This window comes from Dyadobacter sp. CY347, from assembly GCF_021502655.1.
Lineage (GTDB): Bacteria > Bacteroidota > Bacteroidia > Cytophagales > Spirosomataceae > Dyadobacter.
The window spans coordinates 519,045-576,715 of sequence record NZ_JAKFFT010000007.1 but is presented as its reverse complement, the minus strand read 5'-3'; the positions used below and the strand labels follow the sequence as shown (position 1 = coordinate 576,715).

The window sequence follows — 57,671 nt, the reverse complement described above, 5'->3', positions numbered from 1 at the left end:
CAGTAAGTTGTATTGCCAAGTGGTATAGTTTGCAAAAATCGTAGCAACATTACTGGCGAAATCACTCTTCTCTGCAAAATAAGACGCACCTAATGATGGTATAAACATTAAAGCCTGAGCGAAAATGATAGGCATTACACCAGCCGCATTCAGTTTTAAGGGCAAATATTGACGTTGTCCACCCATAACGCGACTTCCAACAACCTGCTTTGCATATTGAATTGGAATCCGACGTACAGCCTGGGTCAACATAACCGCACCCATTATCACAAAATACAGCGCTACAATCTCAAGTACCGTTAACAAAATTTGACCACTACCACGTGACACAAATTCCTTGTAAATCGCTCCCGGGAATCTTGAAACAATACCGATCATGATCAACATCGAAATTCCGTTACCTATACCCTTATCTGTAATTCTCTCTCCCAACCACATGCAGAACATAGTTCCAGCAGTCAAAACGAAGACAGACGATATGGAAAACAGACTTCTTGACACTAACAAAGCCTCATCAGGAACAGTCGTATTAAGATATGCGGTGCCCTGAACTAACGTGACCACTATTGTCAACACCCGGGTTATCTGGTTCAACTTCTTGCGACCAGATTCTCCTTCTTTCTGCATCTTCTGAAAATACGGCAAAGCCATCGTCAGAAGCTGTATGGCAATAGAAGCCGAGATATAGGGCATGATACCCAACGCAAAAATCGAAGCCTTACTGAATGCCCCTCCTAAAAAGGTATCCAGAAGGCCTAACAGTCCCTGAGTGGAAACATTCATTTGATCCGGTTCAACGCCGGGCAAAGCCACGTAAGACCCCAAACGGAAAATCGTTATAAACAAAAGAGTGTTGAGAATTCGCGTTCTCAACTCTTCAATTGCAAATATGTGTTTTATAGTCTCTAAAAATCGTTTCATGTCGTGGGCTTACATTAGCTATTTGTTATAAACAACTTGTGCTTAACGCAAACAGCAAAATTATAGTTTAACCGCTTTGCCGCCTGCCTTCTCAATTGCTTCGATAGCTGATGCAGAGAATGCGTTTGCCTGAACCTCAATTGCGATTGACACTTGACCCCTATTAAGGATTTTAACAAGATCTTTCTTCGCAGATAAACCATTTTCGCGAATCAGATCTAATGTGATAACCGAGGCACTGGTCTTCTCCGCCAAAGCTTGGATTGCATCCAAATTCAGCGCTTTGTATTCTACTCGGTTGATATTGTTAAAACCAAATTTAGGTAAACGTCTTTGAAGCGGCATTTGACCACCCTCAAAACCCACCTTCCGGCTATAACCCGAACGAGATTGAGCTCCTTTATGTCCACGTGCAGCTGTTCCCCCTTTTCCAGAGCCCTGACCACGTCCAACTCTTTTTCCTGTCTTAACAGAGCCAACAGCCGGTTTTAATGAACTAAGATTCATACTATAATATTTTTTAAATTTCTTCTACTTTAACCAGGTGGCTTACCTTGCGGATCATACCAGCAATGGCTTCGCTATTTTCCTTCTCAACCGTCCTATTCAACTTACCTAGGCCTAACGCCTTAATAGTAAGCTTTTGTCTTTCAGGACGATCGATTGTGCTTTTAACTTGTGTAATACGTACTTTTGACATGATCACTCAGAGATAAAGGAATAGTTCAAGAACTACCCGTTGAATACTTTGTCCAATTTAACACCGCGCTGAAAAGCAACCTGATGGGGAGCTCTCATCTTCAATAAAGCATCAATAGTCGCTTTAATTACGTTGTGAGGATTTGAAGATCCTTTAGACTTTGCAAGTACATCTTTAATCCCAGCACTCTCAAGTACTGCACGCATTGGTCCACCAGCAAGTACTCCGGTTCCAGGTGCTGCAGGTTTGATCAATACAAAACCTCCGCTGAACTTACCTTCCATCTGATGTGGAACAGTGTGCTTAAGCATTGGAACTTGAATTAAATTCTTTTTCGCATCATCAATACCCTTTGCAATGGCATCAGTAACTTCGTTTGCCTTGCCAAGCCCGTATCCAACAACACCATTTCCATCTCCCACCACAACGATAGCCGAAAAGCTAAAACGACGACCACCCTTTACTACTTTTGCTACCCGATTGATCGCAACTACGCGTTCTTTCAAGTCCGATTCGTTAACCTTTGAAGGTTTTGTATTTGTAGACATAGTCTTTGTTATACTTAGAATTTCAGGCCACCCTCACGAGCTCCTTCGGCCAATGCTTTTACTTTACCATGATACAAATATCCATTTCTGTCAAAAACTACAGTTTGAATACCTGCTTCTTGTGCCTTTTCAGCAATCTTTTTACCAACCTGGAGAGCAGTATCAACGTTAGAGTTTTCCTTCCTTCCACCAAGGTCTACTGATGATGCGCTCGCAAGCGTAACACCATTTATGTCATCTATTATCTGCGCATAAATGCTGGTGTTAGAGCGGAAAACCGATAATCTGGGACGCTCTGAACTACCTTTCACTTTCTTGCGAATGTGATATTTAAGGCGTTGTCTTCTATCTGCTTTTGCGGTAGCCATTTTCAAACTTGTCTTACTTGTTATAAACTAATTCCGTGACTTACTACTTTTTAGAAGCAGACTTGCCAGCCTTACGACGAACAACCTCACCAACAAAACGAATCCCTTTTCCTTTGTAAGGTTCAACCTTACGCAATGATTTGATTTTCGCAGCAACTGATCCAATCAGTTCCTTGTCAATACCTTCTAAAATAACCTTAGGGTTTTGTCCCTTTTCGGAAGTCGTTGTAAGCTTAATCTCTTCCGGAATAGCCATAAAAATATTGTGAGAATAACCTAATTGCAATTCCAGCACATTGTTTGCTGCACTTGCCTTGTAACCCACACCAATAATCTCTAACTCTTTCTTGTATCCGGCATCCACTCCGATCACCATGTTGTTGATCAGAGATCTATACAAACCGTGAAGTGCTTTGTGGCGCTTCTGTTCAGTTGGACGACTTACCTTAAGTTCACTACCTTCAATTTCAACGCTGATATCGCTATCAACTGTTTGATATAGTGTTCCTTTCGGTCCTTTTACTGACACTACATTACCTTCTGCAACTGATACAGAAACTCCTGCAGGCAAAACGATAATTTTATTTCCTATACGTGACATTTCCTGAATAACTTTTAAATATTAATACACGAAACATAACACTTCCCCGCCAACATTAAGCGTTTTAGCTTCCTTGTCAGTCATAACACCCTTAGAGGTTGAAATGATAACAGTTCCTAAACCACCCAATACGCGTGGTAATGTTGATGAACCTGAATATTTACGAAGTCCAGGCTTACTAACCCTCTCCAATTTCACAATTGCAGATTGCTTTGTCACAGGATTGTATTTCAAAGCTATTTTGATTACACCCTGAGGACCTACTTCGTCAAATTTATAACTCTGAATATACCCTTTATCAAAAAGTACTTTAGTTATTTCTTTTTTTATGTTGGATGCAGGTATCTCAACAACCCTGTGCTTCGCTTTGATAGCGTTTCTGAGTCTCGTCAGATAATCTGCTATGGGATCCGTTAACATTTTTATGCCTAGTTTAAACACCCCTTTGAAACGGGAGTGCAAAGTTAAGTAATTGAAATCAGAATTGAAAGTATTCTTACCAACTTGATTTTGTAACACCCGGAATCTTGCCGTCAGACGCCATATCCCGGAACATAACTCTGGAAATTCCGAATTTCCGCATATAACCCCGAGGCCTTCCCGTGATTTTGCACCTGTTATGCAAACGAACAGGAGAAGAGTTACGTGGTAATTTATCCAAACCAACCCAATCACCCGCAGCTTTCAACTTTGTACGCTTTTCAGCAAACTTAGCTACTAAGGCTTCTCTTTTTCTCTCCCGTGCTTTAACTGATTCTTTTGCCATTGTCGGTAAATATCTTATATTAAGAATTATCCTTGTTTGTTCGCATTTGTAAATGGCATACCCAGTGCCTTCAACAGCTCATAACTTTCTTCGTCAGAATTAGTTGAAGTGACAAATGTGATATCCATACCAGTGATTTTATTCACCTTTTCTATACTAATCTCAGGAAAAATGATTTGCTCTTTAACACCAAACGTATAGTTTCCGCGTCCGTCAAATCCTTTATCACTGATACCTTTGAAGTCTCTTACACGGGGCATTGCAATCGCAGTCAAACGATCAAGGAACTCATACATGCGATCACCACGAAGTGTAACCTTTGCTCCAATCGGCATGTTTTCACGCAACTTGAAGTTCGACACCGCTTTCTTAGAAATTGTAGCAATTGCTTTTTGACCAGTAATCTGGCTCAATTCCTCAACACCAGTATCAACCAGTTTCTTATCTGCTACTGCTGCTCCAATTCCTTTGTTGATGACAATCTTGGTCAAACGAGGAACTTGCATCACTGACTTGTACTGAAATTTATCTTTCAGCTGCGAAACAACTTCGCTTACATACTTTTCTTTTAATCTCGGCTGTGCCATCTTTTTGAAGATATTATTGTGGATTACCGACCCACCGTTTATATTCTATTCCAGGTTCTAAATGAACAGGGAATTACAAAATATTTCCTGTCTTTTTCGAAAAACGCTGCAGCTTTCCTTTATCATCTGCCTTGCGCCCAGTTCTGGTTGCTTCGCCGGTTTTAGGATCAACTACCATTAGGTTACTAATGTGAATTGCACCTTCACGCTTTTCAATGCTTCCTTGTGGAGTTTGTGCATTTGGCTTAACATGTTTTGTGATCATGTTTACACCTTCAACAACAGCTCTAAGCTTTTCAATATCCACTTTCTTGATAACACCAGTCTCACCTTTTGCATTGCCTGAGATTACCTTAACGGTATCCCCGGTGCGAATGTGCAACTTAGCTGGTGCCTTTTTATTTTTGCTTTCCATTTTAGATATTCTCTTATCAGTTCAAAGAAATACTAGAGTTTCGATTTCTTACAACACCTCAGGTGCCAATGAAACGATCTTCATGAATTGCTTTTCGCGCAATTCCCTTGCAACCGGTCCAAAGATACGAGTACCACGTGGCTCGTCGTTGTTGTTTAACAAAACAGCTGCGTTATCTTCAAATCTGATGTAGGTTCCATCCTTACGGCGTACTTCTTTTTTTGTACGAACCACAACGGCTTTTGAAACCGTTCCTTTTTTCATATTGCTCGAAGAAAGAGCTGATTTTACTGTTACGACGATTTTATCGCCTACTGAGGCATAGCGTTTGCCAGTTCCGCCAAGTACACGAATTACGAGTACTTCCTTCGCTCCACTGTTGTCTGCTACCGACAGTCTTGATTCTTGCTGTACCATTGTTACTTAGCTCTTTCAAGGATTTCTACTAATCTCCAACGCTTATTCTTACTAAGCGGACGTGTTTCCATCACGCGGATCGTATCACCGATTCCAACCTGATTGGTTTCGTCATGCACCATAAGCTTGGTAGTTTTAGTCATAAACTTACCATACTTGGCATGCTTCACTTTACGCTCCACAGTGATCACGCAGGATTTCTCCATTTTGTTGCTCACTACTTTGCCAACTCTTTCTTTACGTAAATTTCTTTCTGTTGCCTCCATAATTTCTAAACTGATTTACTGTTGGTTACTTTTAGCCGACAGCTCGGTTAAGAGTTTTGCAATTTCCTTACGCGAGGTACGAATACGCAAAGGGTTCTCAATAGGTGAAATCGCGTGAGCGAATTTCAATCGCAATAAGCGCTCCCGCTCCTGAGCAATCTGCTCTTTAAGCTGATCTTGCGACAGATCTTTTATTTCTTTACTAGTCATTGCTTTAAATAATTAGCGTTCTAAATAACATTCGGGTTAGTTCGCTTCCTGATAATCCCGACGTACAACGAACTTGGTTTTAATTGGCAACTTCTGTGCAGCCAAACGCAATGCTTCGTTAGCGGTATCTAATGTAACACCAGTTGCTTCGAAGATGATTGTTCCTGGCTTAACCGGTGCAACCCAATATTCAGGAGCTCCTTTACCTTTACCCATACGAACTTCCGCGGGCTTTTTGGTAATTGGCTTGTCAGGGAAAACACGGATCCATACTTGACCTTCGCGTTTCATTGCACGAGTTACTGAAATACGTGCAGCTTCAATTTGACGTGCAGTCAACCAACCTGGTTCAAGCGCCTTAATAGCAAAAGAACCAAATGCGATTTCATGTCCGCGAGTAGCCAAACCATTGTATGAGCCCTTGCCTTTTTGTTGCTTGCGAAATTTTGTCCTTTTCGGCTGTAACATGATCTTAATCTATTTGAACCGGTGCATTACCGGAAAATGTCGGATTACTTCTTCTTATTCCTATTGTTGTTGTTGCCACCGCCGCTGTTATTGCGTTTACGACGATCTGCTTCGCTTCCGCCACCACCGCCTTCTCCACGAGGTGCTCCACCATCACGGCCACCGCCTCTGCGATCTCTGCCACCACGGTCATTGCCGCCACGATCATTTCCGCCTGATGCGCTTCTTTCTGCTCTATCAGATGCAGCTGTTGCAGCACTAGGTGTCAAATCTCTCTTACCGTAAAGCTCTCCTTTGAAGATCCAAACTTTAATACCGATTTTACCGTAGATTGTTTGTGCTTCTGAGATTGCGTAATCAATATCAGCTCTCAAAGTGTGAAGAGGAATTCTTCCTTCTTTGTACTCCTCAGTACGCGCCATTTCAGCTCCACCAAGACGTCCAGCAAGACGAATTTTGATTCCTTGTGTTCCAACGCGCATTGCAGAAGCGATTGATTGCTTCATTGCTCTACGATATGAAATACGAGCTTGAAGTTGTTGAGCGATTGCCTCGCCTACCAATTTCGCATCGATCTCAGGACGTTTGATCTCGTAAATGTTGATCTGAACGTCTTTACCGGTGATCTTTTTAAGCTCTTCTTTGATTTTATCAACCTCGCTACCACCTTTACCAATTACAATACCCGGACGAGCAGTGTGGATTGTCAATGTGATACGTTTTAATGTTCTTTCGATAACTACTTTTGAGATCGATCCTTTTGGGATACGTGCTTTGATGTAGTTACGGATTTTTTCGTCTTCAACTAATTTATCAGAGAAGTCTTTTCCTCCATACCAACTTGACTCCCATCCTCTAACAATTCCTAGTCTCAGACCTATAGGATTAACCTTTTGTCCCATTCGATATAGATCGTTTTACTTATGATTCGGTGATTACTGATTCTTTGTCTGCGCTTTCGATAGAAGCAGAAGCATCGTCAATCACGATTGTGATGTGGTTCGAACGCTTACGGATTCTATGTGCTCTTCCTTGCGGTGCAGGGCGCAAACGCTTTAACATACGTCCACCGTCAATAAATACGGTTTTGACAATAAGATCAGCGTCCTCCAGCTTCGCATCTTCATTCAGTTGTTGCCAGTTAGCAACTGCAGAAAGTAAAACTTTATGCAAAACCGGTGAAGAAGCTCTCGGTTGAAACTTTAATAGTGCCAACGCCTTGCTGACCTTTTGTCCGCGAATCATGTCGGCTACTAACCTCATTTTGCGAGGAGAAGTAGGCACATCTTTTAATATAGCTCTTGCTTCCATGTTCTTTCAGATATAGGCTCGTTCCTGTGACAGAACCAGCTATCGTCGACTAATTATTTTCTACCTTTATCTTTTTTTGCTGTGTGGCCACGGAAGTTACGTGTAGGAGAAAATTCTCCCAGTTTGTGACCAACCATATTTTCAGTTACATAAACCGGAATAAACTTGTTTCCGTTATGCACTGCGAATGTATGCCCGATAAAATCCGGCGATATCATTGAGCGTCGTGACCAGGTTTTGATTACTGATTTCCGAGAGGCGCTGTTCATCACAGTCACTTTATTCTCAAGACGAAAATCGATATATGGTCCTTTTTTTAATGAGCGTGCCATGTTATACTATTATTTTTTACGACGGCTGATAATCAATTTCTCAGAATGCTTGTTGCGATCACGAGTTTTAAGTCCTTTAGAGAACTGTCCGTTTCTAGATCTAGGCTGGCCCCCTGATGAGCGACCTTCACCACCACCCATTGGGTGATCGACTGGGTTCATCGCAACACCACGAACGCGTGGACGACGACCTAACCAACGACGACGACCTGCTTTTCCTAATGCCACATTCATATGACTTGCATTAGAAACTGTTCCAACTGTTGCGATACAAGTAGAAAGTATCATACGCATTTCGCCAGAAGGCATTTTTAATACTGCGTATTTTCCTTCTCTCGCTACAAGCTGAGCATAAGCGCCTGCGCTACGTGCAAACTGACCACCTTTACCAGGAGTCAATTCGATATTGTGAACAATTGTACCAATTGGCATAGAACCTAATGGAAGCGCATTACCAACTTCCGGTGCTACTGAACTGCCTGAAACAATTACTTGTCCCACTTTCAGTCCGTTTGGTGCAATTACATATCTCTTTTCTTCATCTTCAAACTGCACCAACGCAATACGCGCTGAACGGTTTGGATCGTATTCAATTGAAATTACTGTGGCTGGCGCATCGAAACGATTTCTCTTGAAATCAATAACACGATACTTTCTTTTATGCCCGCCACCTATATGGCGCATGGTTCTGTGTCCCTGGCTATTACGACCACCTGTTCTTTTGATGGTTTCCAGAAGACTCTTTTCAGGTTTCGCCGTTGTGATCTCCTCGAATGTAGGAGCGGAGCGGAAACGCTGACCAGCACTTGTCGGTTTTAATTTTTTAACTGCCATTTGCTATTAACTCGTCAAAGATTTGAATCGCTCAACTATTCTTATGCTTCACCGTAGATATCGATGATTTCACCTTCAGCCACTGTTACAATAGCCTTTTTGATAGTTGAAGTTTTTCCACTTACAAACTTACCACCCGATGTACGGGATTTGCTTTTTCCAATGCTGCGCATTGTATGAACGCTTTCTACGGTAACCCCGAACAGTTTCTCAATAGCCTTTTTGATCTCTACTTTATTAGAAGTTAGGGACACTTCGAAGGCATATTTTCCTTGACCACCCTGAGCCGTTACCTTTTCGGTTATAATCGGACGTTTCAGTACACTCATGATTATTTGTTCAATTGGGTTTCCAAAATAGACAGAGCAGATTCACTTATCAAAAGACGGTCTGCATACATCAGGTCATACGTGTTGACCGCGTCCACTGTCGTAACTTTTGCTTTTGGAATGTTACGGCTTGACAGATAGACATTGCTGTCAACAGATGGAAGAATTAGTAACGTTTTTGTATTCACTAATGCTAGTGAGTTCAAAACATTCAGATAAGATTTAGTTTTTGGCGCATCAAATGTGAATGCTTCCAGAACAGAGATCGAATCAGACTGAGCTTTCACAGAGAAAGCTGACTTACGAGCCAATGACTTAACTTTCTTGTTGATTTTAAAACCGTAATCACGAGGTCTTGGACCGAAAATACGACCACCACCTATGAACACCGGAGATTTAATGCTACCAGCACGAGCTCCGCCTGTTCCTTTTTGACGTTTGATTTTACGAGTAGAGTGATTAATCTCTGCACGTTCTTTTGATTTGTGCGTTCCCTGACGTTGGTTAGCCAAGTACAACTTCACATCGAGATAGATCGCGTGCGTGTTAGGTTCGATGCCAAAAATTTCTTCAGACACACTTACCTTCTTGCCGGTATCTTCTCCTTTTATATTTAATACGGACAGTTCCATCGTGCTACTTCTCAATGATTAGAAATGAATTCTTTGAACCAGGTACTGAGCCACTAACAACCAAAAGGTTTTGCTCAGGGATCACTTTCAGAATACGTAAATTCTGAATTTTTACACGATTGTTACCCATGCGTCCACCCATACGAATGCCTTTAAATACACGTGATGGGAATGAACAAGCACCAATCGAACCTGGGTGACGCGCTCTGTTGTGCTGACCGTGAGTCTGACCACCTACCCCTGCGAAACCATGGCGTTTTACAACACCTTGAAAACCGCGGCCTTTGGCAGAACCAACAACGTCAACAAACTCGCCTTCTTCAAAGATATCCGTTACAGATAATGAAGTTCCAAGTTCATGCTCCACTTCAAATTCCTTAAACTCAACCACTTTTTGTTTGGGAGTTGTGTTGGCTTTCTTGAAGTGGCCAATCATCGGCTGTGAAGAGCTTTTTTCTTTTTTCTCTCCAAAACCTAACTGAATAGCTTTATAGCCATCCTTTTCTTCGGACCTAACTTGTGTAACAACACAAGGACCAGCTTGAATCACAGTACATGCCAGAGCCTGCCCGTCAGCATTGTACAAACTAGTCATTCCGATTTTCTTACCAATTAAACCAGACATGTTTTGAAATTAAAATTAGCAGGTAAAACCCTTATTCTTTAAAACGGACTGCAAAGGTAGCAAATCAAATTCCCTTATCCAACAGTGAAATAATATTTCTCGCTGATAATCAGCAAAAAAGGTCAGATGATTTGAACCATCTGACCTCGAATTCTGATAACCGACGAATTGTGCAAATATGCACCAACATTCAACTGTTTTCTTGAGCTCAGATGTGGTTTCCGAAAACGGACCTTCATCCAATTTATATCTTTGGCTTAACTGAATAAGCCCTTATTTACTAAACTTTGATCTCTACATCAACACCGCTTGGCAATTCAAGCTTCATCAAAGCGTCAACTGTTTTTGCGCTTGTAGAGAAAATGTCTACCAGACGTTTGTAAGTACAAAGTTGGAATTGTTCACGTGATTTCTTGTTAACGTGTGGAGAACGAAGAACCGTGAATTTCTCAGTTTTTGTTGGCAAAGGAATTGGTCCACTAACAATAGCGCCAGTTGCTTTTACAGCCTTTACAATTTTCTCCGCTGATTTGTCAACCAAATTATGGTCAAAAGAGCGAAGTTTGATACGGATTTTTTGATTCATTTTGCTTTATTATTTCCGGTTCTGAGAATATTTGAACGAAACAAGTTTCGACAATCCACCAGCGAAAGAACCATTTACTTCGCAAGCTTCTATATAAAAACGATCCGTTACCTGCTGAACAGTTAGCGGATCATTTCATTTATGCTTTAACTAAACCTTTTGCTTTTTCGATTACCGTTTCTGCAATGTTGTTAGGAACAATCTCGTAATAAGCAAATGTCAAAGAAGCAGTAGCGCGACCAGATGACATTGTACGAAGATCAGTAACATAACCAAACAATTCAGAAAGAGGCACGTCACATTTGATAACCTGAGCACCATTACGGGAATCCATTCCTCTCATTACACCACGACGACGGTTAAGGTCACCGGTGATCGGTCCTGTGTATTCATCTGGCGTAAGCACTTCAACGTGCATAATCGGCTCCATCAATTTTGAACCTGCGTGACGCGCAGCTTCTTTGAAACCAATTTTTGCTGCAAGTTCAAATGATAGCGCATCTGAATCGACATCGTGGAAAGATCCGTGGAAAATACGCACTTTCATCGAATCCAGAGGATATCCTGCAAGTGCACCATTTGACATAGATGCTTCAAAACCTTTCTGGATCGGAGCGATAAATTCACGAGGAATAGTACCACCAACAATTTGATTTACAAACTGCAAACCTGTTTTTGGTTCTTTGCCTTCTTCATTATCATCACGTGGTCCAATTTCGAATACGATATCCGCAAATTTACCACGACCACCCGTTTGTTTCTTGTAAACTTCACGGTGTTCGAAGTTCTTAGTAAGAATCTCTTTATAAGCAACCTGAGGAGCACCTTGATTTACTTCCACTTTGAATTCACGACGCATACGGTCGATGATAATTTCAAGGTGAAGCTCGCCCATTCCTTTAATGATCGTTTGACCAGTTTCTTCGTTACTTTCAACTTGCAACGTAGGATCTTCTTCGATCAATTTGGTGATTGCTTTTGAGAAGTTATCGCTGTCCGCAGCTTTCTTAGGCTCGATAGCATAACCAATTACTGGCTCAGGGAACACCATTGATTCAAGAACGATTGGGTTCTTTTCGTCAGATAATGTATCTCCCGTCTTAATATCCTTGAAACCTACAACCGCACCAATATCACCCGCTTCAAGACGATCAATTTGATTTTGCTTGTTGGCGTGCATTTGGAAGATACGAGAAATACGTTCCTTGTTTCCTGAACGGTTGTTCAAAACGTAAGAACCTGAATCAAGATATCCGGAGTAAGAACGGATAAAGCATAGACGGCCTACATAAGGGTCAGTTGCAATTTTAAATGCTAGTGCACAGAATGGATCTGCATCCGTTGGCTGACGAGAGATTTCGTTTCCAGTGCGAGGATCAGTTCCGATAATGCTTTCGCGATCTTGTGGTGAAGGCAAAATCGCCATCACGTAATCAAGCATCGTTTGAACACCTTTATTTTTGAATGAAGAACCGCAAACCATAGGAACGATTTTCATGCTGATCGTTGCTGCACGCAAAGCTGCAAGAATTTCGTCTTCTGAAATCGACGCTGGATCTTCAAAATATTTTTCCATCAAAGTGTCGTCGAATTCGGCAACAGCTTCAAGCAATTTTTCTCTCCATTCAGTTGCTTCTTCAAGCATATCGTCAGGAATAGGAACTTCTCTAAAAGTCATTCCTTTATCTTCTTCATTCCATTCGATACCACGGAAGTTAACCAAGTCAACAACACCACGGAATGTATCTTCTGCACCGATCGGCAATTGAAGAGGAACAGCGTAGCTTCCAAGCATTTCTTTAACCTGCGTACAAACTTTCAAGAAGTCTGCACCTGAACGGTCCATTTTATTTACAAAACCGATACGGGCTACATTATAATTGTTAGCCAGACGCCAGTTTGTTTCAGATTGTGGTTCAACACCATCAACTGCACTAAAAAGGAATACAAGACCATCCAATACACGAAGCGAACGGTTTACCTCAACTGTAAAGTCAACGTGTCCCGGTGTATCGATAATGTTGATATGATATTTTTCATTACGATAATTCCAATCAACAGTTGTTGCAGCAGATGTAATGGTAATCCCACGCTCTTGCTCCTGCTCCATCCAGTCCATTGTAGCAGCACCATCATGCACTTCTCCAATTTTGTGGCTTACCCCTGCGTAATAAAGGATACGCTCCGTTGTGGTTGTTTTACCCGCATCAATGTGCGCAGCAATACCAATGTTTCTTGTTAATCTTAGATCACGTGCCATGACAGATGGTGATGTGTTATATTATATTCGATGTGCAATTCACTCAGAAGCAATTCGAACTCAAAGAATGTCGTAAAAACGCACTACTTCCAAAAATTCAGAGCGCAAAAGTATCAATTATTGATGATAAAAACAATTGCACTAACATTAAATTTCAGAAAAATCTTAAATAAAAATCGGAAGCCCGGGCAAACCCGAACTTCCGATTAACAAATATGACTTTGATCCTAGAATCTAAAGTGCGAGAACGCTTTGTTGGCATCTGCCATACGGTGCGTATCATCTTTCTTCTTAACAGCAGCTCCTTCACCTTTTGCAGCAGCAATGATCTCACCAGCAAGGCGATCCACCATTGTTTTTTCTCCGCGCTTGCGTGAGTAGTTGATCAACCATTTCATACCAAGAGATTGCTTACGCTCAGGACGAACTTCCGTTGGAACCTGGAATGTAGCACCACCCACACGACGGCTTTTTACTTCCACAGATGGAGTTACATTGTTCAATGCTTTTCTCCAAGTTTCAAGACCGCTTTCGCTGGTTTTTTTCTCAACCAACTCCAACGCGTCGTAGAAGATTGTGAATGCAATACTTTTCTTTCCTTCAAACATTAGGTTGTTAACGAACTTGGTAACCTGAACGTCCCTGAACTTTGGATCAGGAAGGATATATCTTTTCTTTGGTTTCGACTTTCTCATTTTAACTTAAAATTTTACACGAGGTTTCGTTTTGCAACTTATTCACCCAGGCCATGAGCTTGGATTACTTCCCTTTTATCAGATTAATTCCTTAATAAAAGCAGAGAGAGTTACTTTTTATTTCTTTTTACCTTTTGTTGGTGCTGCTGCAACTTGTCCTGGTTTTGGACGCTTAGCACCATATTTCGAACGACGTTGTTTACGTCCGTTCACACCAGCTGTATCCAATGCACCACGAATAATGTGGTAACGCACACCTGGTAAATCTTTCACACGACCACCGCGGATCAAAACGATCGAGTGCTCTTGCAAGTTGTGGCCTTCACCTGGAATGTAGGCATTCACTTCTTTGTTGTTTGAAAGACGAACACGGGCAACTTTACGAAGTGCTGAGTTCGGTTTTTTAGGCGTTGTCGTGTACACCCTGGTGCACACACCCCTACGCTGAGGGCAAGAATCCAAAGCCGGTGACTTTGATTTCCATGTAATGGTCTCTCTACCTTTACGGACTAATTGTGAAATAGTTGGCATTTAACAAATTGATTTTGATCTGGTTAATGCACCAGTCTATTGTTTTGAAAACAGTTTTCCCGAAAAATCGGACTGCAAAAGTAACAGTCTGACATTGATTTACAAAACGTTACTATCTTTTTTTCCAAAATGCATTGGAACAAAAGTGCGATACATATCAGGAAGCAACATTAACATCCTTATATTGCCCTTATATCAACACATTAACTGGCTACATTTCAGCCAGAATGTAATAAATAAAAATCTTGGCCTCTCATATCCAGAATTTTATTTCCAAACGTTGTTTATTAGTATTGTCTTTCAGAAAACCCAACGTGCGCGTCAAATCATTTGATTTTATATTTTACATTATGAAACTTTCCCGGCGTTACTTAACCCTCGTAATCAGTCTCGTTACAATATGTATATATCTATCCGGCTGTAACTCAGCCATGCAGGCTTATAAGGACGGACAAAAGAAGTTTGAGAACGGAGAATATGATCTTGCCATAAAAGCTTTCGAAAAAGCCGCTGCCGAGAACGTTGAGCCGGTTCAAACAAGTTACCTCATTGCTGAGTCCTATCGCCTCTCCAATCGTTTCAAAGAATCAATCCCTTTCTACAAAAAAGCAATTGACGGAGGGATAACCAAGCCTGATGCCAAGTTTCAATATGCCTATGCTTTAAAGACCGCCGGTCAATACGATGAAGCATCCGCTCAGTTTGCCTCATATGCGAAGGACACTGCCGGAGTTCAGGGTTTGCAGGATAGAGCGTTGCGTGAGGTCGAAATCCTCAAAATTGCTGATCGACTGCGTACGACAAAGATGGAGGTGGAAGCCAAGGCAATTCCCCTTAACACCGCCGGCTCTGAATTTTCACCTGCTATACTCGGCAGTGAACTGGTGTTTTCTTCTTCAAAAAAAGACAAGGTTTACAAGAATAATGGCCAGCCAATGTTGGGCTTATATAAGGTAGCGATTTCAGAAGATGCAGGCGCAACCGCAGGAACGCCGGTTTTACTTAGCAATGATATTTTTGAAGCGGAAGCCAATGAAGGCTCGCCCGCATTTTCTCCGGACGGTAAAACATTGGTTTTCGCCCGCGGAAATACGGGAAAGAAAAAGGGCACGGTGGACGTGGATCTTTACCTGAGCCGCAATGTGAATGGGCAGTGGACAACTCCGGCTATTTTACCTATCAATGATTCGCTGTCCTGGGACGGCTCCCCTGCATTTTCGCGTGATGGTAAAACGCTATACTTTGCTTCAAACCGCGCAGGTGGCGCAGGCGGGATTGATCTTTATCGCACCAATATGGATGCGTCAGGCCGGTTTAGCAAACCTGTTAATATGGGAAAGGACATTAATACAGCGGGAGATGAAATGTTTCCCTATGTTGCAGAAGGCGGAAAGCTTTACTTTGCTTCCGATGGGCACCCTGGCCTTGGCAAGCTGGATTTGTTCTCTGCGACGCGCGTTCAAGGTGTTATTTCTATTGAAAATTTAGGTCTGCCTTTTAACAGCCCGCAGGATGATTTCGGGCTTATTTTTTATCAAGATCTGAACAAAGGCTTTTTCTCTTCCAATAGAGAAGGTGGCAAAGGGGACGATGACATTTACTATTTCTCAGGTCCGGAGGAAGAGGATAGCACCAAGATTGCAAAGAACAATGATCCAAACGACCCTTTAAATCCGAATAACCCAAAATACATTAATGGCAAGCCAAAAGTGGTAAGATATTTCCTTGCCGGAAATGTGGTGGCAAACGGAACATCTACGCCGATCGATTCCGCAATCGTTCGCATTCTGCCTGACACTTCGGACACGGAGATCGCCCAATTGCCTTCCAACTCCGAAGGGAAATTTGGAAAACAGCCTGTTGAAGAAGGAAAATCGTATAGTCTGTTGGTTCAGCGGAAAGGATACATTAGCAAACGTGAGCCATTCTCTATGGACGGACGTTCGATCCCTCCGATTTTTCTGACCAAAGAACTTACAGATACAACATTCAATGTGACCATCAAACTGGATAAGCTGGAATTGAACAAGACATTTGTTTTGGAAAACATTTATTACGATTTGAATAAATACAACATTCGTCCCGATGCGGCGATTGAATTGGATAAACTGGTGCAGATCCTGAAAGACAATCCGACGATGAAGATCGAGCTAAGCTCCCATACGGATGCGCGTGCAACGGATGCATATAATATGACGCTGTCCCAAAACAGGGCCGAGTCTGCCGTGACTTACCTCAATACCAAAGGAATTGACGCTGACCGGATGGTGGCCAAAGGTTACGGAGAACGCGAGCTGATCATTCCAAATGCGAAAACGGAAGAGGAACACCAGCGCAACCGGAGAACAGAATTCACGATTTTAAGCTACTAATACCCAAAAAAAATAAGCAGCCCGGTCCTTGCAATGTCTTGGACCGGGCTGCTTTGTTATTCGCCCGGCCCGAATTTTGTATCTTTGCATCTTCAAAATTGAATTACCAGATTTATTTAGTTCGTATTAATGGCTCAGCGCATCATTTATTGGTTTAGAAATGACTTGCGGTTACGGGATAATGAAGCACTTTTTTCTGCCGTTGCATCAGCAAGTGAAGTTATACCCGTTTACGTTTTTGATCCCCGACAATTTGAAAAGACAAAATTAGGCTTCCGTCGCACGGGCGCCATGCGCGGTCAGTTCCTGATCCAGTCGATCGTCGACCTCAGAAACCGGCTGAGGGAAAAAGGCGGTGATCTCTTAATTCGTATTGGCGATCCGGAAAAGATCATTGCACAGCTTGCAGAAGACTTTAATGCCGAATATGTTTATACCAGCAAGGAAATCGCTCCCGAAGAAACGCGCATTGAATCCTCATTGAGCAAAAAGCTAAAAACAGTCAACATTGACATCAAGCTTTTCTGGATGGATACGCTCATGCACGCCACAGCACTGCCTTTTTCTATTGCTAAACTTCCTGCTAACTTCTCAGCCTTTAATGATTCCATAAAAGGCTCTTTTCAAGTGAAAGAACCGTTTGCAGAGCCGGAAAAGATTAAGCTGCCCGATGAATATGAGGCTGGTCCCGTCCCTATTCTGGCACAACTAGGGATTGACCCAAATGAGCTGGATGGCAGGGAAACTCGAAATGTCAGCCTGGGAGGCGAATCGGTTGCACTTAATGTGCTGACAAATTATGTGACGGATTATCTTAAAGCAGGCAAAACCTATGAAACAACAGATCCGCTGACAGACACGCGGCTTTCTGACTGGCTTTCATTGGGATGCATTTCTCCGAGATACATTTATAATGAAGTGACAAAAAGCCATGCGGATGCCTATCAGGACCACGCAATGGTTGCTAACCTCATTTCCCGTGATTATTTCCACTGGACGTTGCTGCGTTATGGCCCGAGACTTTTCAAACCAAGTGGTATCAAGCACAATTTCCTTCAGCGTTGGCAAAATGACAATGCGCTATACGAACAATGGACGAATGGCGAAACAACAGATCCGACTGTAAACCAACTGATGACCCAATTAAAAGCGACAGGCTTCTTAACATCGGCGGAAAGGACAACTTATGCGAATCATTTAGTTAACGACCTGGGAATCAACTGGACTTGGGGCGCCATGTATTTTGAAAGTCATTTAATGGACTACGAAGTATCCGTTAACTGGGGAAGATGGAACAACATTGCGGGTGTCGGAGAGGTTGAATAGCGTTTTTTGTAGTAAAAAACCTATTATCCGGTAATTTCCGTGCATATATGCGCTCCTGGCCGGTCATGTAGTTTTTCATCGAGATTTTGCTAGCTTTGGGCAACTTTGAAACAGATTCATTAACTCTAAACTGAATATAAAATGTCAAAAGGACTAATTGCAGTTATCGTCGTAATTCTTATTCTTGGATTCGTAGGCTGCGGTAAATATAATGGCCTGGTAAGTAAAGACGAGGTCGTAAAAGAATCATGGGCGAAGGTGGAAAGCCAGTATCAGCGTCGCGCTGACCTTATTCCTAATTTGGTAAGCACAGTAAAAGGAGCTGCGGATTTTGAAAAAGGAACATTAACAGCCGTGATCGAGGCGCGTAGCAAAGCAACACAAACTACAATCAACGCCGGCGATCTTACGCCTGAAAACATTGCAAAATTCCAGGGTGCACAAGATCAGTTGAGCGGCGCATTGTCCCGACTACTTGTAACGGTTGAGCAATATCCGCAATTGAAAGCCAATCAAAACTTCCTGGATCTGCAAGCGCAGCTGGAAGGCACTGAAAACCGCATTACGGTTGCCAGAAACGATTTCAATACGGTTGTGAAGGACTACAACCAGGAAGTGCGCACATTCCCGAATAATCTTTTTGCGGGTGTCTTCGGGTTCTCTCAAAAAGGCTATTTCACAGCGGCAGCTGGTTCGGACAAAGCTCCAACCGTGCAATTTTAGAAAAAGCACATTGGTTCTTAAGTACTAAAACCAGATCATCATGGCCACAGATCCACTCTTTTTTTCTGAAAAGGAGCAGCAGCTTATCATTGAAGCAATTCAGCAGGCTGAAAAACAAACTTCCGGAGAAGTAAAGGTGCATATCGAAAAGAAATGCCCGAAACCGGATGTGATGGAACGGGCCAAGGAAGTCTTTCTTTTCCTGAATCTTGATAAAACAGCCGAACAAAACGGGGTGCTTTTTTACCTGGCATATGAAGACCGGAAGTTTGCTGTTTTAGGAGATAAAGGCATTGACGCAAAGGTTACCGCTGATTTTTGGAATAGTACAAAAGATCTTCTCCGGCAATATTTTTCAAACGGGCAGTATTCGGAAGGGCTTGCAAAGGGAATCGCGGAAGCAGGTTTTCAATTGAAAAAGCATTTCCCTTACCAATCTGGCGACATCAACGAACTACCGGACGATATTTCGTTCGGGCACTGATCTATGAAGAAAGCCCTCATTCTCTTTTGCCTGATTTGTTTCACATTCCTGAATGTGACGGCTCAGGATATTCCCAAAAAACCAGATCCTCCTAAGCTGGTCAATGATTTTGCTAATCAATTGAATGCAAGTGAAAAAGCGCAATTGGAACAAAAACTGGTTGCCTATAATGATTCGACTTCTTCACAGATTGTCATCGTCATTGTGCCTACAACAGGTGATTATCCGATAGCCGACTATGCATTAAAAATAGGACGTGAATGGGGTGTAGGACAAAAAGATAAGGATAACGGAATCGTTTTACTTTGGGCGCCGACGGATCGGAAGGTCTATATCAGCACCGGTTACGGGCTGGAAGGAGCCATTCCCGATGCGATTGCCAAAAGGATCATTTCACAAGTAATCACCCCCCAATTCAAAAATGGCCAGTTCTATCAGGGATTGGATCAGGGCGTGGATATGATTTTTAAGTATGCAACCGGCGAATACAAGGCCGATCCCAATGCAAGTAATGAAGATGGGTCTTTTCCGCCGTTGCTGATCTTGGTCATTGTATTTGTTGTTGTCATGATCTTCATGTTCCGGAATCGCAATAATGGTGGCGGCAGAGGCGGATTCGGTGGTTTCGGCGGACCCATTATCTGGCCATATACTACCCATTCCGGGGGAGGAAGCTATTCCGGAAACTGGGGCGGCGGTGGAGGCGGCGGCGGTTTTGGAGGCTTTGGCGGCGGAAGCTTTGGTGGTGGAGGCGCAGGCGGAGACTACTAAGCTATTTTAAATCAAATAGTTACATTACATTCTTTTTATATCGATAAGGCCTTGTGCAAGATTTGCATAAGGCCTTCTTTTTTGGATTTAATGCTAATCAAATAACGTATAGTGTTGGCATAGTTTTTTGATGATGTCCATTAATAATTTTATTTAACCTAAACAAATTTATATGGAAAGGAAGAATAATACCGGTCTATTGGTCGGTTTGATCCTTATGACAATTCTTGCCGCAGTATTTGGTTACCTATACTACAATGAGCGCGCTGTTACGAATAAGCAGGAGACAGATCTGCAAACACGCGTAAATGAGCTCGCAACCGCAGAAATCAAGCTGGACTCTATTTCAAAACAACTCGATGCGCGAATCCAGGAAGTCCAGGGGTTAGGCGGCGACATTGAGGAATTGCAGAAAGTGAAAGCAGCCCTGGAAAATGACCGTATCGCATTGCGGAAAGGCAATGTTACCATGGGTAAAAAAGTGAAAGAGTATGAAGCGTTTCTGAACAAAAAAGATGAAGAAATTGCCCAGCTCAGAGAAGAGAACCAGCAGTTGATCAGCCAGAATGAAACATTGGTTCAGGAAAAGACCACACTGGAAACAACCAAGCAAGCCATCAGTGATTCTTTAACAGGTGTAATTTCGAAAAACACCGAGCTTGAATCCAAGGTTACCATGGCCGCAGCACTGCGCGCCAGGAGCGTGAAGGTTTACGCGGTTTCCTCCAAAGGAAAAGTAAGAGAAGGTGAAAATGTGAAAGCCAAGAGAGTGGACAAGGTTCGGGTTGATTTTATCCTTGAAAAAAATCCTTTGACACTGGCAGATAATAAAACCATTTATCTGCGCATCATCGATCCATCCGGGGCAACGATCTCGGATACAAAAACCGGTTCCGGCGTGTTCGACTATAATGGTCAGGAGCAAGGATTTACGATTAGTAAGGATGTAGCTTACACCAATAATAATCAGGATGTAAGTATTCTTTATGACAAGGACGCCTCATTCGCGTCGGGAAAATATACGATTGAACTTTACTCAGAAGGTTTCTCGATTGGAGAAGGCTCGTTCTCAGTCAAGTAATGATTTAGGAAATCACACCTATTTAAATGCGGTAACTGTCCCATTGTGGCTGGTTACCGCATTTATTTTGTCCGTTTATTTATATTTATCGTTATTTCATATCTTGTGCTATCATTTTTTCAAAAAACAGCCCACTAAACCAAATAAAACACTTCTCTTCTATGTCTGCACAGATATCCCAAAAGCACCCCACAGGCTTATATGTTCTTTTTTTTGCTGAAATGTGGGAGCGGTTCAGCTACTATGGGATGCGTGCAATCCTCTTACTTTTTCTCCTCGACGCTGTACGTGGCGGAATGGGCATGAACGCAGGCGAGGCCGCAGCGATTTACGGGTTATACACGGCATCGGTATACTTGCTAACATTACCAGGCGGCTGGCTTGCAGATAATATTTTAGGTCAGAAAAAAGCCATATGGTATGGTGGGATCGTGATTATGCTAGGCCACATAATCCTGGCAATTCCAGGCGGCAGCATGCTATTCTTTTTAGGGCTCACGACAGTGGCCGTTGGAACAGGATTATTAAAACCAAACATCAGTTCAATCGTTGGTGAACTTTATCCGGAAGGCGGTGCGCGCCGTGATGCGGCATTTTCCATCTTTTATATGGGCATTAACCTTGGCTCTTTTCTTGGAATTGCCATTGTAGGTTATCTTGGCGAGCGGGTGAGCTGGCACATGGGCTTCGGAGCAGCCGCTATCGGAATGCTTCTTGGACTGATCGTTTTTCGATATGGAAGCGCCCGTTATTTACAAGGAATGGGTGACGTTCCTCCGGCCAGAATCGACACGGCTGAATCCAATGCGCAAAAAGGCGCTAATAAAAGGCTTGGTTACCTTTTCATCGGCGCACTGGTTGTGCTGCTGATAGTATTGCAAACTTCCGGCGTGCTGGATATGACCACCGCACAAGGACTGGCAAAAGGCGCCGGTATAATCATTGTCATTATTTCTGCTTCTTACTTTCTGTTTATATTGTTCGCCGGCGGACTTACGCGCGTCGAGCAACATCGCGTTGTCGTGCTAATCATTCTGTTTTTGGCCATTGCGCTGTTTTGGGCAGGTTACGAACAGGCCGGAACATCGCTTCAGATCTTTGCTGAGCGCCATACGCAGCGTGTTATAGGCGGATGGGAAGTGCCATCGAGCTGGTTCCAGAACTTTCAGCCTACTTTCGTGCTTCTTTTTGCCCCAGTTTTGGCTAGCTTATGGATATATCTGTCTTCCAAAAATCTTAATCCATCTATCCCCGTCAAATTTGCAGCAGGGTTGATTTTGTTGGGACTGAGCTTCTTTGTAATGGTAGCCGCTTCCAACATTGCGGTTACTGGCCAGCTGGCCTCGCCTTTGTTCCTGACATTCACCTATTTCCTGCATACTATCGGAGAATTGTGTGTGAGTCCGGTTGGGTTGAGTTCTTATACCAAACTCGCCCCGAAACGCTATGTGAGCCAGTTAATGGGGATCTGGTTCGTTGGCGCATCGCTGGGTAACCTCATTGCAGGGATCTTTGCCGGCGGGTTTGATGAAGAAAACATTATGCAAATGCCGGCTTTATTTAATCAGGTCGCCATTGTCACCACTGTCTTTGGCTTTATCCTGCTCATTTTCTGGAAGCCTATCAAAGGCTGGATGGGTGGAATTTCTTAATCAACAAATTAACATTCAATACATTACAAAATGAAATTAGCCAATTTAGGTTATGCAGCACTGGCATTCTCGCTTGCGATGACGGCCTGTAAAAAAGAAAACGATCAGGAATCCACCCGCGAAAAAGTGGCTGGTTTTGACATTACTTCGCTCGATTCGACTGTCAAGGCATGCGATGATTTTGACACTTATGTTAATGGCGGCTGGAAAAAAGCGAACCCCATTCCCGGAACAGAAAGCCGCTGGGGTGCTTTTAATGTGTTGGACAAAGAAAATAAAGAGGTCAGGCTACGAGGCATTATAGACGAGATCGTCGAACTGGAAGACCGCAAAAAAGGAAGTGAGGAGCAGCAGATTGCGGATTATTACCAATCCTACCTGGATACGGCTACCATTGAGAAACGCGCTATAACACCATTAAAGCCTTATTTGGATAAAATAAATGGAGTTCAATCACTCAAAGACCTGGCTTCGGTTTCGGGGGAATTGCAAAAAGTTGGCGTTTCTTCTGTTGTAGGAATGGGCGTGGATGCGGATTTGAGAAACAGCAAGATCAATGTCCTGTATCAAGGTCAGGACGGGCTGAGCCTGGGCGAAAGAAGTTATTACGAACGGACCGATTCCAGCACAGTAAAAGTGCGCGAAGAATTTGTGAAACATGTTGATAAAATGTTCTCGCTAGCAGCATTTGCTGAACCGAAGCCGGGGCAGACGATCCTGGATTTTGAAACAAAACTCGCGAAGCTGCAATTGACCAATGTTGAACTCCGCGACCCTGTGAAAACATATAATAAGATGTCTTTCAAAGGTTTCCAGGCACTCGTTCCTGATTTCGATGTGGAGACATTTGCAAGCAAACAAGACATTAAAACCGACAGCATCGTTGTTCAGAACAAAGCTTATCTCGAAAACGTAAACAAGCTGCTCAAAGCAACACCACTTGCAACATTGAAGCTTTATACCAAATGGCAATTACTGTCGCGATTCGCGGGATATCTGCCCAAAAGCTTCGATCAGGAAAATTTCCGCTTTTTCAGCACGGTCATGCGCGGCACAAAACAGCAAAAAGCGCGAGTGGAACGCGCGATCCGCTCTACCGACGGTTTGTTAGGAATGCCTTTGGGAAAATTATTCTCTAAAAAATTCTTCCCGGAAGAGGATAAGAAGAAGGTTTCAGAAATGATCGAAAATGTGCGCACGGTTTACGGCGAGCGTATCGACAAACTTACCTGGATGGGCGATTCCACCAAAGCGAAGGCTCACAAAAAGTTGAAAGCATTCACCTACAAAATCGGCTATCCCGACAAATGGAAGGACTATTCATCTATTGATGTGGTAAAAGATAAGTTATTTGAGAATGTTATTGCAGCTTCGCTTTACGCGCATAAGGAGGAGATTGACAAAATTGGAAAGCCAGTGGATAAGGCTGAATGGTTCATGACCCCGCAAACGGTTAATGCTTATTACAACCCGGCGAACAACGAAATCGTGTTCCCTGCCGGGATTTTGCAGCCGCCATTTTACAACCGCGATGCGGATGATGCCATTAACTACGGCGGGATCATTGCCGTTATCGGTCACGAATTCACACATGGCTTCGATGATCAGGGATCACAGTTTGATGATGAAGGAAACCTGAAAAACTGGTGGACACCTTCGGACAGGGCCAATTTTGACAAGCTAACCAAGAAATACATTGACTATTTCAGCGGGATAGAAGCATTGCCTGGCTTCAAAATCAACGGTGCGTTAACCATCGGTGAGAATGTGGCCGACCTTGGTGGACTAACATTGGCCTATTATGCATTGGAAAAATCCCTGAAAGGCAAAGCAGAGCCCGCTCCTATCGATGGTTTCAACTGGAAACAACGTTTCTTTCTGGGCTGGGCGCAGGTTTGGCATATGAACACAACCAACGAAGCATTGAGAAACCAGGTGCAAACGGATCCGCATTCACCCGCAAAAGACCGCATCAATGGTCCTATGCCACATTTAAAAGAGTTTGAAGCGGCGTGGAAATGTACACCGGGAAGCAAAATGATCTTGCCTGATTCAGCCAGGATTGTGATCTGGTAAGTTATTTGCCCGCGACATATCTGTTTCTGTAAACACTTGGACTACAACCCTTAGCCTGCCTGAATTGGCGGGCTATATTTTTGCTGTCTGTAAGCCCCATATCCAGCGCAATTTCAAAAACCGACATGTCCGTATCGAGCAGTTTTTGGGTAAACTTTTCAATGCGGAGGTTAAAAATGTATTTGTAGATCGGGTAACCCGTGATTTCCAAAAAGCGCTTTTCCAATGCACGGCGAGATAACGGAACCTGCTTAACGACCTCATCCACATGCAGGTTTTTATCAATGTTCTGATGAATGTATTTTAATGAAGAAGCGATATGATCATCATTGGTGGCATAAATATCCGTGGAGTGCCGTGTAATGACCTGGACAGGTTTTACAATGATATCATAATAATGTGAAGTGCCGTGCTTGATCATATGATCGAGCAATTTTGCAGCATCGTAACCGCCTTTTTCTGCATCCAAGGCAATGCTGGACAGCGGCGGATCGGACAAATCGCAGATCATTTCGTCATTATCAACACCTAAAACGGCGACTTCCTCAGGAATGCGGATTCCCAGCTGCCGGCAAGCTTCGGTAATGTGCTGCCCCTGATTATCATCGCAAGTCATGAGGCCGATGGGTTTCGGCAGTGATTTCAGCCAGCGGCTCAACGAGCTGGGCTTATAATACCAAAGCTCCGTGGAACGCGCCTTTTTGTGCTCAAAATAGTGAACCTTGTGCCCGCGTTTCTTCAATCTTTCCTCAAATCCTTCGGCCCTTTCCCTGGACCACACAATGTCGTTAAATCCATAGAAAGCGAAATTGGTAAAACCTTTTTTGAGAAAATAATCCGCGCCCAGCTGCCCGGCTTCGTGATAGCCGCCCGTAATGTTGGGAATTTCAGCAAAACGCTCTTTAAAATCCTGCGCGATAACCGGAATCCCCGCCTGGACGATTTTTTCAATGTCCTTATTATAGAGCTGGCCCACAATGCCGTCTGCTTTCCATTCCAGCGCCCATTTCAAAATCCCGTCGATCCCAACCGTTTCCCGGTGAAAAAGCGGCATCCGGCAAAAGATCCAGGGCCCGAATTCCTTCGAATAAGTGTTGATCCCCTTCATCAGGCTCTTGCTGTATTCTTCGGCGAAGTCGAGGAGGAGGATAATTTTATACATCCGGAATGCTCAGAAGATGTCCTTAATGCTCGAAATTGTGTCATTATTGACCAGTGGCCTGGCCCAAATCCCAATGCTGAAAATGTAAGCCAGCGGCACAAAAAGGAATAACATCGCCATTTGTAAACCAAACAACTCCCCCAGCCCGCCTACGATCAACGGCACCACGGCCCCACCCGCAATCCCTGCGCACAAGATGCCCGAGAACGTTCCGTGATGCCTCGGAACAGAATTCAGCGCAAGTGAAAATATCACAGAATACATGACCGAGGCAAAAAAGCCAGTGATCGGAAATGCGTTCATAGCAACTGCTTTTGAACCAAATAATGCAAAAGCTAATGATAAAATCGCCCCGGAAGTGAAGAATACGAGCACTTTCCGGCTGTCAAATATTTTCAGTAAAATCAATCCCAGAAAACACCCGATCGTAAGCAATCCCCAGAAATAGGAAATTACCGTTGCGCCGTTGGTCGCCGGATCCACATTGTGATAGGTTTGTAAAAATTGTGAAATCCAGTTGGCTATGCCCTGCTCTGTTCCTACATATGCAAAAATGCCCAAAAAGAACAGCCAGACCGATTTGTTCGCAACCAGTTCTTTAAATGAATGTCCCACATCCATCCGTTCATCTTCCAGCAAATCCACTTTTGGGAATTTCACCAATGCAATCACAGCCACCATGACCAATGCTATCACAGCAAAAACCCAATACAGGGAAACCCATTTCAGGTTTTCAGGAACGAGTTTATTTAATGTATCAAACAAAAAACCAGATCTGCCTGAATGCACATTGAGCACCAGATAACTGTAAAGCATCGGGCTCAGAAATGACGCCCCGCCGAAGAAAAGCTGCGCTAATACCGAGAAAAAAGCGAATTTCTCCTCGCCGCCCGCAACCCGCAACAATGGGTTAATCACCACTTGCAGCATGGCCATGCCAATCCCGATCAGAAAAAGAGAGCCTAATGCAATCGCAAAGCTTGGAATGATCGCAAAAAGCAATGCGCCCAAAAATGCAAGAAAAAAAGCCAGCAATAACACTGGCTTTTCTCCATATTTCTCAACCATCAGGCCCGCTGGGATCGACATCACCCCATATGCCACAAAAAACGCAAAAGGCAGAAATCCTGCAAGTCCGATGCTCAGGCTGAAACTCTTGACAATATCCGGGATGATTGGTCCCAGGATATTGGTCAAAAACGAAATGACAAAGAATATCAGCAGGATCAGGATAACAATAAAAATATTCCTTTGCATGAGGGTTTGGGCTTACTATCGACTTCTTATGACTTGGTTACTGCGCTGCAACCACGCTCGTGCGGCTCGCTTTCCCAGCCATATCAAAGCTTTTCAGCTTGATCGTTCCGGCAGCTTTTATAGGCGTTTCATACACCGGAGACTTCGCAGTAGGCTCCGAACCGTCGGTTGTGTAGCGTATAGTAAGCCCGGGGAGCTCAACATTGGCTTTCAGCATACCGCCTTCAACCACAGCGCCAGGCATAGGAAGCCTGTAATTATAACCTCCGTTCATAAAGCTCATTCTTGGCATGTGCCGCTGCGCAATGCTGTTGGCGAAAATGTTCCAGCCTTCGTCGATCATCTTATTCCTGGCCGCATCGTCAGCAACATTCTCCCACTTGCGTTCCGCCGCCCAGGCGCTTTCTGCAAAACCCATCAATTTTGGCAAAATAGAATATTCCATCATATCCCGGCCTTTCACGGTTTCACACCAAAGCTGCGCTTCTATCCCGATGACATTCTTGCGCGCTTCCGGCTTCATCAGCTGCTTGCCTTTGAATTCCTCCTTCATAGGCTTGCCCAAAGCCGTTTCCTCCGTTGTGCGGAACATATTGAATGGTGCAAATGCCCAGTTGTCACGCGTATTTACAAATCCTCCCCAATATAAGCCGGGCTCTTTGGGGTCATTGTTATAGGACATATCAAAGTAAAAATTCGTCACATTGCAAAGCACAACCTGATATCCGGCGTTCGCAAGGCGGTTACCCAAATCCACATCATACACATTGTTCCAGACATAGGGAACCACAGGATGACCTACGAACTCGGGGTTAGCATTGTAAATGCCTGCATTGGTTTTGGTCAAAGCAACTTCCTCCCAGCCATGCACTTTGAGATTGCGCTTTTCCAATCTTGGCAGCAACTTTCTGAAAAAGTATGTTTGCAGGTCGCGGAACTCCTTAATTTCCGGATTTTCATTCTTCAATTTAATGGCCATAGGCGACTTCGTCCAGGCGCCTTCGGCAACCTCATCCCCACCCGTATGGAAAGTATCCATCGTCAAACCCGCCTCTTTATACATTTTGGCAAATTCATCCACCACTTTTTCGAAGAAATGATAAGTGGATTCACGCGCAACACTTACGGTGTTGTTCTTATAAGCCTGCGCAGAAAGATATACCGATTTGTCATCCGGATCAATTAGCCGGTATTCATTCGCTTCTTTTTCCTTTCCTTCCTTCATCAAACGGTCATAGCGCGCTTCCATCGACTTGATCGCCGCCAGCGCATGACCCGGGAAATTCACTTCCGGGATCACCTTAATGTGCCTGTCGCTGGCATATTTTAGTATTTCAATAAAATCGGCGCGGGTGTAATAGCCGCTTCCATATTTATCCTTATCATTCGCCAACGGCCCTGATCCGTAACTTGGATGCAAAGCAGAAACGCCGATTCCTGAGGTGTGTGCACGGTGCGCACCTACTTCCGTCAGCTCTGGTAACCCGTCGATTTCAACGCGCCAGCCTTCGTCCTCAGTTGTATAAAACAAAAAGTGATTCACTTTATAAGAAGCAAGCAAATCCAGAACGCGCTTCACCGATTCTTTTGTCTGAAAATTCCTGCCCACGTCCAGATGCATGCTCCTGAAATGAAAACGCGGTGCATCCTCAACCTGCACATGCCCTAACAAGACAGATGCGGCCGGTTTTTGATAAGATTCAGTTGGTACAAGCTGTAAAAGACTTTGGATTCCGTAAAAAACACCCGCCGCGTCGCTGCCCGTAATGTTCACGCCGCTGGCATTAACACCTAGCTTATACGCTTCTTTCGCAATGCCATTTACAGATACAGTTCCTGTGTTCAAAACAATAGACGGAGCCTCAGCTGTGGTCGTAGTAGGCAATCCCTCGCGGATCGGGAAATCTGTTCCGGTTACTGCTTTTAGTTTTTCAATTAAATATTTTGCTTCCTTTTCAAGACCTTTCTGATAAAACACATTGGCTTTGTTATCCAATGTAAATGTCTCATTACCAGCACTCATTTTCACAGGGCTTGGGATTATTTTCAAAAGTTGCTCAGCGCCAAGTTTCGTAAACTTCAAATTGTCCTTAAAACGCTGCTCAGCCGTTGGAAGCGGTACGAGATCGTCCTTTCCTCTCATGATCTGCTCCTTAGCAACAAATGGTTCAAGAGTAAAATCATCAACCTGCACGATCTCCTTCTCTTTGCCTTCTTTGTCATAAAAAACAAAATACAAGCCCATGGGCGCATCCGTTTCTTTAATGACGCCTTCTGTTCCGGTATAATTCACAACAATAGAGTCGCCGGGAGCAAGTTTGAAATCCTTTGCAGGCACCATTTTGTACCAGTCCCCGTTCAAATGCTCAACAATAGCCGGTTGCGGTGTTTTATTACTTTGGATCGGCCGTGGCGACATGTTGAAAAACAATGCCCAGTTGCTGCCGTCTAATGAGAAGTCGCTTCCGTTTCTGAGGGTGAATTTGGCGTCAAAGCTGTGGGCTGGCTCTATAAAATTGGAAATGAGTTTCCAGGAAACACCGATCTTCTGTGCCTGCTCTTTGGTAACATCACCGCTGCGCGAACAGGCGGCCAGAACAAGAAAACAAAGTGCGAAAAGCTGATAAAGGAATATTCTCTTCATTGGGTCAGAAATACAAAGATTTTTTGAGTTTAACGGTGGTTATGCCGGCGGAATGAATTACAGCATTAATATTACTGATAACTTGGGAAAATATACTAGTATTTCTTTCAGCAATTGCCGCAACGATCAAGGCCAGCGAACGGATCTATTTTTTGCCTTCCCACATCATTAATCCTTCGATCAATGCAGTTAGCTGGGGCGTTGGCATACCGGGAGTGAGATAAGCATGTGGGCCCATAGGATCGTCGTGCCAGGTGTTGTTCCCGTCCGTGATAACGATTTTTCCACGTTTTAATCCAAAATAAGGCTGCACGCCGCGTATACCAACGAGCACCGCAGTCTGGTCCCAGCTTTGGCGACCATTGGCATCTTCCTTGCTTTTAGACATGGCCATTTGATAAGCATCCTTAACCGGGCTTTTTAACTTTTCATTGGCAATCACATTTACACCCGTCCGGATCTCCTGCCCGATTTCAAAACCGCTGAAAATGATCTCAGTAGGCCATTCTGTAAAAACCTTTTGAGAAGCCAGCGAGTCTGCATATACATTGTATTCACGTCCCGCCGGGAATTTGCCCGCCATACTGACCAGGCCGCTTACTTTTTTCTTCACCAGGTTCAATCCTGATAATGGAGAATGTTCATCCGCCTGCGAATCAAGTAGATTGGCAAGATTTGTTAAGAAACCAATAGTTACGATTGTGACGCTCTGGTCCGGTTGCTTGGCCAATATTTTGCGGTAAACCGTTACCGCATCTTCTGCGTCTGCTGTGCTTTTTATTTTGTGCGGATATTTCTCAACCAGCATTTCCGGCCACTTTTGAGTAGCGCCAAAGGACGGGGCTCCTGCTCCTTTCGGTGCTCCTGTGGGCAGTTCCGGTCGTCCGAAAAAAGTATTTATAATGTCGATAGTCGGCACCACGTATTCATTTTTATTCGAAGCGATCACAGCCAGAGGCCTTACTTCTCCCTTGTCGGCCAATGCGTGCATAACGGCCATTGCGCCTACATCATCGTAGTCCGGGCCAATGTCTGTATCCAGAATTAATGTTTTAGGGACCCGGCTTCCTGTTTGCGAATACACGTGGGAACAAGTTAAAAGACAAAGTATCAGGACTATTTTATACATGGCAATCATTAAAGAAACACTTTTGGCACTATTGCTGATTCGCTGCATGAGCGTCATACTGCAAATTGCGCAAATTTAACCGCTTTAATGCTTCAAAACATGAAAGACCCGCTTTTCCTTTCCACTCACCACCTCCAATAAATAAGTCCCAGACACATATTCCGCGCCGGTAAGGTCCATTTTATGTTTTTGTACAAAACCTGTCGCAGCCGATTTAGAGCTTTGATACATGCGACCACCGTTGTCATATACATTCACAGTGACTTCCGCCCCCGTATTCGCCTGATAAGTCACATAAAACATGCCCGTTGACGGATTTGGATAAACTTGCCAGGAAGGTTTTTCGTCAAAAAACACAGGCTTAACTGACGAATATTGATAGCTGTTATCGGTGTCAATCATTTTCAACCGGTAGTATAGCACACCAGTCCGGGCCGAACGCTTATCTGTAAATGCATAATCCCGGGTCACATTTAATCCGCCGCAGGACGCTATCTCACCTAATTTCACGAATTGATTTTGTCTGTATGCATCATTCCCTGCTGCAACCTCAATATCGAAACGGTCAAAGTCTTCCTCGGAAGTGGTCTGCCATTCCAGCAAAACGGATTGCCCGCCATCCGCATCTTTCTTCCTGGCCGAAAAGCTGATCAGTGAAACAGGTAATGCCTCACTTGAACCGATAAAGTTTTTGGCCAGCCAGAATTCGGAGAAAGTTTTGACCTTCAACTCTGCATAATAACCTTTGTCATAAGGGATTTTTTTCACACTCGCCGACGGGTAAAAGGACCATCCGTTACCCAAACTGTTATCAATGTTACCATCCTCTTTGGACCGGTCTGCATTTCTATACTTTGAAACACCGAGCTCATAAGCATTAGCAGGCTTGTCACAGGTGTTACAACCATTCGCATTTACCAATGCCAGCGTCTCACTTTCCAGGAAATAAAGCCGCACAACGGCCGAATCAGCCAGATTAGCATTCTGTGGTTTGATTGTAAAATTTTTGTCCAGATAATAATGGCTATTCGCCTCCCTGACACCCGAAGCGTTCACATAAGCCTGCACATCTGTATTCCCCAAATTTTGTCCATTGGCATTGACCGACGCAACCAGCTTGTTGTTTCTCACAAAATGCACCCAATTATCAGACGCGGGAACACTTTGCGTAATGGGTGAACCTGTGCTTAATTCGTCATAAATGCCATTAGCCTGGTCATAAATGTGAATGTCGTCCAAAGCAATTCCTTCGCGGTTATTAAAATTATCAGCACTGAAAACAAAGCGGATTTTCAAATTGGCGAAGCCTGTGGGCAACGGAATGGTAGCCACGTGCCATCTTACAAAATCCTGAATGCTCCAAGATCCTTTGCCTGAATATGTTTTGTTATACCAGTTCGTGCCCTGCCCCTGAGTCCCCAGCCTCGTCCATGCCCCGCCATCACCGGAATATTCCAGGTAAGCAATGTCGCAGGGAACCGGATCGCAAACCTCCATATCGAGCGCGACGCTGAAACTCAGCGTAGGCGCATTCAATCCGGTAACATTAAAACATGGCGACTGCAAGTAGGACTCCTCCCGGTCATTGTTCGTGCCTGCGAGGTTGGTTTTCCAGATATTCTCCCCGCTTGGAGCAGTGTTTATTTGGGTAGAAACCGGCTTTCCGTGCTGCCAGGAGCTGTTTGTTCCTTTGGTATACCAATAGCCATCATTGCTTTCAAAATTTTCGAGATATGGATAAGAAGTGATAACGGGCGCATGATGGATTTTTACCGTCAATGTATCATTTAACCGGTAACTATCAGAGTCCAGACCAGCCCAAACCTTGATGACATGCCAGCCATGAGCCGATAAATCCAATTTATCGTTGAATGTATAGTTAATGGTGGTCCGTTTTGCCAGCGAAGCAATGGTGTCCGTGATAACCGAACCATCATTCAATTGCAGATAAACCGGAATGTTGGTAATGGTCCTTGCCGAGCTGTTGCGAATCTGCGCAATGACCGTTTCAGCATTCCCCAGCCCGCAATTTTCAGCTGTCGGCTGCGTCACGGCCAGTGTTTGAATGTCGTCTGTAACCACATAGAGCATGATGTCGTCAAATGAATAACCCGCTCCCGTCTTGTTATCAGCAGCAATGATCTTGCCCCACTGGCCCCAGCGGACCTGAAAACTGGATGAGAAATTTTTGTTGTTCAGCGCCAGCAGTTTGCTCAGCTCGATACCCTGCGGCATCTTATATCCTTCCTGAGGTATATTTTGATTTGCAAACAGGTCGTAAGCCTCAATCCAGGGATCGCTGTCCTTTCCCCGGATCCAGACGCGGTTGTTCGCATTGGACTTTTGTCCGTGGTTTTTGTATTTAAAATTTAATCTTACATCAACATCTTCTACATCAAAAGCGGAAAGATTGAATGTTCCGTCCAGATAACTAATGTTTCCTGCCGAAAAATAACGGTTCGCATCCAGCGTCAACGCCCTTTGCCCTGAGGCCGCCATGCCGGTGTTCAGAAACGTCCTGAGGCGTCCGGCCGTCGTTGACGAACTGAAATCATATCTTCCATCACCCGTAAGTCCGGTCTGATTTTTCACCCAGGTCTGGACAGGCAGGTTTTCAATGTCATCCAGAAAAGGCAAAGCGATCTGATCATTTGGCAGCTGCCTGAAATCTTTGGTAAGCGTATCATTGGCCGAAACCATATCGGACTCGCTGTGGATAAAAACCTGCAAATTATAATCACGCACCTGGCTCATATCAGCGCCGATGCTGAATGTATGATCATAGGTTTGTCCTTTCTCAATAAAAGGAGAGATCGTTTGCGCCGGAATTGCTTGTCCATCCAGCATGTATCCCACATCCACAGGGCCGTTGAAATCGACATCGTCCAAGTTTTTAATCCTGATTTTTACAAAAATCGCGTTACTCAGCTCCGAAGATGTATTTTTCCTCCCCGAGCCAACCGGCGTCAGGATGGATTCTATTTTCAGATCATGATCGGAAATCGTACCGGAACAAGTCCCGCTGTCGGGCCTTCTCGAAATGGCAAGGCCCCTTCTGCCCGGATGACCGTTGATACGCGCACGGACAGACATGGAATAAGTGGAATCTTTCAACATTCCGCTCAGCACATACTTATTTTGCGTGGTTGTGCCCACAGGCACCATTTCATCTCCTTTCAAAATCATTACTTCATAATCCGTAGCGCCCAGGACCACCGTCCAGTCGAGGGAAATGTAACCCTCACATTGCAGGCTTGACAAAGTCAAAGCCGGGATCCCGACAATGGTAAAAGCTTCGCTGCTGCTCTCGCCGATAATGCTGTTATTCTTTCTGTGAACAATCTTGATTTTGGCCTGGTCCGTCGTTATTCCAGCCGGAATGGTCCAGGTTGTCTGCCGCACGGCAGTAGTCAGGTTTACGGCAATGTTCGCCCATGAACTTCCATTATTCGTCGAATATTGCACGGTATAAGTGCTTTGCGCATCCGCCGGGGCATTCCAGCTGATGATCATGCCGTCCCCGTCTTTCAATCGCTCATTGCCAAGCGGGTAAGTAATGGCAGTGGCAGCAGGCACGAAATCATAAACCACAAAATATTCCTGCGTAGGGTTTTGCGGCACTGCGTAGCCAGTGACCGATATAGTGTAGGTACCCGCAGACGGATTATTGATCGTAACCTGTTCCACATTGTTGACGTGGTCGGCGCCGGTTGCTGCCGTAACATTCACTTTCGAAGGCGTAGGATCGAGCAGCCTGGGGAGCGTTGGATTGTTGGACGGGTTAATTACTTTCAGATCCAGGTCATTGACGAGGTTTTGCGTAGAAAGCACCGCTGCTGCCGGATCATTATAATAAAGCATTACTTTCAGCTGTGCCGTTCCTGCCGGAACCTGAATGTTATGCGTGGAAGTTTGCTCATGCCCGACAGCACCGCTCACATAATTTTTGTCTTCCAGCATTTTCAGCGAACGCGAGAGATCCATCCAGCCGAAGCCATATTTGTAATCGGGGCCTTCATTTCCTTTATCCGTTGCTCCATTGCAGATCAGCGCTTTCATCAATGCATTTTGAGGATTTGCACCGCCGTTCACTTGGCGAAAGCGCTCGTATAGTAATGCCAAACCGCCCGCAACCGCCGGGCTGGACATACTCGTTCCGCTGCCATTGGTATAAAGGTTCGTAGGAATCGTCGACCGCACCGACGAGCCCAATGCCACGATCTCTGGCTTAATACGTCCATCACGCACCGGCCCGACACTGGAATTGCTGGCGACCAGACCCGCATCAGTCGTATTTCCGACGCTGATCACATTTTTGGCAGTCTGATAACCACTGATCACATTGCCGAAACCCGTGGGATAAGGAGAACAAGTGCCTCCACCACTGTTACCGGCCGAAAAAACGTGTTCAAGATTGGGTAATAGGAATGCCTGCTCGTCCAGGATGCGGGAATACAGATCGTAGATGCCGTAAGTGTCGCAATTGTTTATTTCACCACCATAGGAATTATTGGTCACAACCATTCCGAAATCATTCACATACTCGGGTGAATAGACAATAATATTGGAAAAACTTTGCGAAACGACGGTGGCTTTGGGCGCATAACCCGCATAAAGCTCGTTCATAATGCCCGCCCCAGCCAATGTTCCCATGGTATGCATGCCATGCTGCCCGGCTTCAATCGCCGCCCGGTTGATGATGCGATTATTGAAATCAATGTGCAGCAGCGGATTAGCATCATCACCATGACCCACAACAACGCCCTTGCCTGTCAGCTTACGACCATTGGGTAAGGTAGAATGCAGCAGGCCGGCGCGCCCGTTTACAAGGCTCCGGTTATTAAATGCTTTGTCCTCGGAAGGAGCAGCTTGGACATACTGAACAAATGGCTGCCCTGCCAGCTCCTTGATGCGGTTATCCGGAATTCGTAATGCAACAACCTGATAATCTTTATATTGATCCGAAATAATCTCAAAATTCTTCGCCTTCAACTGGCTGCTGATCTCTTTGTAAGTAAAAGACCGGGGAAAATTGATCCAGACATCCACCGTGCCCGGCAATTTCACTGCATGAACCGGAAGCTGCCCTTTGGCAAGTCCCGGCTGCATTTTTTGTTCAGGGGTCAATTCAAAAATGGCCCTTCCGTGTATTCGGGCAAGCGAACTTTTATCCGAATTACCGGCAATGGTTGCCGTATAGGCATTGTTTGGTATATAATCCAGCAACTCAATGCCCTCCTGTTTCAACTGGTTCCGCTCCGCAGCGCTCGGGATCGATGCAAACTGGATCACAACGAAACTCCGTGAGCCTTCGGCCGCAGTTCTGAGATTGGCACCCTGCTTGCTGGCGCTGATATTTTTTTCGGGTGTAAATGACCCGCTTTTTAAAAGGACTTTAAAGTCCTTGCCGTTTTGTGCGGTAACTGAGAGGGAGGTTAGTACTAAAAACGATAGTGTGTGGTAAAGTTTCTTCCATTCCATAACATTTTGATAATAAGTACGACAGGTAATTCTAGTGTAATTTTGTACGATTTACAAATTAATTCTATCAATGTTTAACTAGTTACCAATGACATGAGGCAACTAGTTGATATTTAGTCCCCTAACTCCTTCAAACCAGGGAATTTGAGGGGTTGATTTTGCCTTGACAGTGAGGTCTTGTTTCATCGGTCACATTAATTTTTGTAATTGCCTGCCCACCGGGTTAACTTCGCAGTTTATTTCCCACGTTATTTTTGCGTTGCTACCGACGCGCACAGACAATATGAACCTATACGGCCTCATCGGATTTCCCCTGACACATTCTTTTTCCAAGCGGTATTTCACCGACAAGTTTCTCCGCGAGAAAATCAGGGAAAGCAGCTACGAACTGTTTGAAATGAACTCACTGGAAGGACTGCCGGCATTGTTGAAGAAGAAGACGGATCTGAAAGGTTTGAATGTTACTATTCCTTATAAAACAGAAGTGATCTCGTATCTGGATGATCTGGACGATGCTTCTGCGGAGCGCATTGGGGCGGTCAACACCATTAAAATATATGCTGACGGCAGCACAAAAGGCTTCAATACAGACTATTACGGCTTCCGTCAATCCTTAGAAGAATGGATGGATAAGCGCGGCGAAAAATGCAGCAATTTCAGCGCATTGGTTTTGGGAAATGGCGGCGCGGCGAAAGCTGTTCAGGTTGCTTTGCAGGATATGCATATGGATTACAAGCTGGTTTCGCGCCAAAAAAGCGATGACTCCATAATGTATGAAGAATTGACCGAGGAAGTCATGAATACATTTTTACTTATTATTAATACAACGCCGCTGGGCATGTATCCAAAAATTGAAGAGTGCCCGAACATTCCGTATCAGTTTGTTACCAAAAAGCATTATCTGTACGATCTGGTATATAATCCTGCCGAAACAATGTTCCTGAAAAAAGGCGTTGAAAAGGGAGCAGCTGTCCAGAATGGCTTAAAAATGCTTGAATTACAAGCAGAAAAAGCCTGGGAGATCTGGACGCAGGAAGAGAATTTGTGGAGCGTTTAAACGCGGGAATAGTAAGTCCAGAGATCTTTCCCGACTTTTTCAGAAGACTTCAAAATACCCGTTGCAATGGGCGCTTTTACGCCACTACCAATGACTGCCGGGCCCTGGCAGCGGCGGATTTCGTCCCAAAACCCGGTTTGCAAAAACGCATTGATCACCGCTGCGCCGCCTTCCACAAATACGGACTGGATTTTTCGGGCTAACAGGCTTGTGAGCATTTGCCCGATTTCGTCTGCGCCTGGGTTTACTTTTAAATAACTAACATCCAAACCGGACGAATAACGCTCAGGCGAATCCGGCAAGCTGCTATCCTGCAAATAATTAACAATAATTGTCGGCTGCATTTTGCTGAACACATTCAATGTCTGCGGAAGTTGTAAATGTCTGTCCAGAACTACCCGCACGGGATCGCGGCCTTCCCAGTTTCGGACATTCAGCCTTGGATTATCCATTAATGCAGTTTTATAACCAACCAGAATGGCGTCTTCCTCAGTCCGCCATTGATGCACCCGCATGTTGGAAAGCATTCCACTGATCCGCATGGCGCCACCTGTTTCCGGCCCAAGAAATCCATCCGCTGTTTCGGCCCATTTGAGGATCACATACGGCCTTTTTTGCTCCATAGCAGTAGAAAACCGCTTATTAAGGGCTAAACCTTCCGGAGCAAGCAAGCCGATCTCAACCTCAATCCCGGCGTCCTGCATGCGCGAAATGCCTCTTCCCGACACCAATGGGTTTGGATCATGATTACAAATGATCACTTTTTTAACTTTCTTCCGAATGATCAGATTCGCGCAGGGAGGCGTTTTGCCCGTGTGCGAGCAAGGTTCTAACGTTACATATGCAGTAGATTCGGGAAGCAAATGTGCATTTCCCTTCAATTCAGCATCATTAACAGCCCAAACTTCTGCATGCGGATCGCCGTACTGCCGGTGCCAGCCTTCGCCGACAATGTTACCTTCATGAACTATCACACACCCCACCATCGGGTTCGGACTCACATTTCCCCGACCGTTGCCGGCAAGCTGCAAAGCCCGTCTCATCCATTGAATATCTGCGTCCATTCGGCAAAAATACAAACCTCCTTTTAAACTCAACTTTCGTGAGTTCCTATTATTTGCTAACTTTCCGACATTGGAATAAAAAACACCAGAAAATGACTTCGGCACGTCAGTTATATCAATATATATTAAAAGGCATTACAGTTTATCCCGAAAAAGAGGCGCAGGCAATCGCTTTTATGTTGCTTGAACATTATATGCGGCTTCGCAATATCGATGTACTTGTGGACAGACCGGTTCCCGAAAACACGGCACAGCCGGATTGGGACACGATTATCAGGCGGTTGAATGACAACGAACCCGTTCAGCATATCATCGGCTCGACCGAATTCTGCGGCCTGGAATTCCGCGTTTCATCGTCTGTTCTGATCCCGCGACCAGAAACGGAAGAGCTGGTAAGAATGGTCACCCGCGATTATGCCGAACCGGACAAAAACATTTCCATTCTGGACATTGGAACGGGCAGCGGCTGTATCGCCATTGTGCTCGCACGCTTCCTGCCTCATGTTTCCGTGCACGCCTGGGATGTTTCGGACGAAGCGCTCGAAGTTGCCCGTGAAAATGCGCGTCAGCTTATCGCGGACGTAACATTTGCCAAACAGGACATGCTGAATGTAACTTTCCCGCTCCCCGGTAACATTATCCAGTTTGACTGCCTCGTGAGTAACCCGCCCTATGTAACTTACTCAGAACAAGAGCATATGCGTCCGAATGTCCTACGTTTTGAACCGCACGAAGCATTATTCGTAGAAGACAGCGACCCGTTGCTATTCTACAAAGCCATCGCAGATTTTGGCATACACCATTTAAAACCCGAAGGAAAGTGCTACGTAGAAATCAACGAGCATTTCGGAACCGGAACGAAGCAGGTTTTTGAGGAAAGAAATTATAAGAACGTCGAGATCCTAAGGGATATTCATGGAAAGGATCGCTTCGTAAGGGCAATCTGGAAGTAACATCCGACTTTCCCCAGGTCCAAGAAAACCGCCAAAACATAAGACCAATCTTCAATGTATATAGAGAAAATAAAGGATGTGCTGAATGAGATGGGCAAGGTGGTTGTGGGGCAGGATAAACTGCTCAACAGACTGCTCATAGGCCTTTTTACAGGAGGCCATATCCTGCTCGAAGGTGTTCCTGGCTTAGCCAAAACACTGACGATCAATGTCATGGCAAAAGTGCTGCACCTTGAATTTAAAAGAATCCAGTTTACACCCGACCTGCTGCCTGCCGATTTGATCGGAACAATGATCTATAAGCCGAAAATCGGTGATTATGAAGTTAAAAAGGGACCTATTTTCTCAAATATCATCCTTGCCGATGAGGTGAACCGCTCCCCGGCCAAGGTGCAGTCGGCTTTGCTGGAAGCGATGCAGGAAAAACAGGTGACGATTGGGGATGAAACTTACTTGCTCGACAGGCCATTTGTGGTGCTGGCAACGCAGAACCCGGTGGAGCAGGAAGGAACATATCCGCTTCCCGAAGCGCAGATCGACCGCTTTATGATGAAAGTCTACGTCGATTATCTTGAAAAAGACAAAGAACTGGAAGTCATGCGCCGCATGTCGGACATTAACTATGATTACCAGATCAAACCGATCCTGAACAAAGAAGATATTTTCGCGATCCGCAACAATGTCAATAAAGTTAATATTTCGGAAACGCTTGAAAAGTACATTATCGAGCTGGTCTTCGCGACACGCCGCCCGCTGGATTACGGGCTCCGTGATGAGGCTCGATACATTCAGTTTGGCGTTTCTCCGCGTGCAACCATTTACCTGAACCGGGCCGCAAAAGCGCTTGCGTATCTCGAAGGGCGCGATTATGTGCTGCCGGAAGACATTAAGGAACTCGCGCCGGACATTATGAACCACCGGATTTTACTCAACTACGAAGCAGAAGCAGACGGCGTAAGAACAATGGCGATCATTGATTCCATTCTTCGGAAAGTCGCGATCGGTTAAGGGACCGGATCATGCCCATGACCGCCCCACGGATGACATCTTGAAAACCGTTTCAGGCCGAGCCAGGTGCCTTTTATAACCCCATGCTTACTGATTGCCTCGATCATATACTGTGAACAGGTAGGCGTATAACGACAAGAATTTGGCAGGTAAGGAGACAGCACGCCCTGGTAAATCCGAACCAGCCCGATGAGTAAAAATTTCATTTCGCTTCTTGTGTCAAAGTAGTATATTTGGCAATTAACATCATAAAAGCATGATTTCGTATATAATATGGAATGTCAGTCCTGAAATTTTCACTATTCCGCAAATTGGTGATTTTGGACCGTTCCCTGTCCGCTGGTATGGCCTCCTCTTCGCCGCCGGTTTCCTGGTTGGACAACAAGTAATGATCCATGTTTTCAAAAAAGAAGGAAAACCACTGGAAGACATCGACTCACTCACATTATATATGGTGCTGTCCACGGTGATAGGAGCGCGTCTCGGGCACTTTTTATTTTATGAGCCCGAAGTCCTGTTTAAAAATCCCCTTGAAGTAATCCTGCCGCCCTATGCTGGTCTGGCAAGTCATGGAGCCATTATCGGGATCATTACCGGACTTTTGCTTTATTCACGTTCCCGAAGAGGAACAGGACAAACGTTCCTTTGGGTTGCCGACAGAATGGTCATCGTGATTGCATTGGCTGGTGCATTTATCCGTTTTGGTAATTTAATGAACTCTGAAATTGTAGGTAAGCCTACGGATCTGCCATGGAGCTTTGTTTTTGTTCAAAACACAGAATTCCGCCAGATTCCCCGTCATGCGGCCCAGCTTTATGAGTCTATTTCGTGTTTTATACTCTTCTTCATCCTGTTGCGGATTTGGAACAAATATAAGGCGGCCACGCCCCGTGGTTTAATGGTTGGTATTTTCTTCGTCTGGGTCTTCACTTTGCGTTTCATGTATGAGTTCCTGAAAGAAAACCAGGAAGCATTCGAAGCCAATTATGTATTGAATATGGGTCAGATCCTGAGTATACCAGCCGTGTTACTTGGTTTATATTTTATTTACCAGTCCAGAAAATCCACGCATCAACTGGCCGGATAACTTAATATTGAATCTATAAACCCGTCGAGATGAAAACATCATTTATGCTGTCGTTGGTGCTTGCGTCTGCAATGCTTTTAAGCAGCTGTGGAGGGAAGCAGGAAGAGAAGGAAGGGACCGAGCAGGAAGGCACTGAGCAGGAGGCTGATAAATCCGCTGTTGATGCATTGCAGGCATTTGCCGACAAGGCAAAAGAAATGGGAAGCCGCGAAGCCGTTGACCCGATCGATTTCCGGAAACTGAAAGAATTAATGCCAGAAAAAATTGCTGGCATGTCGCGCACGGAAGCTACGGGTGAAAAATCAGGTGCGATGGGTTTCACCGTTTCTACGGCCCAGGCCAAATACAAAGGTGATGGGGACGAAAGTCTGGACATTGAAATTGTAGATACAGGAGGCATTGCCGGTGTTTCAACCATGGCGCTGGCAGGCTGGTCGATGGCTGAAATTGATAAGGAAACAACCACCGGCTACGAAAAAACGGCAACGATTGACGGTCACAAAGCTTTTGAAAAATACGACAATGAAAGTAAATCCGGCGAGCTCAATGTGCTCGTAGCCGACCGCTTCGTCGTGAATGTGCAAGGCAACCAAGTCACGATGGATCAACTCAAAGGGGCATTAAAAGATCTGGATCTCGCCAAACTAGGCGATTTAAAATAGAAAAAGCAGAAGCGTAATTGCTTCTGCTTTTTTATGATGACGGATTAGAAAACTTCAAAACGCTGTTGCAAAGTCCACCTTTTCCCTCAGGATCTGCTTCGCCTTAACCAATTGGTTTTTCACTGTATTTTTAGAGATCCTCAAAAATTCCGCAATCTCCTGATAGGATTTTCCTTCTTCAATGTTCAGCTTTAAAATCTGCTTTCTTTTTACAGACAGCGAATCCACAGCTGCTACCACCAGGCTGATCCTTCTTTCGCCTTCCTCCTTTTCATCTTCATCGGCCATTCTGATGGCTTCCATGTAATTTTTCCGAAGCAGCTCGCTCTTTTCAACTTTCTTGAAATGGTCGAACGCCATATTCCGCAGGCAGGTGAACAGGTAGGAATTGAAATTATACTCGGGCTTAATATGCTCTCTTTTCACCCAGATTTTAATAAAAACATCCTGAACCATGTTTTCCGCCTCTTCTTCATCTTTCAACAAAGACGTGGTAAACCGCAAAGCAGGAGCTTTATAATAATTGTAAAGTTCAGCAAAAGCCTGTTCGTCGCCTTGCGTTACTTTTTTCAGGATATTCTCGTCAGGGTAGGCCACGGTTGTAGAGGTTTATCGAATGATATACAGGGCGTTTATATTGAGCGGCTTATTGGTAATTCTTTTGATAAATCTACGCTTAGATTTTGAATTGCGAATCGCAAAATGCGTAAAAATATCTTCATTTTGCGCAATCTGTTTTTATTAATATTTAGGTAAACAAAGCTCCATGATCCATTATATATACTCATTATCAACTATTTCTAAGGAAAATTTACTATCCAAAGCGAATTTCTGAAATCACCGCCCGAAGCAGCAGTTAACAATTTTATAACATTTGAACAAAATGGCGGGAGCGCAGATAGCCTGTCATTTGTGATAAGCAGTATTATATCTCAAAAGCCGAACCGTTATCTATGGATCAAAGCCACATTCAACATATCATTGAAAAAATATCCTCAGTCAAAATCGCTGTCTATGGCGATTTCTGCCTTGATTCCTACTGGATCATGGATGAACGCGGATCGGAAATATCCATTGAAACGGGCTTAGAAGCCCAGGCAGTTGCCAGGCATTACTATACGCCGGGTGGCGCGGCCAATGTTGTGGCCAATTTATCTGCATTGAATCCCGCCGGAATCCGGGTGATCGGGACCATCGGCGATGATATGCAGGGAAGGGAATTGCGGTCGCAACTGGAAAATCTGGGAGCAGATACAACGGCGCTTTTCATTCAAAAAGAGCATTTCAATACATATAGTTACCTCAAAAGGCTGGTTGACGGAAAAGAAGAACCGCGGATCGATTTTGGCGTATATAATGAACGCAGCACTGATACGGATCAGAAACTGCTCGCAGCAATCGAACAGGCTTTACAGGAATCGGACGCATTGATTTTCAACCAGCAGGTTACTGGAAGCATTAATAATGAGCACTTTATAGATCAGGCTAATGCGCTTTTTGAAAAATACAGCGATAAGATCATCATGCTCGATTCCAGGCATTTTAATGATCGTTTTGAAAATACATTTCTCAAATGCAACGACCGGGAAATAGCGTCATTGAATGGTGAACTTGTAAATCCGGGTGATAATGTTCCGTTGACGGACGTCAAAAAATATGGCCGCGCAGTTTACGAAAAATACAAAAAGCCGGTATTTGTGACTTGCGGCGAACGCGGAATAATCGCATTTGATGAAACGGGCGCCCTGGAAGTTCACGGATTGCAGCTAAAAAATAAGCTGGACACGGTTGGCGCGGGCGATACGGCTATTAGCGCCATTACGCTTTGCCTTGCAGCAGGTTTTTCTCCGGTTGAGGCAGCCGGGTTTGGCAACTTCGCAGCAGCCGTAACGGTCCAGAAATTGTACACAACCGGCACCGCCAATGCGCAGGAAATTCTCACAGTAAGCCAGGATCCTGACTTCATTTATCAGGCCGATCTGGCTGAAAACGGACGCAGCGCTGTTTTTTTACAGGATACGGAGTTTGAACTATGCGAACCAGGTGTCCTGGAAAAGCTTGGTAAAATCCGCTACGCCGTTTTCGATCACGATGGCACGATCAGTTCGCTGCGGCAGGGCTGGGAGGAAATTATGGAGCCGGTCATGATGAAGGCCATTCTGGGCGACCATTACGATACGGTTGACGCGAATGCTTTTCATAAGGTTTTAGGGCAGGTAAAAGAATTCATTCACAAAACAACCGGCATTCAGACCATTTACCAAATGGAAGGTCTGGTCAATCTCGTGCGCGAGTTCGGTTATGTGCCTGCGCATGAGATTTTGGACAAATTCCAGTACAAAGCCTTATATAATGATGGCCTAATGGAAATGGTCAACAGGCGGATGAAGAAATTGGCTTCCGGAGAACTCGGCCAGGAAGATTACACCATGAAAGGTGCCGTTGCCTTCCTGCACGAGTTAAAAGAAAGAGGTGTAATGATGTATCTGGCCAGCGGAACGGACTCCGAAGACGTAAAACATGAAGCTGAAATGCTGGGTTACGCGCATCTTTTCGACGGCGGAATTTACGGCGCATTGAAAGATTACACGAAGTTTTCTAAAAAAATGATCATTGAAAAAATCATCAGGGACAACAACCTGAACGGAAATGAACTGGCTGTTTTTGGCGACGGCCCTGATGAAATCCGTGAAGGCAGGCGCGCCGGTGGCATTGCCGTGGGCATTACAAGCAATGAAGTCCAGCGTTTCGGTCACAATCCGGCCAAACGTCCGCGCCTCGTTAAAGCCGGTGCACATTTGCTCATCCCTGATTTTTCCCAATACAAAAAACTCATCACCCTCCTCTTTCAGGAAAACGTTAAACACGCGGACGCATGAGCTGCCACGCTGAAAGAACATTTAAAAACTGCGTTTTGCTGCTCTCCTTCATACCGGCCGTCTCCTGTAAAAAGGAGCAGCCTGAGCAACTGCATTACTGAATGGGCCGTTACAGGAACGTGATCAACTAATTAGCATGAAAATATTCTTACCACTTTTATTCCTGCTACTGTCTATACTTGACGCGTTGGCGCAAGACATTACAGTTAAACAGGAAATACTGATTTTTCCACAACAAGAACAGCACGTTCATGGCAGCAGCATTGTGAGTTTACCGAACGGGGATTTCCTGGTGGCCTGGTTCCAGGGAAGCGGCGAGCGCACGGCGGATGATGTGCGGATTATGGGTGCAAGATTGAAAAAGGGTGCAAAAAATTGGAGCGAACCGTTCCTGATGGCCGATACGCCACACATTCCGGATTGCAACCCGGTTTTATTTGTCAATGCGCAGGGAAAGCTGTTTCTGGTTTGGATTGCCGTGCAGGCGAATCTTTGGGAACAATCCATTTTAAGGACTAAGACGACAACGGATTACAATGGGGACGGTGCACCAAACTGGACTTGGCAGGATAATATTTTGCTTAAACCTGGCGATCAATTTGCTTCGGAAATTGAGAAAAAATTTAAAGATCTGCCTGCAAATCACTCCGGATGGGCCGGGTACGCACCTCGTTATGACGAAATGATCAAAGAAGCTTCGAAAGATCCTGTGAAACGCAGCATTGGCTGGATGACCAGGATCAAACCATTGATTATGGAGAACGGAAGAATCGTCCTTCCGCTTTATTCAGATGGCTATAATCTGTCAATAACGGCCATTTCAGACGATCATGGTGCAACATGGAGGGCGGGACTTCCCATAGTTGGACGGGGGCCCATTCAGCCAGCGCTGGGCATGAAAAAAAATGGAAACATCTTCGCCTTTATGCGCGACAGTGGTGACGCACCCAACCGAGTACATTACAGCGAGTCGTCAGACAAAGGTGAAACATGGGCTGCCACAAAGAAAACAGATATCCCAAACACTGCCAGCGTAGAAGTGCTGGTTTTGAAAGATGGTAAATGGGTTTTCTTGGGCAATGATATCGAAGGTGGCCGCTATCAGTTAAGCCTGCGCCTATCGGCTGACGAGGGAAAAACGTGGAAAAGAACATTGATCCAAAACGACAGCTCAAAAAAAGGGAGTTACTCCTACCCTTCGCTCATCCAGACTGCCGACGGCTTATTGCACATGACCTATTCCTACCATCCCGAAAAAGATAAAAAATCAATCAAATATGTAGTTGTAGACCCGAAGCTTTTGTAATAGAAAGCCCAAATGGGATGCCAACATCAACAAAAAGACAATTCTAAACCTATTATTATTAATGCTTAAAACAACCCACCTCCATTTTAGCCTGGTTATTATCATTCTGGCCACACTGTCTGTCGGCAAGAATTTCGCGCAGACCGTCCATCAGGATAAGCCATTCAGACAGGATTACAGCATTAAATTCTACGCCAATGAGAGCATGAGTTTTCAGCAGGTCATTGCAGACCGGAATGAGAATGTGCAGATCCTCGGAAAAGACGGCTTGCTGCATCCTGAAAATGGACAGTTTTTATATCCCGGAAGCATTCGGGCCGATAATTCTTACCGTTTTATGAAGGATAAGAAGATTGTAGCGATCGGTTCATATCAAAACCAAAATGTTTATCTCACGGAATCTTTGGTACTCAGCAATGCCTGGGCGGGAACGCTCCTTTCGAAACATACATTACCCAAAGCCCGCATTTTTTCTGGCGGCAAAAACTTCGAATTTCTGATATCTGACGGTAAGTCGTTACAATTGGTCCAGGATTCAAAAATCATCTGGAGCGGTAATGTGCAGGATGATGAGGTGTTAGACATTGTTTTTCAAAGTGCAGGAAATCAGTTCTGGATTTTAGGAAGCAAATCGCTCTATAATCTCTCAGTTGGCAATAATGTTTTGAGCAAAGTATTTTCAGGAAACAACTTCACAGCTTTTGACCTGACGAATAAAGAAAAGAACATTGTAATCGGGACCGGCGACGGATATCTAGTTTTTGATACTATTTCAAAAAAACAAACCAGAGCGCTTCGTAACAAGCTTCCTGTCAATAAAATAACGGCCGTTAAAGAGGTCAATAACCGCATTTGGTTTGGGTCTGATGAGGGGGCGTTTGTACTTCGGGCCGATGATAAATTCGATTATTATAATGGTGAGCGCTGGCTGCCGGGCAACAAGGTCATTGACATTGCGGAAGGACCAAAAGGTTCTGTTCTGTTATTGACAAACAAAGGGTTAGGTCAAATCAATTTTAAGTCCATGTCGCTTGAAGAAAAAGCTTTGGTGTTTGAAAAACAAGTGAGACAGCGGCATATCAGAAATGGTTTTAATGCATCATTGGTTGACCTGGACCATGGAAATATTGCAACCGGCTTCATGGAAGATTCTGATAATGACGGGCTTTGGACTTCCATGTATCTGGGCGGGGAGATTTTCCGATATGCCGTGACAAAAGATCCCGAAGCATTGCAAAATTGCCGCGAATCGTTGGACGCGATGGAAAGATTGTACTCGGTAACAGGCATTCCCGGCTTTCCGGCGAGATCATTTGAAAGATCAGGGCACATTAAGGAACTGAGTGACAGTGAGCGTTGGCAGCATTCAGCTGAAAAAGAATGGGATTGGAAATCGACCACGAGCAGCGATGAGGTGATCGGGCATGTTTTCGCGTTTGGCGCCATGGCCGAGCTCGTTGACGATCCGTCTATGAAAAAACGGGCAATCGCGCTGATCGACACACTGATGTCCCACATTGTTAAAAATGACCTTTACCTGATCGATTTCGACGGAAAACCAACCATGTGGGGCAAATGGAACCCCGAATATGTAAACGCCTTCCCCATCAATGTGGGCGACCGCAAGCTGAATTCATCCAACATTGTTGCGATGCTGCAAACTGCGTATCATTTTACCAAAAAAGAAAAATATAAGAAGAAGGCATTTGAGTTGATGAACAAGCATGGCTATTTCGAAAACATGATGCGTCCGATGAAAGTGATTGGCAAAGCGCCGGAAGACGCCGACGAGCATAGCAAGCACATGTCAGACGGCTGGAACCATTCCGATGATGAAATGTATTTTGTGGGTTACTGGGGCCTTTATCGCTATGCATTCAATGATACGCTCAAAGCCAGATACAAGCAGCAGATCCTGGACCACTGGGAAGCCGAACGACCTGAAAAAGAAGGCGCCTGGAACATTTTTACAGCATTAACCGGTGTAAAAGATTTTGATTTGAAAGAAGCTGTCTGGTATTTGCAGGAACACCCGCTCGACCTGATCGATTGGAACATTAAAAACAGTCACCGAAAGGACATTGAACTGATCGCCCCAAACTTCCGCAAACAGACAACCAAGGAAGTGCTTCCACCGGATGAAAGGCCGGTTCAGCGTCATAATGCCAATATGTTCAGCCTCGACAGAGACGGACGAAACGGCGATGCGGAGTATAGTGCGGGTGATATCTGGCTGCTTCCTTACTGGATGGGACGTTATCTCGGCATAATCAGCGGACCACAAAAGTAGCTTCATGCAATTTCAACGTTATTTTTCAATCACAATCATGCTATTACCCATGCTGTCTTGCCAAACAGAATCCTATCCGCAAGAAAAACAGGTCACCCACGATTACGATTATCATCATGACCTGGACAACAACGACAATTTTTCTCCCGACGGAAAATGGCTGGTTTACGACACGCGGACAGACAGTGGCGGCATTGCAGAATCAGCAAAGATTGAGAAAGTAAACATTGAAACAGGCGAGAAAAAGGTTCTTTTTGAAATAAAAAACAATGCAATATGGGGGCCGGGCGCCGGTGCGGTAAGTTATAGCCCGGTGGAGCATTCAGTGGTTTTTATTCATGGATTGGCCAATAGCACCAAAGAAAATCCCTATCAGCAATGGCGGAGGACGGGCGTGATCATTGCAGATGCGAATCCCAATGTTCCTGTTTATATGGATGCCAGGGATGTAACTTTTCCCTATACGCCCGGCGCATTACGCGGCGGCACGCACCGGCACGAATGGAGCGGCGACGGAAAATGGATCGGTTTTACTTATAATGACGCCATTCTCAAAGCTTTAGAAGATTCAACAGGTCAAAAACATAACCTGCGCACCATTGGTGTTTCTACGAAAATACGGCCCGTTCCTGTGGACAAAAACGAAGAGAATGTTTCAGGCGAATGGTTCAGCGCATTGGTTGTACGTGTTGTTCCTGATCCCGAACCTGGAAGCGATGAAATTAGTCATGCAGCGGGTGACAGCTGGGTGGGGACAAATGGCTATTTGCTTAAAAACGGCGGAAGGCAACTGGCAAGAGCCTTTATTGGTGTTGTAAAAAATAAAAATGGCAAAGACGTCAACGAAGTGTTTATCGTTGACATCCCCGAAGACATTACGCAACCGGGCGAGCCAGGGCCTTTGGAAGGAACAAAAGAAGGTTTCCCAATGCCGCCAAAAGGTGCAAGCCAGAGAAGACTGACATTCACAGCAGAAACCAAATATCCGGGATGCACCGGCATAGTGCGGTCGTCACCCGATGGAGGTTCACTGGCCTATCTTTCAAAAGATGAAAAAGGCATTGAGCAAATATTCCTGAGTTCTCCGTTTGGAGGCAATCCGCGCCAGCTGACATCGCACGATTCAAATGTTTCAGGGAATGTAAGATGGCGTCCGGATGGAAAATCTTTGAGCTACATACACGAGGGAAGCATCACGCTTTGCAAAATTCACGATGCGCCTTTTGAAGAAAGAATAACAAAACTTACACAGCCTACTAATCCCGCACCTTCCAATTTGGTGTGGTCTCCTGATGGTAAGCTATTAGCATTTAATCGTTTGATACAAAAAGACGGCAAGGCAGCTTCTCAGCAAATTTTTGTCATTGAAGTGAAGATGTAGGGGGAAGCGCAAGCAATTGCGTCTGCATATTTATAACTTAATATGCAAATTATCCTATGATTCATACCATGCGCTGGTTCGGGCCTAATGATCCCGTCTCATTGATGGACATACGCCAGGCCGGATGCGCCGGAGTTGTCAGCGCGCTGCATCAGATCCCGGTTGGCGATGTGTGGTCCACTGAGGCAATCGAAGAAAGAAAGGCATTAATTGAAGCTGGTAATCAACAGTTTACTAAGCTGCAATGGTTAGTAGTTGAAAGTCTTCCTGTTCACGAGCATATCAAGAAAGGCCTCCCTACCCGCGAGCTTTACATTGAAAACTATAAGCAATCCTTAAAAAACCTGGCAGCTTGCGGGATTAAAACCGTTTGCTACAACTTCATGCCCGTGCTGGATTGGTCTCGCACCCAGCTGGATTACACCATGCCGGAAGGCCATAAAACGCTTCGCTTCGTTTGGGAGGATTTTGCAATATTTGACCTTTATATTCTTCGGCGTCCTAACGCAGCTGCTGACTATGAACCTGAAATTCAGCAATCCGCGTCAGAAAAATTTGACCGGATGTCTCCCGATGAGATTTCCTATCTGACAAACACCGTATTACTGGGCTTACCAGGCTCGGAGGAAGCATTTAATCTAATCAATTTTCAGAGCTTATTGAATGCTTATGCCCGCATTGACGACAGGCAGCTGCGTGAAAACCTGTATTATTTTGTAAAAGAAGTTGCGCCTGTCGCGCAGGAATTGGGCACTAATCTCTGCATTCATCCGGATGATCCGCCGAGGTCCTTGCTGGGTTTACCAAGAGTTGTCAGCACAGAAGCAGATTTTGAAGAATTGATGCAAGCCAGCAATGTGCGGGCAAATGGAATTACTTTCTGTACGGGCTCCCTGGGCGTAAGAGCTGACAATGATCTGGTTAACATCATCGAACGATTCGGCGACCGCATTCATTTCGTGCATTTAAGGACAACAAAGCGCGAAGATGGAACAAGAAATTTCCACGAAGCCCCGCACCTTCATGGCGATGTGGATATGTATGCCGTTGTAAAGGCATTACTAGCCGAGGAACAAAAACGAATGGAAGCTGGCTATCAGGACCATGCATTGCCTATGCGTCCCGATCACGGTTTCCAGATGCTCGATGACCTGCATAAAAAAACATATCCGGGTTACTCAGCAATCGGGCGATTGAAGGCATTAGCAGAACTCCGCGGGCTTGAAATAGGCATTAAGCGTTCACTTATTATCTAATAACAACATTATCCTCTTACTCAAACTTACGATTTTACAGCAATGCCTGAAATTGAAAATAATAATGCAGCCGCTCTGAATGTCTTTTCGCTTGAAGGAAAACTGGCGCTGGTGACCGGCGGCGGAAGCGGAATTGGCTTTTACATTGCGCAGGCCATGATCCAGTCGGGTGCAAAAGTAGTTGTTACCGGCCGTCGCGAGGCGGTTTTGCAGGAAGCGGTTACGTCGCTGGGCGCAAATGCAAGCTATTTTGTGAATGACATTACGCAGCTCAGCACCATTCCGGATTTGATCGCATCGATCGAAGAAGCGCACGGACCGATTGACATTCTGGTCAATAATGCAGGCATTAACATGAAAAAACATGCCGTTGAAGTTACAGACGAAGATTTTGACCGCGTAATCCAGACGAATTTACACGCCGTTTTCGCGGTGACGCGGGAATGCGGCAAACGCATGATCGAACGCAAGCAAGGTTCCATCATTATGATCACATCCATGGCAGCCTTATACGGGATTGACCGCGTCGTGGCTTATACGGCTTCCAAATCTGCCGTCGGCGGAATGGTGAAGGCGCTGGCTACCGAATTTTCTCCTTATAATGTAAGGATAAATGCAGTCGCTCCGGGTTTTATAGAAACGCCCATGATGCTCACCGCCATGAACGGTGATCCGTCACGCCGCGACAAAGCCATGGACCGCACACCCATGGGCACCTGGGGAAAACCGGACGATATCGGCTGGGCAACCGTCTTCCTGGCCTCCCCCGCCGCCAAATTCATCACCGGCGTCTCCCTCCCAGTCGATGGCGGAAACTCGATTGGGTTTTGATTTTGAAACAACATTTATACACTATAACGATAAACATTTCCTAAATCCAAGATCAATGAAAAATACGATTTCAGTTAAAACGATTTTCCTGTTCCTGCTTCTTGCCGTTTTTTCACTGGCAGAAACCCACGCCCAAAAAATCAAATGGAACAAGGTTAAAGTCCTGGTTTATACCAAAAACGGGAAGGGTTATGTGCATGATAATATTGCGGCTTCGGTGGTGGCGATCCAGGCATTGGGTAAGCAGCATGGGTTTGGCGTGGATGTGAGCGATGATCCTTCGAAGTTTACAGAGGAGAATTTGAAACAGTATGATGCACTTATTTTTTCAAATACAAATAATGATGTCTTTGATACTGACGCACAGCGCGTTGCATTGATGCGCTATATTCAAGCTGGCGGGAACTTCGTGGGCTTGCATTCGGCTTCCGGGACTGAGCGGAAATGGAGATGGTTTAAGGATATGCTGGGCGGGACGTTTTTCTGGCATGAACCCGGACAAAGCTTCACAGTGAATGTTCTGGATTCCAAAAACCCTTCACTCGCGCATCTGCCAGCCAAATGGGAGCGCAAAACGGATGAATTTTATTTTATAAAAGAACTCGGCGTAAACCTGAATGTTCTTGCGGTGAACGACCATACGACTATTCAAAAACCCGCTGGAAAGGCGCTGGACACTTTCGGGACCGTTTTCCCTTCGGTCTGGTGGCATGAGTATGACGGCGGACGTGCGTTTTACACTTCGCTCGGGCATCAGAAAGAGGATTATGAGCAGGAAGATTTAACAAAACACATTCTGGGAGCCATTGAATGGGCTATTGGACCGCAAAAAGCCAGAAATTACAGTAAGGCCTACGCAACAAGCCCGACTGACGAAGTGCGTAAAAAGTAACATCAAAATATTAATCCTGAATCCAAAATGAAAAATTCAACAGAAGAAAACAGCCAGGACAGAAGGTCGTTCCTGAAAAGCGCTGCCACCGGAACAGCCGGGATTATTGCGGCTTCCATGTTTCCAACGATCGTTCCCGCAAGTGTTTTTGGCAAATTCGCGCCCAGTAACCGGATCAACATTGGTCAGATCGGCATTGGCCGCATTGCCACAACGCATGATTTGCCCGAAGTTTTAAAAAATGAAGTGGCGCATGTGATGGCCGTTGCGGACGTGGATAAAAACCGCCTCGCGCAAGGCAAACAATGGATTGAAAAGAAATATGCAGATAAAACAGGCAAAGCGAATTACGTCGATGTGAAAGCATATGACGACTATAAAGAGCTTTTGGCCAATAAAGAAATCGATGCGGTGATCATCAGCACGCCAGATCACTGGCATGCACAACCTGCGATGGAGGCTGCTGTTGCGGGTAAGCACATTTATATGCAAAAACCCACTTCGCTGACGATCAAGGAAGGCCGGATGATGGCGGATATGATCAAGAAAAAGAAGGTGGTTTTCCAATTGGGAAGTCAGCAAAGGTCTATGAACCCGTGGCCGCAGTTCAAAAGGACCTGCGAACTGGTGCGTAATGGCCGCATTGGCAAGCTGAAAAAGGTTTATGTGGGCTTACCGGGCGATCCTGCCGGTGGTAACACGGAAAAAATGCCGGTTCCGGCAAATCTGAACTATGATATGTGGCTCGGCTCAACGCCCGAAATCTATTACACGCTGGACCGGGTGCATTCACAAACCAACATTAATGATCGTCCGGGATGGCTGCGTCTGGAACAATTCGGCGCGGGAATGATCACAGGGTGGGGCTCACACCACATCGATATTGCGCATTGGGGCATGGACACTGAACTCACCGGCCCGATCGAAATTGATGGAAAAGCCACTTTCCCGGCTGCTAATTCCGGTCTTTGGAATGTGCATGGAGACTTTTTGGTCAATGCAAAATATGCCAATGGCGTCGAAATGGAAATCGGCGGCACCAATCCGAATGGGATCAAGTTCGAAGGAACCGACGGCTGGATCTCAGTTTCGCGTGGTAATGTGGGCGTTACGGCCTCAGATCCCGGCGCGGCCGCCTCTGCGAAGGAAAACAAAGCATTTTATGCGAGCGACCCAAAAATCCTGGGTTCCGTAATCCAGGCCAATGAAATCCATCTTTACGAAAGCCCTGAGCAACATCAGAACTGGCTGGAAAGCATTCAAAACGGCAAGCAGACAGTTAGTCACGCAGAAATCGCACAACGCTCCTGCTCAGCCTGTTTGATCGCACACACAGCGATGAAATTGGGCCGTAAATTGAAATGGGATCCTAAAAAAGAAGAATATATAGGCGATAAAGAAGCCAATGCAACATTATCAAGACCCCAGCGAGGCCCATATGGCACAAACTATGTAAAAGGATAATCATTTTAAAAATTAACAATTGCCCCGGGCTTAAGCCCGGGGCAATTGTTTTTAAATGTTAGTAGTTTCCTTTATATTCTCTGGGCGTGTGGCCGATGTATCTTTTGAAGTTCCTGTTGAAATTAGACAAAGAATCAAATCCGCTGTCGTAAGCAATTTGGGCAATCGTCCATTTGTCTTCCAATAGTAATTTGCAGGCATGCCCGATTCGGATCTCATTCACGAAATCGATGAAAGTTTTGTTTGATCTGGCCTTGAAATATCTGCAAAAAGCCGCTTCTGTCATCCCCGCCAGAGACGCCACATCGCCCAATCTGATTTCCTGTGAAAAGTGCTGCAGCACGTAATTGTGCACCTTATGCATGCGTTCCGTCTCCGAGACTTTGTAAGTATTCACATAACCATAACTGGAAATCGGCGAACCGCCGGCTTCGTGCGCTAGCTTATCCAGCAAAGTGAGCAGCTGAATGATGGTTTGAAATCCCTCGGAATGCATGATCGACATTAGTTCCGAACGAATGTGGCTGCGCAATTCACCCTTGTATTCAATGCCGCGTTTGGAATCCAGCAGCAGTTGCTTCAAGGCTAGCATCTCAGGCTTATCCAAAAAATCTTTCCCTAAAAAATCCTCCTGAAAGTACAAAACAACGCCATGCGTCAGCAGCGACGAACCGGTGTCGAAATAAGCGGCATCACTCCGCCACAGGTGTGGCACGTCGGGCCCGAGGAAAACCGTATCACCAGGACCGAACGTTTGCACAGAATCGCCGATCAATCGCTTACCCGTTCCTTCCAGCACAGTGAATAACTGGTAATGCGGATGAAAATGCCAGTTAGGATCAAAATGAGGTGCTTTCAGCTCCTGGATTGTCACCGTCCTGACCTGGCTTTCAATATTTTTGTGGATTGGCGCCTTCATAAACCTGCCTTATTTTACCTTCATGTTTTGCAAAATTAGCATATTGGTATCAAAATACGACTAGTATAGATTTCTACTTACCGGTCGTCCGGGAAAATCAATGAGGCAACGGCAAAAGAATCCTACACTATTCTCGTTGTAATAAAAGGAATGCAAAATATGAGATTCCGAACATCAGGGTGAGGATGGCATACTTTTTGGATATAAGAATGCTCGTAAAATCCAGTCCAACCATTTATAGCCGTTGGCGTTCCTATACATTCAATTACTAGCATTTAAGCAGTCATGAAGAAAATTATCCCTCTCCTAACCCTCGTTTTTGGCGTTTTCGCCTTATCGAGCTGTGGAAAAACAACCACAATCAGCAGCAATATGGAACTTACCGGTAAATGGGAGCTCCAAAGTCTAGTACAAAATGCGGACACCATCCAAAAGCCTGCATTAGCGAAGGGTCAAATGCCCGTCAGCCTTAACTTTAAAGAGAAAGGTGAGTTGGAAGGCACTTCCTCTACCAATATTCTAACAGGTTTTTATGAAACCGCACAGCAAAACACTATCCAGATGGGAGGCGGCGGAACAGAACGTGCGGAAACGCAGTGGGGTAATCTTTTCGTGAATGCTCTGCCTAATGTTAATCTTTACGACCTGAAAATGAACCGGTTGATTTTATATTATGAAAATAACAATCAGATGATTTTCAGCAGGGTGCAGTAATATTGATTAAAAAATATATTGGGAAGGCAGTTTGATCTGATGATCAGGCTGCCTTTTATTTTTCCCTTGGCTTATCATATTTTGCCTTATTATTTGGCTTAGTGAGGAGGAAAGGTCAATATGTGGCTAATATTTGTCAAATCAGGTAAAATCAGAAGCGGTTTTTTATTGTAAAATTGTGTGCATCTTAGCAGGGCATTTCCTGACCAAAAAACCTTTTTTGATGAAGTACAGTATGAATTTGCTCCTTTGGGGCCCACAAATTGACGACAGCCTTTTCCCTACCCTCGAACTGATCAAAGAAATTGGCTTTGATGGCGTAGAAGTCCCGATTTTCAACACCGATCCTGCACATTGGTTTAACTTCCGTAAAAAACTGGACGAACTTGGACTGGAATGCGAAACGGATACGATCTGCGGTCCGAATGAACATTTGATCAGCCAGGACCCGGCCATGCGCCGTCATACGATTGACCATCTTAAAAAGGCTCTCGATTGCTCGCTAGTGCTGGGCGCTACCAAGTTGATGGGCCCTTACCACTCCGCATTGGGCGTTTTCACCGGTCAGCCTGCTACACCGGAAGAATGGCAATGGGCCATCGAAGGCATCCGTGAAGTGGCCGATTATGCCGAATCACTGGACATTACATTGGGTTTGGAATATTTAAACCGCTTTGAATTGTATCTGACAAGTTGCGGCGATGAACTGATTCGTTTTGTGGACGAGGTTAACCACCCGAACTGCAAGATCATGTTCGATACGTTTCATGCCAACATTGAAGAAAAGAACATTGGCGACACCATGCGCAAAGCCGGAGACCGCATTTCCTTTATCCAACTTTCTGAAAATGACCGCTCTACCCCGGGCAAAGGGAATGTAGACTGGGATGGTATTTTCAAAGCGATTAAGGATCTTAAATATGACGGTTGGATCAGCATAGAAGCATTTAGCCAGAAACTTCCTGTGGCCAATATTTGGAGAAAGATGTTTGAATCGGAAGAACAGCTGATGCGCGATGGGTTGGCATTTATCAAATCAAACTTATCGTGATCAGCATAAGCTGATTGCAACTGGCCGATCGAGTAAAATCAAAAGAAAAAATTGAACATTTAAAATGAATTTGCGCTTCGGCGTATATTGGTCGAAAATCTGGTGCATTATTATTTTGGATTGGTCTAAATAAGCCTACTTTTGCTGCACAAATCGAAAGTAAGCTTTACTCCACAACAAAATGCAGTTCAAATTTCTACTATTTTTCTCGCTGATCTGTGCGGCAGCAAGTGCCCAGACAGGCAATATAAAAGGACAAATTAAGACCGGTTCCGGTGAAGGCGCGGAATCCGTCAA

The 57,671-nt window shown here is 44.8% G+C and carries 58 protein-coding genes (2 of these 58 cut by a window edge); 24 read left to right on the top strand and 34 right to left on the bottom strand.

Translation table 11 applies throughout. The features are described 5' to 3' along the window. The 25 genes from secY to rpsL form a co-directional block, all read right to left on the bottom strand. Positions 1–921 carry the 5' portion of a preprotein translocase subunit SecY gene (gene secY, locus L0659_RS18090; protein ID WP_235128008.1) on the bottom strand. 393 nt of this gene lie to the left of the window's left edge, so only the first 921 of its 1,314 coding nucleotides appear in the window; its start codon is at positions 919–921; its stop codon lies beyond the left edge, outside the window. 60 nt (positions 922–981) lie between these two features. Next, the gene (rplO, locus tag L0659_RS18085) at positions 982–1,428 is read right to left on the bottom strand and encodes a 50S ribosomal protein L15 (protein WP_235128007.1); all 447 of its coding nucleotides are present in this window, start codon (positions 1,426–1,428) and stop codon (positions 982–984) included. Between the two features lie 13 nt (positions 1,429–1,441). After that, positions 1,442–1,621 carry a 50S ribosomal protein L30 gene (gene rpmD, locus L0659_RS18080; RefSeq protein WP_082217000.1) on the bottom strand — a complete coding sequence of 60 codons (180 nt, stop codon included), beginning with the start codon at positions 1,619–1,621 and terminating at the stop codon, positions 1,442–1,444. Between the two features lie 32 nt (positions 1,622–1,653). Next, complete coding sequence (gene rpsE, locus L0659_RS18075; RefSeq protein WP_026631242.1) at positions 1,654–2,169, bottom strand: 30S ribosomal protein S5; 516 nt, start codon at positions 2,167–2,169, stop codon at positions 1,654–1,656. 14 nt (positions 2,170–2,183) lie between these two features. Continuing rightward, positions 2,184–2,537 (bottom strand): 50S ribosomal protein L18, encoded by a 354-nt coding sequence (gene rplR, locus L0659_RS18070; RefSeq protein WP_082217002.1) that lies wholly within the window; start codon positions 2,535–2,537, stop codon positions 2,184–2,186. Between the two features lie 43 nt (positions 2,538–2,580). Continuing rightward, the gene (rplF, locus tag L0659_RS18065) at positions 2,581–3,138 is read right to left on the bottom strand and encodes a 50S ribosomal protein L6 (protein ID WP_235128006.1); all 558 of its coding nucleotides are present in this window, start codon (positions 3,136–3,138) and stop codon (positions 2,581–2,583) included. Between the two features lie 21 nt (positions 3,139–3,159). Next, a complete protein-coding gene (gene rpsH, locus L0659_RS18060; RefSeq protein WP_026350532.1) occupies positions 3,160–3,558 on the bottom strand; it encodes a 30S ribosomal protein S8 in 399 nt (132 codons plus the stop codon). A 76-nt stretch (positions 3,559–3,634) separates the two neighbouring features. Continuing rightward, positions 3,635–3,904: a 30S ribosomal protein S14 gene (gene rpsN, locus L0659_RS18055; RefSeq protein ID WP_235128005.1), complete on the bottom strand. Its 270-nt coding sequence runs from the start codon at positions 3,902–3,904 to the stop codon at positions 3,635–3,637. 26 nt (positions 3,905–3,930) lie between these two features. After that, complete coding sequence (rplE, locus tag L0659_RS18050; protein WP_026631239.1) at positions 3,931–4,491, bottom strand: 50S ribosomal protein L5; 561 nt, start codon at positions 4,489–4,491, stop codon at positions 3,931–3,933. 73 nt (positions 4,492–4,564) lie between these two features. Then, positions 4,565–4,906: a 50S ribosomal protein L24 gene (gene rplX / locus L0659_RS18045; protein ID WP_026631238.1), complete on the bottom strand. Its 342-nt coding sequence runs from the start codon at positions 4,904–4,906 to the stop codon at positions 4,565–4,567. Positions 4,907–4,954: 48 nt separating this feature from the next. Continuing rightward, positions 4,955–5,323: a 50S ribosomal protein L14 gene (rplN, locus tag L0659_RS18040; RefSeq protein ID WP_026631237.1), complete on the bottom strand. Its 369-nt coding sequence runs from the start codon at positions 5,321–5,323 to the stop codon at positions 4,955–4,957. A gap of 2 nt (positions 5,324–5,325) precedes the next feature. After that, positions 5,326–5,589, bottom strand: coding sequence for a 30S ribosomal protein S17 (gene rpsQ / locus L0659_RS18035; protein ID WP_082217005.1), 264 nt, complete (start codon positions 5,587–5,589; stop codon positions 5,326–5,328). 15 nt (positions 5,590–5,604) lie between these two features. After that, positions 5,605–5,799: a 50S ribosomal protein L29 gene (gene rpmC, locus L0659_RS18030; protein WP_026631235.1), complete on the bottom strand. Its 195-nt coding sequence runs from the start codon at positions 5,797–5,799 to the stop codon at positions 5,605–5,607. A 36-nt stretch (positions 5,800–5,835) separates the two neighbouring features. Next, on the bottom strand, positions 5,836–6,267 hold the full coding sequence (gene rplP / locus L0659_RS18025; protein WP_026631234.1) for a 50S ribosomal protein L16: 432 nt from the start codon (positions 6,265–6,267) through the stop codon (positions 5,836–5,838). Positions 6,268–6,311: 44 nt separating this feature from the next. Then, complete coding sequence (gene rpsC, locus L0659_RS18020; protein WP_082217006.1) at positions 6,312–7,169, bottom strand: 30S ribosomal protein S3; 858 nt, start codon at positions 7,167–7,169, stop codon at positions 6,312–6,314. A 19-nt stretch (positions 7,170–7,188) separates the two neighbouring features. Beyond that, the gene (gene rplV, locus L0659_RS18015; RefSeq protein WP_235128004.1) at positions 7,189–7,578 is read right to left on the bottom strand and encodes a 50S ribosomal protein L22; all 390 of its coding nucleotides are present in this window, start codon (positions 7,576–7,578) and stop codon (positions 7,189–7,191) included. Positions 7,579–7,631: 53 nt separating this feature from the next. Next, on the bottom strand, positions 7,632–7,910 hold the full coding sequence (rpsS, locus tag L0659_RS18010) for a 30S ribosomal protein S19 (protein ID WP_026631233.1): 279 nt from the start codon (positions 7,908–7,910) through the stop codon (positions 7,632–7,634). Positions 7,911–7,919: 9 nt separating this feature from the next. Beyond that, complete coding sequence (rplB, locus tag L0659_RS18005) at positions 7,920–8,744, bottom strand: 50S ribosomal protein L2 (RefSeq protein WP_026631232.1); 825 nt, start codon at positions 8,742–8,744, stop codon at positions 7,920–7,922. 41 nt (positions 8,745–8,785) lie between these two features. Beyond that, on the bottom strand, positions 8,786–9,073 hold the full coding sequence (gene rplW, locus L0659_RS18000) for a 50S ribosomal protein L23 (RefSeq protein WP_025764313.1): 288 nt from the start codon (positions 9,071–9,073) through the stop codon (positions 8,786–8,788). Between the two features lie 2 nt (positions 9,074–9,075). Then, positions 9,076–9,705: a 50S ribosomal protein L4 gene (gene rplD / locus L0659_RS17995; protein WP_234654906.1), complete on the bottom strand. Its 630-nt coding sequence runs from the start codon at positions 9,703–9,705 to the stop codon at positions 9,076–9,078. Between the two features lie 4 nt (positions 9,706–9,709). Then, complete coding sequence (gene rplC, locus L0659_RS17990) at positions 9,710–10,330, bottom strand: 50S ribosomal protein L3 (RefSeq protein WP_233854311.1); 621 nt, start codon at positions 10,328–10,330, stop codon at positions 9,710–9,712. 280 nt (positions 10,331–10,610) lie between these two features. Next, a complete protein-coding gene (gene rpsJ, locus L0659_RS17985; RefSeq protein WP_026631228.1) occupies positions 10,611–10,916 on the bottom strand; it encodes a 30S ribosomal protein S10 in 306 nt (101 codons plus the stop codon). 139 nt (positions 10,917–11,055) lie between these two features. Further along, positions 11,056–13,176 carry an elongation factor G gene (gene fusA / locus L0659_RS17980; protein ID WP_235128003.1) on the bottom strand — a complete coding sequence of 707 codons (2,121 nt, stop codon included), beginning with the start codon at positions 13,174–13,176 and terminating at the stop codon, positions 11,056–11,058. 227 nt (positions 13,177–13,403) lie between these two features. Next, a complete protein-coding gene (gene rpsG / locus L0659_RS17975; protein ID WP_082217011.1) occupies positions 13,404–13,871 on the bottom strand; it encodes a 30S ribosomal protein S7 in 468 nt (155 codons plus the stop codon). 117 nt (positions 13,872–13,988) lie between these two features. Beyond that, positions 13,989–14,402, bottom strand: a complete 414-nt coding sequence (rpsL, locus tag L0659_RS17970) for a 30S ribosomal protein S12 (protein ID WP_026631225.1) — start codon at positions 14,400–14,402, stop codon at positions 13,989–13,991. A gap of 431 nt (positions 14,403–14,833) precedes the next feature. Between rpsL and L0659_RS17965 the strand changes: the two genes are divergently transcribed. The 8 genes from L0659_RS17965 to L0659_RS17930 all read left to right on the top strand — a co-directional run bounded on the left by L0659_RS17965 (position 14,834) and on the right by L0659_RS17930 (position 24,887). Further along, positions 14,834–16,774, top strand: coding sequence for an OmpA family protein (locus tag L0659_RS17965; protein ID WP_235128054.1), 1,941 nt, complete (start codon positions 14,834–14,836; stop codon positions 16,772–16,774). A gap of 129 nt (positions 16,775–16,903) precedes the next feature. Beyond that, a complete protein-coding gene (locus L0659_RS17960; protein ID WP_235128002.1) occupies positions 16,904–18,100 on the top strand; it encodes a DASH family cryptochrome in 1,197 nt (398 codons plus the stop codon). A gap of 141 nt (positions 18,101–18,241) precedes the next feature. After that, positions 18,242–18,823 (top strand): LemA family protein, encoded by a 582-nt coding sequence (locus L0659_RS17955; RefSeq protein WP_233854302.1) that lies wholly within the window; start codon positions 18,242–18,244, stop codon positions 18,821–18,823. Between the two features lie 40 nt (positions 18,824–18,863). Continuing rightward, positions 18,864–19,307 (top strand): TPM domain-containing protein, encoded by a 444-nt coding sequence (locus tag L0659_RS17950; protein ID WP_235128001.1) that lies wholly within the window; start codon positions 18,864–18,866, stop codon positions 19,305–19,307. A gap of 3 nt (positions 19,308–19,310) precedes the next feature. Then, positions 19,311–20,078, top strand: coding sequence for a YgcG family protein (locus L0659_RS17945; RefSeq protein WP_235128000.1), 768 nt, complete (start codon positions 19,311–19,313; stop codon positions 20,076–20,078). Between the two features lie 172 nt (positions 20,079–20,250). Then, entirely contained in the window at positions 20,251–21,159 is a 909-nt protein-coding gene (locus L0659_RS17940) for a hypothetical protein (RefSeq protein WP_235127999.1), read from the top strand. 161 nt (positions 21,160–21,320) lie between these two features. Continuing rightward, a complete protein-coding gene (locus tag L0659_RS17935) occupies positions 21,321–22,811 on the top strand; it encodes a peptide MFS transporter (RefSeq protein ID WP_235127998.1) in 1,491 nt (496 codons plus the stop codon). Positions 22,812–22,841: 30 nt separating this feature from the next. Beyond that, positions 22,842–24,887 (top strand): M13 family metallopeptidase, encoded by a 2,046-nt coding sequence (locus L0659_RS17930; protein ID WP_235127997.1) that lies wholly within the window; start codon positions 22,842–22,844, stop codon positions 24,885–24,887. Position 24,888: 1 nt separating this feature from the next. Here L0659_RS17930 and L0659_RS17925 read toward each other — a convergent pair whose 3' ends face one another. From L0659_RS17925 to L0659_RS17905, 5 genes are all read right to left on the bottom strand, one after another. Then, positions 24,889–26,049: a DNA-binding transcriptional regulator gene (locus tag L0659_RS17925; RefSeq protein ID WP_235127996.1), complete on the bottom strand. Its 1,161-nt coding sequence runs from the start codon at positions 26,047–26,049 to the stop codon at positions 24,889–24,891. 9 nt (positions 26,050–26,058) lie between these two features. After that, the gene (locus tag L0659_RS17920) at positions 26,059–27,306 is read right to left on the bottom strand and encodes an MFS transporter (protein ID WP_235127995.1); all 1,248 of its coding nucleotides are present in this window, start codon (positions 27,304–27,306) and stop codon (positions 26,059–26,061) included. A gap of 37 nt (positions 27,307–27,343) precedes the next feature. Next, positions 27,344–29,950, bottom strand: coding sequence for a family 20 glycosylhydrolase (locus L0659_RS17915; RefSeq protein WP_235127994.1), 2,607 nt, complete (start codon positions 29,948–29,950; stop codon positions 27,344–27,346). Positions 29,951–30,095: 145 nt separating this feature from the next. Beyond that, complete coding sequence (locus L0659_RS17910) at positions 30,096–31,034, bottom strand: nucleoside hydrolase (protein ID WP_235127993.1); 939 nt, start codon at positions 31,032–31,034, stop codon at positions 30,096–30,098. A 129-nt stretch (positions 31,035–31,163) separates the two neighbouring features. Further along, complete coding sequence (locus L0659_RS17905; RefSeq protein WP_235127992.1) at positions 31,164–36,560, bottom strand: S8 family serine peptidase; 5,397 nt, start codon at positions 36,558–36,560, stop codon at positions 31,164–31,166. Between the two features lie 283 nt (positions 36,561–36,843). Between L0659_RS17905 and L0659_RS17900 the strand changes: the two genes are divergently transcribed. Continuing rightward, the gene (locus L0659_RS17900; RefSeq protein ID WP_235127991.1) at positions 36,844–37,617 is read left to right on the top strand and encodes a shikimate dehydrogenase; all 774 of its coding nucleotides are present in this window, start codon (positions 36,844–36,846) and stop codon (positions 37,615–37,617) included. On the opposite strand, the gene ribD is transcribed toward L0659_RS17900, so the two are convergent. Beyond that, positions 37,614–38,681, bottom strand: coding sequence for a bifunctional diaminohydroxyphosphoribosylaminopyrimidine deaminase/5-amino-6-(5-phosphoribosylamino)uracil reductase RibD (ribD, locus tag L0659_RS17895; RefSeq protein ID WP_235127990.1), 1,068 nt, complete (start codon positions 38,679–38,681; stop codon positions 37,614–37,616). The two genes, L0659_RS17900 and ribD, sit on opposite strands and share 4 nt — an antisense overlap. Positions 38,682–38,773: 92 nt before the next feature. Here ribD and prmC point away from each other — a divergent pair, with 92 nt between their 5' ends. After that, positions 38,774–39,634, top strand: a complete 861-nt coding sequence (gene prmC / locus L0659_RS17890) for a peptide chain release factor N(5)-glutamine methyltransferase (protein ID WP_235128053.1) — start codon at positions 38,774–38,776, stop codon at positions 39,632–39,634. A 54-nt stretch (positions 39,635–39,688) separates the two neighbouring features. Next, positions 39,689–40,642: a MoxR family ATPase gene (locus tag L0659_RS17885; RefSeq protein ID WP_235127989.1), complete on the top strand. Its 954-nt coding sequence runs from the start codon at positions 39,689–39,691 to the stop codon at positions 40,640–40,642. Here the strand turns inward: L0659_RS17885 and yidD are convergent. Then, positions 40,639–40,848, bottom strand: a complete 210-nt coding sequence (yidD, locus tag L0659_RS17880; protein WP_235127988.1) for a membrane protein insertion efficiency factor YidD — start codon at positions 40,846–40,848, stop codon at positions 40,639–40,641. The two genes, L0659_RS17885 and yidD, sit on opposite strands and share 4 nt — an antisense overlap. 50 nt (positions 40,849–40,898) lie before the next feature. Here yidD and lgt point away from each other — a divergent pair, with 50 nt between their 5' ends. Continuing rightward, positions 40,899–41,729 (top strand): prolipoprotein diacylglyceryl transferase, encoded by an 831-nt coding sequence (lgt, locus tag L0659_RS17875; RefSeq protein ID WP_235127987.1) that lies wholly within the window; start codon positions 40,899–40,901, stop codon positions 41,727–41,729. A 29-nt stretch (positions 41,730–41,758) separates the two neighbouring features. Continuing rightward, positions 41,759–42,391 (top strand): hypothetical protein, encoded by a 633-nt coding sequence (locus L0659_RS17870; protein WP_235127986.1) that lies wholly within the window; start codon positions 41,759–41,761, stop codon positions 42,389–42,391. 54 nt (positions 42,392–42,445) lie between these two features. On the opposite strand, the gene L0659_RS17865 is transcribed toward L0659_RS17870, so the two are convergent. Then, positions 42,446–42,988, bottom strand: a complete 543-nt coding sequence (locus L0659_RS17865) for an RNA polymerase sigma factor (RefSeq protein WP_235127985.1) — start codon at positions 42,986–42,988, stop codon at positions 42,446–42,448. Between the two features lie 356 nt (positions 42,989–43,344). Between L0659_RS17865 and L0659_RS17860 the strand changes: the two genes are divergently transcribed. The 8 genes from L0659_RS17860 to L0659_RS17825 all read left to right on the top strand — a co-directional run bounded on the left by L0659_RS17860 (position 43,345) and on the right by L0659_RS17825 (position 54,690). After that, complete coding sequence (locus L0659_RS17860; protein WP_235127984.1) at positions 43,345–45,270, top strand: PfkB family carbohydrate kinase; 1,926 nt, start codon at positions 43,345–43,347, stop codon at positions 45,268–45,270. A gap of 136 nt (positions 45,271–45,406) precedes the next feature. Next, complete coding sequence (locus L0659_RS17855) at positions 45,407–46,576, top strand: exo-alpha-sialidase (protein ID WP_235127983.1); 1,170 nt, start codon at positions 45,407–45,409, stop codon at positions 46,574–46,576. Between the two features lie 61 nt (positions 46,577–46,637). Further along, on the top strand, positions 46,638–48,866 hold the full coding sequence (locus L0659_RS17850) for a hypothetical protein (protein WP_235127982.1): 2,229 nt from the start codon (positions 46,638–46,640) through the stop codon (positions 48,864–48,866). 49 nt (positions 48,867–48,915) lie between these two features. Next, entirely contained in the window at positions 48,916–50,247 is a 1,332-nt protein-coding gene (locus tag L0659_RS17845; RefSeq protein WP_235127981.1) for a DUF3748 domain-containing protein, read from the top strand. 56 nt (positions 50,248–50,303) lie between these two features. Beyond that, positions 50,304–51,503, top strand: coding sequence for a mannonate dehydratase (uxuA, locus tag L0659_RS17840; RefSeq protein ID WP_235127980.1), 1,200 nt, complete (start codon positions 50,304–50,306; stop codon positions 51,501–51,503). 42 nt (positions 51,504–51,545) lie between these two features. Next, positions 51,546–52,334: an SDR family NAD(P)-dependent oxidoreductase gene (locus L0659_RS17835; RefSeq protein ID WP_235127979.1), complete on the top strand. Its 789-nt coding sequence runs from the start codon at positions 51,546–51,548 to the stop codon at positions 52,332–52,334. Between the two features lie 55 nt (positions 52,335–52,389). Next, complete coding sequence (locus L0659_RS17830) at positions 52,390–53,226, top strand: ThuA domain-containing protein (RefSeq protein WP_235127978.1); 837 nt, start codon at positions 52,390–52,392, stop codon at positions 53,224–53,226. 27 nt (positions 53,227–53,253) lie between these two features. After that, entirely contained in the window at positions 53,254–54,690 is a 1,437-nt protein-coding gene (locus L0659_RS17825) for a Gfo/Idh/MocA family protein (RefSeq protein WP_235127977.1), read from the top strand. A 58-nt stretch (positions 54,691–54,748) separates the two neighbouring features. Here L0659_RS17825 and L0659_RS17820 read toward each other — a convergent pair whose 3' ends face one another. Next, positions 54,749–55,609 carry an AraC family transcriptional regulator gene (locus L0659_RS17820; RefSeq protein WP_235127976.1) on the bottom strand — a complete coding sequence of 287 codons (861 nt, stop codon included), beginning with the start codon at positions 55,607–55,609 and terminating at the stop codon, positions 54,749–54,751. 285 nt (positions 55,610–55,894) lie between these two features. On the opposite strand from L0659_RS17820, the gene L0659_RS17815 reads away from it, so the two are divergent. The 3 genes from L0659_RS17815 to L0659_RS17805 form a co-directional block, all read left to right on the top strand. After that, on the top strand, positions 55,895–56,323 hold the full coding sequence (locus L0659_RS17815) for an META domain-containing protein (RefSeq protein ID WP_235127975.1): 429 nt from the start codon (positions 55,895–55,897) through the stop codon (positions 56,321–56,323). A 223-nt stretch (positions 56,324–56,546) separates the two neighbouring features. Next, the gene (locus tag L0659_RS17810) at positions 56,547–57,374 is read left to right on the top strand and encodes a sugar phosphate isomerase/epimerase (protein WP_235127974.1); all 828 of its coding nucleotides are present in this window, start codon (positions 56,547–56,549) and stop codon (positions 57,372–57,374) included. 181 nt (positions 57,375–57,555) lie between these two features. Next, on the top strand, positions 57,556–57,671 hold the start of the coding sequence (locus tag L0659_RS17805) for a TonB-dependent receptor (protein ID WP_235127973.1). The gene runs 2,359 nt beyond the window's last position; the window shows 116 of its 2,475 coding nt (coding positions 1–116); it begins with the start codon at positions 57,556–57,558; its stop codon lies beyond the right edge, outside the window.

What these genes read in the sequence shown, in the direction of transcription:
- rplO (WP_235128007.1), bottom strand. Translation starts at nt 1,428, where the DNA reads ATGAATCTTAGTTCATTAAAACCGGCTGTTGGCTCTGTTAAGACAGGA.
- rpmD (WP_082217000.1), bottom strand. Translation starts at nt 1,621, where the DNA reads ATGTCAAAAGTACGTATTACACAAGTTAAAAGCACAATCGATCGTCCT.
- rpsE (WP_026631242.1), bottom strand. Translation starts at nt 2,169, where the DNA reads ATGTCTACAAATACAAAACCTTCAAAGGTTAACGAATCGGACTTGAAA.
- rplR (WP_082217002.1), bottom strand. Translation starts at nt 2,537, where the DNA reads ATGGCTACCGCAAAAGCAGATAGAAGACAACGCCTTAAATATCACATT.
- rplF (WP_235128006.1), bottom strand. Translation starts at nt 3,138, where the DNA reads ATGTCACGTATAGGAAATAAAATTATCGTTTTGCCTGCAGGAGTTTCT.
- rpsH (WP_026350532.1), bottom strand. Translation starts at nt 3,558, where the DNA reads ATGTTAACGGATCCCATAGCAGATTATCTGACGAGACTCAGAAACGCT.
- rpsN (WP_235128005.1), bottom strand. Translation starts at nt 3,904, where the DNA reads ATGGCAAAAGAATCAGTTAAAGCACGGGAGAGAAAAAGAGAAGCCTTA.
- rplE (WP_026631239.1), bottom strand. Translation starts at nt 4,491, where the DNA reads ATGGCACAGCCGAGATTAAAAGAAAAGTATGTAAGCGAAGTTGTTTCG.
- rplX (WP_026631238.1), bottom strand. Translation starts at nt 4,906, where the DNA reads ATGGAAAGCAAAAATAAAAAGGCACCAGCTAAGTTGCACATTCGCACC.
- rplN (WP_026631237.1), bottom strand. Translation starts at nt 5,323, where the DNA reads ATGGTACAGCAAGAATCAAGACTGTCGGTAGCAGACAACAGTGGAGCG.
- rpsQ (WP_082217005.1), bottom strand. Translation starts at nt 5,589, where the DNA reads ATGGAGGCAACAGAAAGAAATTTACGTAAAGAAAGAGTTGGCAAAGTA.
- rpmC (WP_026631235.1), bottom strand. Translation starts at nt 5,799, where the DNA reads ATGACTAGTAAAGAAATAAAAGATCTGTCGCAAGATCAGCTTAAAGAG.
- rplP (WP_026631234.1), bottom strand. Translation starts at nt 6,267, where the DNA reads ATGTTACAGCCGAAAAGGACAAAATTTCGCAAGCAACAAAAAGGCAAG.
- rpsC (WP_082217006.1), bottom strand. Translation starts at nt 7,169, where the DNA reads ATGGGACAAAAGGTTAATCCTATAGGTCTGAGACTAGGAATTGTTAGA.
- rplV (WP_235128004.1), bottom strand. Translation starts at nt 7,578, where the DNA reads ATGGAAGCAAGAGCTATATTAAAAGATGTGCCTACTTCTCCTCGCAAA.
- rpsS (WP_026631233.1), bottom strand. Translation starts at nt 7,910, where the DNA reads ATGGCACGCTCATTAAAAAAAGGACCATATATCGATTTTCGTCTTGAG.
- rplB (WP_026631232.1), bottom strand. Translation starts at nt 8,744, where the DNA reads ATGGCAGTTAAAAAATTAAAACCGACAAGTGCTGGTCAGCGTTTCCGC.
- rplW (WP_025764313.1), bottom strand. Translation starts at nt 9,073, where the DNA reads ATGAGTGTACTGAAACGTCCGATTATAACCGAAAAGGTAACGGCTCAG.
- rplD (WP_234654906.1), bottom strand. Translation starts at nt 9,705, where the DNA reads ATGGAACTGTCCGTATTAAATATAAAAGGAGAAGATACCGGCAAGAAG.
- rplC (WP_233854311.1), bottom strand. Translation starts at nt 10,330, where the DNA reads ATGTCTGGTTTAATTGGTAAGAAAATCGGAATGACTAGTTTGTACAAT.
- rpsJ (WP_026631228.1), bottom strand. Translation starts at nt 10,916, where the DNA reads ATGAATCAAAAAATCCGTATCAAACTTCGCTCTTTTGACCATAATTTG.
- fusA (WP_235128003.1), bottom strand. Translation starts at nt 13,176, where the DNA reads ATGGCACGTGATCTAAGATTAACAAGAAACATTGGTATTGCTGCGCAC.
- rpsG (WP_082217011.1), bottom strand. Translation starts at nt 13,871, where the DNA reads ATGAGAAAGTCGAAACCAAAGAAAAGATATATCCTTCCTGATCCAAAG.
- rpsL (WP_026631225.1), bottom strand. Translation starts at nt 14,402, where the DNA reads ATGCCAACTATTTCACAATTAGTCCGTAAAGGTAGAGAGACCATTACA.
- L0659_RS17965 (WP_235128054.1), top strand. Translation starts at nt 14,834, where the DNA reads ATGCAGGCTTATAAGGACGGACAAAAGAAGTTTGAGAACGGAGAATAT.
- L0659_RS17960 (WP_235128002.1), top strand. Translation starts at nt 16,904, where the DNA reads ATGGCTCAGCGCATCATTTATTGGTTTAGAAATGACTTGCGGTTACGG.
- L0659_RS17955 (WP_233854302.1), top strand. Translation starts at nt 18,242, where the DNA reads ATGTCAAAAGGACTAATTGCAGTTATCGTCGTAATTCTTATTCTTGGA.
- L0659_RS17950 (WP_235128001.1), top strand. Translation starts at nt 18,864, where the DNA reads ATGGCCACAGATCCACTCTTTTTTTCTGAAAAGGAGCAGCAGCTTATC.
- L0659_RS17945 (WP_235128000.1), top strand. Translation starts at nt 19,311, where the DNA reads ATGAAGAAAGCCCTCATTCTCTTTTGCCTGATTTGTTTCACATTCCTG.
- L0659_RS17940 (WP_235127999.1), top strand. Translation starts at nt 20,251, where the DNA reads ATGGAAAGGAAGAATAATACCGGTCTATTGGTCGGTTTGATCCTTATG.
- L0659_RS17935 (WP_235127998.1), top strand. Translation starts at nt 21,321, where the DNA reads ATGTCTGCACAGATATCCCAAAAGCACCCCACAGGCTTATATGTTCTT.
- L0659_RS17930 (WP_235127997.1), top strand. Translation starts at nt 22,842, where the DNA reads ATGAAATTAGCCAATTTAGGTTATGCAGCACTGGCATTCTCGCTTGCG.
- L0659_RS17925 (WP_235127996.1), bottom strand. Translation starts at nt 26,049, where the DNA reads ATGTATAAAATTATCCTCCTCCTCGACTTCGCCGAAGAATACAGCAAG.
- L0659_RS17920 (WP_235127995.1), bottom strand. Translation starts at nt 27,306, where the DNA reads ATGCAAAGGAATATTTTTATTGTTATCCTGATCCTGCTGATATTCTTT.
- L0659_RS17915 (WP_235127994.1), bottom strand. Translation starts at nt 29,950, where the DNA reads ATGAAGAGAATATTCCTTTATCAGCTTTTCGCACTTTGTTTTCTTGTT.
- L0659_RS17905 (WP_235127992.1), bottom strand. Translation starts at nt 36,560, where the DNA reads ATGGAATGGAAGAAACTTTACCACACACTATCGTTTTTAGTACTAACC.
- L0659_RS17900 (WP_235127991.1), top strand. Translation starts at nt 36,844, where the DNA reads ATGAACCTATACGGCCTCATCGGATTTCCCCTGACACATTCTTTTTCC.
- ribD (WP_235127990.1), bottom strand. Translation starts at nt 38,681, where the DNA reads ATGGACGCAGATATTCAATGGATGAGACGGGCTTTGCAGCTTGCCGGC.
- prmC (WP_235128053.1), top strand. Translation starts at nt 38,774, where the DNA reads ATGACTTCGGCACGTCAGTTATATCAATATATATTAAAAGGCATTACA.
- L0659_RS17885 (WP_235127989.1), top strand. Translation starts at nt 39,689, where the DNA reads ATGTATATAGAGAAAATAAAGGATGTGCTGAATGAGATGGGCAAGGTG.
- yidD (WP_235127988.1), bottom strand. Translation starts at nt 40,848, where the DNA reads ATGAAATTTTTACTCATCGGGCTGGTTCGGATTTACCAGGGCGTGCTG.
- lgt (WP_235127987.1), top strand. Translation starts at nt 40,899, where the DNA reads ATGATTTCGTATATAATATGGAATGTCAGTCCTGAAATTTTCACTATT.
- L0659_RS17870 (WP_235127986.1), top strand. Translation starts at nt 41,759, where the DNA reads ATGAAAACATCATTTATGCTGTCGTTGGTGCTTGCGTCTGCAATGCTT.
- L0659_RS17860 (WP_235127984.1), top strand. Translation starts at nt 43,345, where the DNA reads ATGGATCAAAGCCACATTCAACATATCATTGAAAAAATATCCTCAGTC.
- L0659_RS17855 (WP_235127983.1), top strand. Translation starts at nt 45,407, where the DNA reads ATGAAAATATTCTTACCACTTTTATTCCTGCTACTGTCTATACTTGAC.
- L0659_RS17850 (WP_235127982.1), top strand. Translation starts at nt 46,638, where the DNA reads ATGCTTAAAACAACCCACCTCCATTTTAGCCTGGTTATTATCATTCTG.
- L0659_RS17845 (WP_235127981.1), top strand. Translation starts at nt 48,916, where the DNA reads ATGCTGTCTTGCCAAACAGAATCCTATCCGCAAGAAAAACAGGTCACC.
- uxuA (WP_235127980.1), top strand. Translation starts at nt 50,304, where the DNA reads ATGATTCATACCATGCGCTGGTTCGGGCCTAATGATCCCGTCTCATTG.
- L0659_RS17835 (WP_235127979.1), top strand. Translation starts at nt 51,546, where the DNA reads ATGCCTGAAATTGAAAATAATAATGCAGCCGCTCTGAATGTCTTTTCG.
- L0659_RS17830 (WP_235127978.1), top strand. Translation starts at nt 52,390, where the DNA reads ATGAAAAATACGATTTCAGTTAAAACGATTTTCCTGTTCCTGCTTCTT.
- L0659_RS17825 (WP_235127977.1), top strand. Translation starts at nt 53,254, where the DNA reads ATGAAAAATTCAACAGAAGAAAACAGCCAGGACAGAAGGTCGTTCCTG.
- L0659_RS17820 (WP_235127976.1), bottom strand. Translation starts at nt 55,609, where the DNA reads ATGAAGGCGCCAATCCACAAAAATATTGAAAGCCAGGTCAGGACGGTG.
- L0659_RS17815 (WP_235127975.1), top strand. Translation starts at nt 55,895, where the DNA reads ATGAAGAAAATTATCCCTCTCCTAACCCTCGTTTTTGGCGTTTTCGCC.
- L0659_RS17810 (WP_235127974.1), top strand. Translation starts at nt 56,547, where the DNA reads ATGAAGTACAGTATGAATTTGCTCCTTTGGGGCCCACAAATTGACGAC.